This is a genomic window from Streptococcus gallinaceus (assembly GCF_024170225.1).
Classification (GTDB): Bacteria; Bacillota; Bacilli; order Lactobacillales; family Streptococcaceae; genus Streptococcus; species Streptococcus gallinaceus.
The window spans coordinates 1-57,671 of the sequence record NZ_JALJXU010000010.1 but is presented as its reverse complement, the minus strand read 5'-3'; the positions used below and the strand labels follow the sequence as shown (position 1 = coordinate 57,671).

The 57,671-nt window shown below is 36.2% G+C and carries 52 protein-coding genes and 6 pseudogenes (1 of these 58 running past the window's edge); 55 read left to right on the top strand and 3 right to left on the bottom strand.

Annotated features, from left to right (window positions below; genetic code table 11):
• From J2T50_RS10010 to J2T50_RS09975, 8 genes and pseudogenes are all read left to right on the top strand, one after another.
• Positions 1–102 carry the end of an SspB-related isopeptide-forming adhesin gene (locus J2T50_RS10010; RefSeq protein WP_253366250.1) on the top strand. Its footprint begins 4,794 nt before the window's first position, so only the last 102 of its 4,896 coding nucleotides appear in the window; its start codon lies off the left edge, out of view; its stop codon occupies positions 100–102.
• Complete coding sequence (locus tag J2T50_RS10005; RefSeq protein WP_105095355.1) at positions 103–294, top strand: thrombospondin type 3 repeat-containing protein; 192 nt, start codon at positions 103–105, stop codon at positions 292–294. It abuts the gene before it with no gap.
• A complete protein-coding gene (locus J2T50_RS10000) occupies positions 278–829 on the top strand; it encodes a hypothetical protein (protein WP_253366248.1) in 552 nt (183 codons plus the stop codon). The genes J2T50_RS10005 and J2T50_RS10000 overlap by 17 nt, the downstream gene beginning before the upstream one ends.
• A gap of 49 nt (positions 830–878) precedes the next feature.
• Entirely contained in the window at positions 879–6,782 is a 5,904-nt protein-coding gene (locus J2T50_RS09995) for a helicase-like domain-containing protein (RefSeq protein WP_253366245.1), read from the top strand.
• 564 nt (positions 6,783–7,346) lie between these two features.
• On the top strand, positions 7,347–9,158 hold the full coding sequence (ltrA, locus tag J2T50_RS09990) for a group II intron reverse transcriptase/maturase (protein WP_253366243.1): 1,812 nt from the start codon (positions 7,347–7,349) through the stop codon (positions 9,156–9,158).
• 104 nt (positions 9,159–9,262) lie between these two features.
• A pseudogene (locus J2T50_RS09985) lies at positions 9,263–10,210 on the top strand (hypothetical protein); the annotation flags it as partial.
• A gap of 70 nt (positions 10,211–10,280) precedes the next feature.
• Positions 10,281–10,580 carry a DUF5962 family protein gene (locus J2T50_RS09980; RefSeq protein ID WP_253366241.1) on the top strand — a complete coding sequence of 100 codons (300 nt, stop codon included), beginning with the start codon at positions 10,281–10,283 and terminating at the stop codon, positions 10,578–10,580.
• A 13-nt stretch (positions 10,581–10,593) separates the two neighbouring features.
• Entirely contained in the window at positions 10,594–10,893 is a 300-nt protein-coding gene (locus J2T50_RS09975) for a DUF5966 family protein (protein WP_253366239.1), read from the top strand.
• Between the two features lie 44 nt (positions 10,894–10,937).
• On the opposite strand, the gene J2T50_RS09970 is transcribed toward J2T50_RS09975, so the two are convergent.
• Complete coding sequence (locus tag J2T50_RS09970) at positions 10,938–11,825, bottom strand: tyrosine-type recombinase/integrase (protein WP_253366237.1); 888 nt, start codon at positions 11,823–11,825, stop codon at positions 10,938–10,940.
• A 90-nt stretch (positions 11,826–11,915) separates the two neighbouring features.
• Here J2T50_RS09970 and J2T50_RS09965 point away from each other — a divergent pair, with 90 nt between their 5' ends.
• On the top strand, positions 11,916–12,914 hold the full coding sequence (locus J2T50_RS09965; protein ID WP_253366227.1) for a D-alanine--D-alanine ligase family protein: 999 nt from the start codon (positions 11,916–11,918) through the stop codon (positions 12,912–12,914).
• On the opposite strand, the gene J2T50_RS09960 is transcribed toward J2T50_RS09965, so the two are convergent.
• Positions 12,909–15,314, bottom strand: coding sequence for a DNA repair protein (locus tag J2T50_RS09960; protein ID WP_253366225.1), 2,406 nt, complete (start codon positions 15,312–15,314; stop codon positions 12,909–12,911). The genes J2T50_RS09965 and J2T50_RS09960 overlap by 6 nt on opposite strands.
• Before the next feature lie 70 nt (positions 15,315–15,384).
• Here J2T50_RS09960 and J2T50_RS09955 point away from each other — a divergent pair, with 70 nt between their 5' ends.
• From J2T50_RS09955 to J2T50_RS09750, 42 genes are all read left to right on the top strand, one after another.
• Entirely contained in the window at positions 15,385–16,023 is a 639-nt protein-coding gene (locus J2T50_RS09955) for a peptidylprolyl isomerase (RefSeq protein WP_253366223.1), read from the top strand.
• A gap of 39 nt (positions 16,024–16,062) precedes the next feature.
• Positions 16,063–17,139 carry a toprim domain-containing protein gene (locus J2T50_RS09950; RefSeq protein WP_253366221.1) on the top strand — a complete coding sequence of 359 codons (1,077 nt, stop codon included), beginning with the start codon at positions 16,063–16,065 and terminating at the stop codon, positions 17,137–17,139.
• Between the two features lie 53 nt (positions 17,140–17,192).
• Positions 17,193–17,420 (top strand): DUF5965 family protein, encoded by a 228-nt coding sequence (locus J2T50_RS09945; protein ID WP_253366219.1) that lies wholly within the window; start codon positions 17,193–17,195, stop codon positions 17,418–17,420.
• Positions 17,417–17,806 carry a DUF5945 family protein gene (locus J2T50_RS09940; RefSeq protein WP_253366217.1) on the top strand — a complete coding sequence of 130 codons (390 nt, stop codon included), beginning with the start codon at positions 17,417–17,419 and terminating at the stop codon, positions 17,804–17,806. Before J2T50_RS09945 ends, J2T50_RS09940 begins: the two co-directional genes overlap by 4 nt.
• 49 nt (positions 17,807–17,855) lie before the next feature.
• A complete protein-coding gene (locus J2T50_RS09935) occupies positions 17,856–18,152 on the top strand; it encodes a hypothetical protein (protein ID WP_253366205.1) in 297 nt (98 codons plus the stop codon).
• Between the two features lie 108 nt (positions 18,153–18,260).
• On the top strand, positions 18,261–19,283 hold the full coding sequence (locus J2T50_RS09930; RefSeq protein WP_253366203.1) for a cyclic GMP-AMP synthase DncV-like nucleotidyltransferase: 1,023 nt from the start codon (positions 18,261–18,263) through the stop codon (positions 19,281–19,283).
• Positions 19,284–19,318: 35 nt separating this feature from the next.
• Positions 19,319–20,212, top strand: coding sequence for an E2/UBC family protein (locus tag J2T50_RS09925; protein ID WP_253366201.1), 894 nt, complete (start codon positions 19,319–19,321; stop codon positions 20,210–20,212).
• Positions 20,209–21,057: a HesA/MoeB/ThiF family protein gene (locus J2T50_RS09920; RefSeq protein WP_253366200.1), complete on the top strand. Its 849-nt coding sequence runs from the start codon at positions 20,209–20,211 to the stop codon at positions 21,055–21,057. Before J2T50_RS09925 ends, J2T50_RS09920 begins: the two co-directional genes overlap by 4 nt.
• Positions 21,035–21,499 (top strand): Mov34/MPN/PAD-1 family protein, encoded by a 465-nt coding sequence (locus J2T50_RS09915; RefSeq protein ID WP_253366199.1) that lies wholly within the window; start codon positions 21,035–21,037, stop codon positions 21,497–21,499. Before J2T50_RS09920 ends, J2T50_RS09915 begins: the two co-directional genes overlap by 23 nt.
• A gap of 6 nt (positions 21,500–21,505) precedes the next feature.
• Entirely contained in the window at positions 21,506–22,360 is an 855-nt protein-coding gene (locus J2T50_RS09910; RefSeq protein ID WP_044758815.1) for a hypothetical protein, read from the top strand.
• A 388-nt stretch (positions 22,361–22,748) separates the two neighbouring features.
• Positions 22,749–23,111, top strand: a complete 363-nt coding sequence (locus J2T50_RS09905) for an SAG1252 family conjugative relaxosome accessory protein (protein ID WP_013851909.1) — start codon at positions 22,749–22,751, stop codon at positions 23,109–23,111.
• Between the two features lie 2 nt (positions 23,112–23,113).
• Positions 23,114–23,479 (top strand): MobC family plasmid mobilization relaxosome protein, encoded by a 366-nt coding sequence (locus J2T50_RS09900; RefSeq protein WP_000431640.1) that lies wholly within the window; start codon positions 23,114–23,116, stop codon positions 23,477–23,479.
• Complete coding sequence (locus J2T50_RS09895; RefSeq protein ID WP_253366198.1) at positions 23,466–25,349, top strand: SAG1250 family conjugative relaxase; 1,884 nt, start codon at positions 23,466–23,468, stop codon at positions 25,347–25,349. Before J2T50_RS09900 ends, J2T50_RS09895 begins: the two co-directional genes overlap by 14 nt.
• A gap of 96 nt (positions 25,350–25,445) precedes the next feature.
• Positions 25,446–26,819, top strand: a complete 1,374-nt coding sequence (locus J2T50_RS09890; protein ID WP_253366197.1) for a S8 family peptidase — start codon at positions 25,446–25,448, stop codon at positions 26,817–26,819.
• Between the two features lie 40 nt (positions 26,820–26,859).
• A complete protein-coding gene (locus J2T50_RS09885; protein ID WP_013851905.1) occupies positions 26,860–27,558 on the top strand; it encodes a response regulator transcription factor in 699 nt (232 codons plus the stop codon).
• Complete coding sequence (locus J2T50_RS09880; protein ID WP_253366196.1) at positions 27,536–28,900, top strand: sensor histidine kinase; 1,365 nt, start codon at positions 27,536–27,538, stop codon at positions 28,898–28,900. Before J2T50_RS09885 ends, J2T50_RS09880 begins: the two co-directional genes overlap by 23 nt.
• 171 nt (positions 28,901–29,071) lie before the next feature.
• The gene (locus J2T50_RS09875) at positions 29,072–29,773 is read left to right on the top strand and encodes an ABC transporter ATP-binding protein (RefSeq protein ID WP_013851903.1); all 702 of its coding nucleotides are present in this window, start codon (positions 29,072–29,074) and stop codon (positions 29,771–29,773) included.
• Positions 29,766–30,503: a lantibiotic immunity ABC transporter MutE/EpiE family permease subunit gene (locus tag J2T50_RS09870; RefSeq protein ID WP_029180363.1), complete on the top strand. Its 738-nt coding sequence runs from the start codon at positions 29,766–29,768 to the stop codon at positions 30,501–30,503. Before J2T50_RS09875 ends, J2T50_RS09870 begins: the two co-directional genes overlap by 8 nt.
• Positions 30,481–31,167, top strand: a complete 687-nt coding sequence (locus J2T50_RS09865; RefSeq protein ID WP_253366195.1) for an ABC-2 family transporter permease — start codon at positions 30,481–30,483, stop codon at positions 31,165–31,167. Before J2T50_RS09870 ends, J2T50_RS09865 begins: the two co-directional genes overlap by 23 nt.
• Positions 31,168–31,512: 345 nt before the next feature.
• A complete protein-coding gene (locus J2T50_RS09860) occupies positions 31,513–31,680 on the top strand; it encodes a gallidermin/nisin family lantibiotic (protein WP_253366194.1) in 168 nt (55 codons plus the stop codon).
• A 240-nt stretch (positions 31,681–31,920) separates the two neighbouring features.
• Positions 31,921–34,896, top strand: coding sequence for a lantibiotic dehydratase (locus J2T50_RS09855; protein WP_253366193.1), 2,976 nt, complete (start codon positions 31,921–31,923; stop codon positions 34,894–34,896).
• Complete coding sequence (locus tag J2T50_RS09850; protein WP_253366192.1) at positions 34,889–36,685, top strand: ABC transporter ATP-binding protein; 1,797 nt, start codon at positions 34,889–34,891, stop codon at positions 36,683–36,685. Before J2T50_RS09855 ends, J2T50_RS09850 begins: the two co-directional genes overlap by 8 nt.
• Positions 36,678–37,955, top strand: coding sequence for a lanthionine synthetase C family protein (locus J2T50_RS09845; RefSeq protein WP_253366191.1), 1,278 nt, complete (start codon positions 36,678–36,680; stop codon positions 37,953–37,955). Before J2T50_RS09850 ends, J2T50_RS09845 begins: the two co-directional genes overlap by 8 nt.
• Before the next feature lies 1 nt (position 37,956).
• On the top strand, positions 37,957–38,673 hold the full coding sequence (locus J2T50_RS09840) for a NisI/SpaI family lantibiotic immunity lipoprotein (RefSeq protein WP_253366190.1): 717 nt from the start codon (positions 37,957–37,959) through the stop codon (positions 38,671–38,673).
• A gap of 265 nt (positions 38,674–38,938) precedes the next feature.
• Complete coding sequence (locus tag J2T50_RS09835; protein WP_013851898.1) at positions 38,939–39,343, top strand: sigma-70 RNA polymerase sigma factor region 4 domain-containing protein; 405 nt, start codon at positions 38,939–38,941, stop codon at positions 39,341–39,343.
• A gap of 324 nt (positions 39,344–39,667) precedes the next feature.
• Positions 39,668–39,895 carry a DUF3173 family protein gene (locus tag J2T50_RS09830; RefSeq protein ID WP_001258320.1) on the top strand — a complete coding sequence of 76 codons (228 nt, stop codon included), beginning with the start codon at positions 39,668–39,670 and terminating at the stop codon, positions 39,893–39,895.
• Positions 39,896–39,917: 22 nt separating this feature from the next.
• The gene (locus J2T50_RS09825) at positions 39,918–41,120 is read left to right on the top strand and encodes a tyrosine-type recombinase/integrase (protein WP_253366189.1); all 1,203 of its coding nucleotides are present in this window, start codon (positions 39,918–39,920) and stop codon (positions 41,118–41,120) included.
• A gap of 215 nt (positions 41,121–41,335) precedes the next feature.
• On the top strand, positions 41,336–41,719 hold the full coding sequence (locus J2T50_RS09820; protein ID WP_253366188.1) for a PaaI family thioesterase: 384 nt from the start codon (positions 41,336–41,338) through the stop codon (positions 41,717–41,719).
• A 65-nt stretch (positions 41,720–41,784) separates the two neighbouring features.
• Complete coding sequence (gene truB, locus J2T50_RS09815; RefSeq protein WP_301282895.1) at positions 41,785–42,675, top strand: tRNA pseudouridine(55) synthase TruB; 891 nt, start codon at positions 41,785–41,787, stop codon at positions 42,673–42,675.
• A 26-nt stretch (positions 42,676–42,701) separates the two neighbouring features.
• Positions 42,702–43,631, top strand: a complete 930-nt coding sequence (locus J2T50_RS09810) for a bifunctional riboflavin kinase/FAD synthetase (RefSeq protein ID WP_253366187.1) — start codon at positions 42,702–42,704, stop codon at positions 43,629–43,631.
• Positions 43,632–43,686: 55 nt separating this feature from the next.
• Positions 43,687–44,088 (top strand): Spx/MgsR family RNA polymerase-binding regulatory protein, encoded by a 402-nt coding sequence (locus J2T50_RS09805; RefSeq protein WP_253366183.1) that lies wholly within the window; start codon positions 43,687–43,689, stop codon positions 44,086–44,088.
• 2 nt (positions 44,089–44,090) lie between these two features.
• Positions 44,091–44,378 (top strand): UPF0223 family protein, encoded by a 288-nt coding sequence (locus J2T50_RS09800; protein WP_253366181.1) that lies wholly within the window; start codon positions 44,091–44,093, stop codon positions 44,376–44,378.
• Positions 44,359–45,126 (top strand): inositol monophosphatase family protein, encoded by a 768-nt coding sequence (locus tag J2T50_RS09795; RefSeq protein ID WP_253366179.1) that lies wholly within the window; start codon positions 44,359–44,361, stop codon positions 45,124–45,126. Before J2T50_RS09800 ends, J2T50_RS09795 begins: the two co-directional genes overlap by 20 nt.
• Complete coding sequence (locus J2T50_RS09790) at positions 45,126–46,430, top strand: RsmF rRNA methyltransferase first C-terminal domain-containing protein (protein ID WP_253366177.1); 1,305 nt, start codon at positions 45,126–45,128, stop codon at positions 46,428–46,430. The genes J2T50_RS09795 and J2T50_RS09790 overlap by 1 nt, the downstream gene beginning before the upstream one ends.
• 136 nt (positions 46,431–46,566) lie before the next feature.
• Complete coding sequence (locus J2T50_RS09785) at positions 46,567–47,439, top strand: phosphate ABC transporter substrate-binding protein PstS family protein (RefSeq protein WP_253366173.1); 873 nt, start codon at positions 46,567–46,569, stop codon at positions 47,437–47,439.
• Between the two features lie 2 nt (positions 47,440–47,441).
• Positions 47,442–48,359 carry a phosphate ABC transporter permease subunit PstC gene (gene pstC, locus J2T50_RS09780; protein ID WP_253366162.1) on the top strand — a complete coding sequence of 306 codons (918 nt, stop codon included), beginning with the start codon at positions 47,442–47,444 and terminating at the stop codon, positions 48,357–48,359.
• Positions 48,349–49,236, top strand: coding sequence for a phosphate ABC transporter permease PstA (gene pstA / locus J2T50_RS09775; RefSeq protein WP_253366160.1), 888 nt, complete (start codon positions 48,349–48,351; stop codon positions 49,234–49,236). The genes pstC and pstA overlap by 11 nt, the downstream gene beginning before the upstream one ends.
• A gap of 11 nt (positions 49,237–49,247) precedes the next feature.
• Positions 49,248–50,051, top strand: coding sequence for a phosphate ABC transporter ATP-binding protein PstB (gene pstB, locus J2T50_RS09770; protein WP_253366153.1), 804 nt, complete (start codon positions 49,248–49,250; stop codon positions 50,049–50,051).
• Positions 50,052–50,062: 11 nt separating this feature from the next.
• Complete coding sequence (gene pstB / locus J2T50_RS09765) at positions 50,063–50,821, top strand: phosphate ABC transporter ATP-binding protein PstB (protein ID WP_253366151.1); 759 nt, start codon at positions 50,063–50,065, stop codon at positions 50,819–50,821.
• Positions 50,822–50,850: 29 nt separating this feature from the next.
• On the top strand, positions 50,851–51,507 hold the full coding sequence (phoU, locus tag J2T50_RS09760) for a phosphate signaling complex protein PhoU (protein ID WP_253366149.1): 657 nt from the start codon (positions 50,851–50,853) through the stop codon (positions 51,505–51,507).
• 120 nt (positions 51,508–51,627) lie between these two features.
• Positions 51,628–51,996: a CidA/LrgA family protein gene (locus J2T50_RS09755; RefSeq protein WP_253366147.1), complete on the top strand. Its 369-nt coding sequence runs from the start codon at positions 51,628–51,630 to the stop codon at positions 51,994–51,996.
• On the top strand, positions 51,997–52,692 hold the full coding sequence (locus J2T50_RS09750; RefSeq protein WP_253366145.1) for an LrgB family protein: 696 nt from the start codon (positions 51,997–51,999) through the stop codon (positions 52,690–52,692). It abuts the gene before it with no gap.
• A 40-nt stretch (positions 52,693–52,732) separates the two neighbouring features.
• Here the strand turns inward: J2T50_RS09750 and J2T50_RS09745 are convergent.
• A pseudogene (locus J2T50_RS09745) lies at positions 52,733–53,450 on the bottom strand (DUF554 domain-containing protein).
• Between the two features lie 486 nt (positions 53,451–53,936).
• On the opposite strand from J2T50_RS09745, the pseudogene hisC reads away from it, so the two are divergent.
• The 4 pseudogenes from hisC to hisD all read left to right on the top strand — a co-directional run.
• Positions 53,937–54,986, top strand: a pseudogene (gene hisC, locus J2T50_RS09740) (histidinol-phosphate transaminase).
• Positions 54,983–55,731: pseudogene (locus J2T50_RS09735) on the top strand (ATP phosphoribosyltransferase regulatory subunit). Before hisC ends, J2T50_RS09735 begins: the two co-directional pseudogenes overlap by 4 nt.
• A 61-nt stretch (positions 55,732–55,792) precedes the next feature.
• Positions 55,793–56,441, top strand: a pseudogene (gene hisG / locus J2T50_RS09730) (ATP phosphoribosyltransferase).
• Between the two features lie 9 nt (positions 56,442–56,450).
• Positions 56,451–57,584, top strand: a pseudogene (hisD, locus tag J2T50_RS09725) (histidinol dehydrogenase); the annotation flags it as partial.
• Positions 57,585–57,671 lie beyond the last annotated feature (87 nt).

The window sequence follows — 57,671 nt, the reverse complement described above, 5'->3', positions numbered from 1 at the left end:
ATCTTGCCAAATACAGGGGAACAGGAGTCCCTTTTGAGCTTGATTGGGGCTGGGATTTTACTCGGTACAGCTTATGGACTAAAGAAAAAGGAGGAGAAGTAGATGAATCCGAAAACCATTTATGAAAAGGATTCAGACCATGATGGTTTGACAGATGCTCAGGAACTGGCTTTAGGAACCAATCCATATGCTATTGACACGGATGGTGATGGTCAAGCTGATTTAGAGGAGCTACAATCTGGACATTCACCACTAGTCCCACAAAAGGAGTTGTGTGATGGCTTGGAACTTTGACACCATGAAAGAGGCCTTGTCTGAAATGGAGAAGGACGATTACCAAGAGTTTATCAAAGCCTTTCTCTCATTGGAATTAAGTATTTCTGATAGAACAGTTCTTAATCAGGTTTATCAAGATTATATGGATGAAGATGATCTATCCTTGGTTAGTGATGAGCTACGAGTTAAAGTGGAAGGTTATCAGGATGAAGTAAAAGCTGATATGACTGATATTCTGGAAAAGCTGTACCGAACAGGTGAAGGCTCTAGTTTTATTATGGATTTAATGTCCTCAAATAGTCTTTCAGAAACCTTGGAACAGTATGAGGTTTTGGATAGTGATGATTATTCACCACTTAGTCTTGAAACCTTACAGGCCATGATTCAACAGGACTTGGCCATTTCCAGTCAGGATTATTTTGGAGATCTGGTTCATCTTGCTTTGCAGAAAGATTTACTAGACCAGAAAAGTCATTTTTTACAACACTATGTGGCAACTGTAATGGAAGGTATTCCACAAGAAAGAGACCAACGAGCCTTGGTCCTAGATTAACGCAAAGGGCTGAGAAACACTCTCGGCCCTTTTAAAATGGGAGGAAAAAATGAATCAAGAAGTCTTACTACAAATGATGAGAGCCACCATTCCTCGTGATAGAGCCTTGCTTGAGGCATTTTTATATTACCAAGCAGAGCATTTTGATGAGGAGTGGGATAGTCTCGTTTATCAGTTTATGACTAATAGGCAAGAAATAAATAAGTCTGTTCAGGTACTTCACTTTGAGACAGATGTTTCAGCTTTTGTTCAGGCTAGTCCTTATGATACTGCTCATGATCTATTGACCTATACACAAGTATTCGGCCAAACTGGTCTCCAAAAACTCGACAAACTATCGCCGTCTGAAAAAGACTTGGTGATAGAAGTAGCCTTGTTTAATCTGGCCACTCGTTTTCAATTATTAGACTCAAATGGTCACTACCAAACCATATCGCCGGATTCACTCTTGCAAAAAAGTAGGGGAGCTAATTTGGTCAATGTTTACCGTGTGGCTAATAATTTAGCGGATCGCATTAGCCGAGATATTGAACAGTTTCTCTTGACTTACGAGCCTGAGCTTGAAGCAAGAGTTGATGAAATAGTTCAAGAACAAGAAGAAACTGGTGATGAGCACAAAACAAGTGTTCATCAGGCATTATCTTTTCGAGAAGAGGGCTCTCTGGTTATTGCTAGTTTGGATGTAGATTTGTCTCAACTAGATGTTCAAACAGGAAAAACCAGTCATCTGCCAGCTTATGAAGAGTTGTCATTACGACGTAAATTTGAGATACTAACCTATTTTGACCAAATTCGAAATGAACGTTCAAAAGTCCCAAATTTTAGACGAGGTGATTTTGATACTGAGATGGAAATGACACCAGTCTTTGCTGGCGAGGAGTTACTTACCTATCTAGAAGCTGATGGTAGCCTCTATGAGCTGAAACGAATGTTGACTACAGTCGAAGAAAAGGAAATAGAAAAAATTGGACAAGCCATTAGGGCAGAAAATCAAGAAAAATGGACTCAGTTAGGGATTGATTTATCTCAGTTTGACCAAGACCAAGTCGGCATTTTATTGGATGCGGTAGGTCGTTTTCGTTTGAAAAATGCGGATCTTGCTTTACTAGGTGGCTATCCCAATGCCTCTGTAACTCAACTAGCCCTTGCGACAGAACTACTCCAAATGGGATTGGGTCATGAAAAAATTGAATTTTTCTTTGGTAGCCAGCTTTCCATTGAAGAGCTGCGACAAATTGCTTACGCCTTTTTACACCAAGAACTTAGCAGAGAAGACGCGGAGCAATTTGAAAAAGTTAAAGGCAATCAGCCAGATTTAACTTTCAGAGATTGGAAGAACAAGCTAGAGAAAGCTGAGGGAAAAGAAGTAGTTGATGAAGAATTTGCGGAAAATCCACTGGTTCAGAGGGTATTGGACACTTATCCTCTGGGGGCATTGGTTTCCTATAAGGGACAGGACTTTGAGGTCGTGTCGGTCAACGATGCTCGATTGAACGGTTTGATTCGGATTGAGTTAGTCAATGATTTTTCAGATATCATTGAACAAAATCCAGTTCTTTATGTGAGGACCTGGGAAGAAGTCAGTCAGGCACTTCATCAGCCAAAGGCAGAACCACAAACAGCGTTAGACGTAGCGGACCAAGAATTAAACCTTTTTTCATTTCTGGAAGAGGAGCCAGTTCAGAGTATTGGACTATTGGAACCAGATGGTTCAGAAAAAGGTCATAATGATACTGATCTTGAAGAATCAGATAGTCAAATTCCTGAAGGGGAAGTAGTCGGAACAATTCCAGAGATTCCAGTAACGGACTTTTATTTTCCAGAAGATTTGACAGACTTTTATCCTAAGACTGCTAGAGATAAGGTTGAGGCAAACATTGCGGCTATTCGTTTGGTTAAAACACTTGAAACGGAACGCCGTCAGGCAAGTACAAGTGAACAAGAACTCCTTGCCAAGTATGTGGGTTGGGGTGGACTTGCCAATGAATTTTTTGATGACTATAATCCAAAATTTTCTAAGGAACGAGAGGAACTGAAAAGCTTAGTCACAGATAAAGAGTATTCGGATATGAAACAGTCCTCTCTGACAGCCTATTACACAGACCCAGCCCTGATCCGTCAGATGTGGGATAAGTTGGAAAGAGATGGCTTTACAGGTGGCAAAATCCTAGATCCTTCCATGGGAACTGGGAATTTCTTTGCGGCTATGCCCAAACACTTAAGAGAAAAGAGTGAGCTATATGGCGTAGAGCTAGATACCATTACAGGAGCTATAGCCAAACACCTTCACCCCAATAGTCATATTGAAATTAAGGGTTTTGAGACGGTGGCTTTTAACGACAATAGTTTTGATTTGGTGATTTCAAATGTGCCGTTTGCCAATATACGAATTGCGGATAATAGGTACGATAAGCCTTATATGATTCATGACTACTTTGTCAAAAAGTCACTTGATTTGGTCCATGATGGTGGACAAGTAGCGATTATCTCTTCCACAGGAACCATGGATAAGCGAACAGAAAACATCTTACAAGATATTCGTGAGACAACCGAATTTCTTGGTGGGGTTCGACTGCCTGATTCTGCCTTTAAGGCCATTGCAGGAACCACTGTCACAACGGATCTGTTGTTCTTTCAGAAACACTTAGTCAAGGGATATGTTTCAGATGACTTAGCCTTTTCAGGTTCCATTCGTTATGAAAAGGATAGTCGCATTTGGCTCAATCCTTACTTTGATGGAGAATACAATAGCCAAGTGCTAGGAACCTACGAGGTTAGAAATTTTAACGGTGGAACACTTTCTGTTAAGGGGACTAGTGATAACTTGATTGCAAGTGTCCAAACTGCTCTAAATCACGTTAAGACCCCAAGAGAGATTGATAGAAATGAAATCAACATTAATCCAGACGTATTGACAAAACAAGTCATTGATACTTCTATTCCAGCTGAAATGAGGGAGAATCTAGGTCAGTACAGTTTTGGTTACCAGGGTTCTACAGTTTACTATCGAGACAACAAAGGCATTCGAGTGGGGACCAAGACGGAAGAAATCAGTTACTATGTCGATGAAGAGGGCAACTTCAAAGCATGGGACACCAAGCATTCTCAAAAACAGATTGATAGATTTAATAGCTTAGAGGTGACTGATAGCACTGCTCTAGATGTTTATGTGACCGATGATGCAGCTAAACGTGGACAATTTAAGGGTTATTATAAAAAGACAGTTTTCTATGAAGCTCCCTTGTCTGAGAAAGAAGTGGCACGGATTAAGGGAATGGTCGATATTCGCAATGCCTATCAAGAAGTTATTGCCATTCAACGCTATTATGACTATGATAAGGAGACCTTTAACCACTTGTTAGGCAAACTCAATCGTACCTATGATAGCTTTGTCAAACGATATGGGTATTTGAATAGTGCAGTGAACCGCAATCTTTTCGATAGTGATGATAAGTATTCGCTTCTTGCTAGTTTGGAAGATGAAAGTCTGGATCCAAGTGGAAAGTCTATTATCTATACAAAATCCCTTGCCTTTGAAAAGGCTCTAGTGCGTCCCGAGAAAGAGGTTAAAAAGGTACATACAGCCCTTGATGCCTTAAATTCTAGCTTAGCTGACGGCAGAGGGGTTGATTTTGCTTATATGATGTCTATCTATCAGGTCGATTCTAAGATGACCTTGATTGAGGAGTTAGGCGACCTCATTATGCCTGATCCTGAGAAGTATTTGAATGGGGAGCTGTCCTATGTTTCTCGCCAAGACTTTCTGTCAGGTGATGTGGTTACCAAGTTAGAAGTGGTGGACCTATTCGTCAAACAAGACAATCAGGACTTTAACTGGCCTCATTATGCAGGACTTCTAGAAACAGTCAAACCAGCACGCATTACTTTAGCAGACATTGATTATCGAATCGGTTCACGCTGGATTCCTTTGCCTGTTTACGGAAAATTTGCCCAAGAAATCTTTATGGGGAAAGCCTATGAACTGTCAGACCAAGAAGTAGCAACAGTCCTTGAAGTCAGTCCCATTGACGGAGTTATCACTTACCAATCTAAGTTTGCCTATACCTATTCCAACGCAACGGATAGAAGTTTAGGTGTACCAGGTTCTCGTTATGATAGTGGTCGAAAAATCTTTGAAAATCTCCTGAATTCCAATCAACCAACCATCACAAAACAAGTTGTCGAAGGGGATAAGAAAAAGCATGTGACGGATGTCGAGAAGACAACGGTCCTACGTGCCAAGGAAACACACCTACAAGAACTCTTTCAAGATTTTGTAGCAAGGTATCCAGAAGTCCAACAGATGATTGAAGACACCTATAATAGGCTCTACAATCGTACGATATCAAAGACCTATGATGGTAGTCATTTAACCATTGATGGACTTGCCCAGAATATCTCCCTACGTCCTCACCAAAAGAATGCCATTCAACGGATTGTGGAAGAAAAACGTGCTCTACTCGCCCATGAGGTAGGGTCTGGAAAAACCTTGACCATGCTTGGGGCAGGTTTCAAACTGAAAGAATTAGGGATGGTGCATAAGCCTCTTTATGTGGTCCCTTCTAGTTTGACTGCACAGTTTGGTCAAGAAATCATGAAATTTTTCCCTACCAAGAAAGTCTATGTGACTACTAAGAAAGACTTTGCCAAAGCCAAACGCAAGCAGTTTGTGTCTCGGATTATTACAGGGGATTATGATGCCATTGTCATTGGGGATTCACAATTTGAGAAAATACCGATGAGTCGAGAGAAGCAGGTAACCTATATCAACGACAAACTCGAACAACTCAGAGAAATCAAGCTGGGAAGTGACAGTGATTATACGGTGAAAGAAGCAGAGCGTTCGATTAAGGGACTAGAGCACCAGTTGGAAGAACTCCAAAAACTGGAGCGAGATACCTTTATCGAATTTGAAAACCTTGGCATTGATTTTCTCTTTGTGGATGAGGCTCATCACTTCAAGAATATCCGTCCAATCACTGGACTTGGGAATGTAGCTGGAATCACCAACACCACTTCAAAAAAGAACGTGGATATGGAGATGAAGGTGAGACAGGTTCAGGCAGAGCATGGGGATAGAAATGTCGTTTTTGCGACAGGAACACCAGTTTCTAACTCCATTAGTGAACTTTTCACCATGATGAATTACATTCAACCTGATGTCTTGGAACGATACCAGGTATCCAATTTTGACTCCTGGGTTGGGGCTTTTGGGAATATCGAAAACTCTATGGAACTAGCCCCGACAGGTGATAAATACCAACCTAAGAAACGGTTTAAGAAATTCGTCAACCTTCCTGAACTCATGCGAATTTACAAGGAAACAGCCGATATTCAGACATCGGATATGCTTGACTTACCTGTACCTGAAGCTAAGATTGTTGCGGTGGAAAGCGAGTTAACGCAAGCTCAGAAATACTATTTAGAAGAACTGGTAGAGCGTTCAGACGCTATCAAGTCAGGTAGTGTTGATCCAAGTAGAGATAACATGCTTAAAATCACAGGTGAAGCCAGAAAACTAGCTATTGATATGCGGTTGATTGACCCTGCTTATTCCTTATCGGATAATCAGAAAATCCTTCAAGTAGTCGATAATGTCGATCGGATTTACAGTGAAGGAGCTGAAAACAAAGCCACTCAGATGATTTTCTCTGACATTGGAACGCCTAAAAATAAGGAAGAAGGGTTTGATGTCTACAATGAACTTAAGGACTTGCTAGTCGATCGAGGGATTCCAAAAGAAGAAATTGCCTTTGTGCATGACGCAAATACCGACGAGAAGAAAAATTCTCTCTCACGCAAGGTCAATAGTGGGGAAGTACGGATTCTCATGGCTTCGACTGAAAAAGGTGGAACGGGTCTAAACGTGCAATCACGCATGAAAGCTGTCCACCACTTAGATGTTCCCTGGCGTCCTTCTGATATTGTACGTGCGTCCGTAAAGGCGGTATAGTAAATCTACTTTTGGGCAAAGTAGTAGGCGTGACCTTAATGCCTATCATCACCCAACTGACCTGTGAGGGAAACCAAATATCAGGGAACAAAGCACGTTGGGAAACTCATAAGTTGATGAGTTATCACATCACGACTGAATGAGGAGATGACAATGTAACAGTTGTTACTGAGATAATTATAAGGATAAAATCTAAACTGATTGAAGGATAGTCTAAACGGTCTGTGTCGGGACTGTGAGGTAAGATAACTAAAACCCTCATACTATGGAACTTCACTATCACTGGATAAGATAATGAAGCAAAGGGACTCCATAGCGTATTCATAGTAAATGAAAACAGATGAACGTCCTATCCGAAGAAATTATCAAGCTATGTTACTATACCAGTTAAACGGAGATTACTTAAGTCAAAACGCTTGTAAAAGCTATTAAACATCAGGTTTATGAATATTTGATAAGGTAACGGAGTTCCCATAGTAGTCCGAGCGTGTTAATGGCACGTACATGGCGAAGGGGAACAGTTTATAACATTAACATAATGGAAAGGAAGGTGTGTGAGACACCATGAGAAATCCTCAAAATGTGTTAAACAATCTAACAAAACACAGTAAAGATAAAAACTATCAATTTAAGCGACTTTATCGTTTGCTTTATAACGAAGAGATGTATTTAGTTGCCTATCAAACGATTTACGCTAACCCAGGACACATGACCCCTGGAGTAGACGAGTTAACAATTGATGGCATGAGTATCGCTAGAATTGACCAATTGATTGATTCCCTGAAAGATGAATCCTATCAGCCACATCCATCAAGACGAACCTACATTCCGAAAAAGAATGGTAAGCTACGTCCACTAGGTATTCCAACATTTGATGATAAGCTCTTACAACAGGTTGTCAAAATGATTCTGGAAGCTATCTACGAGGGACAGTTCGAATCTTCTTCTCATGGTTTTCGTCCGAATAAAAGTTGCCATACAGCACTTACTCAAATTCAGAAAACCTATACTGGAACAAAATGGTTCATTGAAGGAGACATCAAATCATTCTTTGATAATATCAACCATGATGTGATGATTCAGATTCTGCGAGAAAGAATTACAGATGAGCGATTCTTACGCCTGATTCGTAAGTTCCTCAATGCAGGATATGTGGAAAACTGGAAATTCTATAAAACCTACTCAGGAACTCCACAAGGAGGAATAATCAGTCCAATTCTAGCCAATATCTATTTGGATAAGTTTGATAAATATATGACAGATTATGTGAAGAACTTCTGTGAAGGGAAATACCGTAAACGCACCCCAGAATATCGCCAAAATGAGATTGCACTGGGAAAAGCAAGAAGAACACTAGAGTGTGCTTCGACGGAAAACCAACGCCAAGAAGCCATTCAACGTATCCGTCAATTAGAAAAAGAAAGAGTATTGATTTCTCATAGCGACCCTATGGATAGTAGCTTTAAGCGTCTAACCTATACCCGATATGCAGATGATTTTATCTGTGGTGTGATTGGAAGTAAAGAGGACGCTCGTCGCATTAAAGCAGACATTAAGGACTATTTGGAAACGGTTCTCAAATTGGAACTCTCTGAAGAGAAAACCCTGATTACCAATGCAAGAGATAAAGCGAGGTTTCTGGGTTATCATCTGTACATTCGCCAATCCAATTTAGCCAAACGTGATTCGGTAGGACGATTGGTCAGAAATTATACAGGTAGATTGGTTTTAGAGGTTTCTATTGAAACGATTCGAGATAGATTACTGTCCTATGGGGCTATGAAAATGACTTATCATAGAGGTCACGAAGTTTGGAAACCAGCAGCTCGTTATTTTATGAAAGACTGTGATGATCTAGAGATTTTAGAACGCTACAATGCGGAAATAAGAGGTTTTTATAACTATTATTGTATCGCTAACAACAGTTCTATCCTCCATCGCTTTAAGTATATTATGGAATATAGCATGTATAAAACCTATGCGACCAAGTATCGTACGACTAAATCTCACATCATCCGTAAATATAAAAAGGATGGTCAATTCAGGGTACAGTATATTGGACGCAAAGGAGATATAATGTCCCGTTATTTCTATAACGGAGGTTTTAGACGTCAAAAGAAATCTTTCCTTGAAAACGATAATTTGCCAAATACGGCAAAATATTTCAGTCGTACAAATCTAATTGATAGATTAAAAGCAAATCGTTGTGAATATTGTCAAGCAACCGACAGTTCCTTAGAAATCCATCATTTGAGAAAACTCAAGGATTTAAAAGGGAAAACTTTTTGGGAACGTTTGATGATTTCTAGACAACGGAAAACAATAGCACTGTGTAAAGATTGCCATAAGAAATTACATCATGGTAAGTTAGATTGAGTTTATAAATGGAGAGCCGTATACATTGAGAGGTGTACGTACGGTTCGGGGGCGAGTATTTGGAAACCTGCCGTAGTAATACGGTAAGGCGCTGGATACTTAGCCTACAGCGAAATGGTAGATTGATTCGTCAGGGAAACATGCACCAGGAGGTAGATATTTATCACTATATTACCAAAGGGAGCTTTGACAATTATCTCTGGCAGACGCAGGAGAATAAGCTCAAATACATCACGCAGATTATGACCTCAAAAGATCCTGTGAGATCAGCTGAAGACATTGACGAACAAACCATGACCGCCTCAGACTTTAAGGCTTTAGCCACTGGTAATCCCTATCTCAAACTCAAAATGGAATTGGAAAATGAACTGACAGTTTTAGAAAATCAAAAACGAGCTTTTAATCGCTCAAAAGATGAATACCGTCACACAGTTTCTTATTGCGAGAAGCACCTCCCTATTATGGAAAAACGGTTGAGTCAATATGATAAAGATATTGCCCAATCTTTGGCAACAAAGTCGCAAGATTTTGTCATGCGATTTGACAATCAAGCAATGGATAATCGTGCTGAAGCTGGGGACTATCTGCGAAAACTCATTACCTATAACCGCTCAGAGACCAAGGAAGTCAGAACCCTTGCCAGCTTTAGAGGATTTGACTTAAAAATGACTACACGAGATCCTAGTGAGCCCTTGCCAGAGACCGTTTCTTTAATGATTGTAGGTGAAAACCAATATACAGTCGCTCTTGATTTGAAATCAGACGTGGGAACTATTCAACGGATTAGCAATGCCATTGACCATATCCTGGATGACCAAGAAAAGACTGGAGAAATGGTAAAGGATTTAAAAGATAAGCTACAAGTAGCCAAAGTAGAAGTTGAAAAAGTCTTTCCCAAGGAAGAGGAGTACCAGCTTGTAAAGGCCAAGTATGAAGTTTTGGCTCCCTTGGTCGAAAAAGAAGCGGAGATAGAGGAGATAGATGCGGTTTTGGCCAAGTTTAGTGAAATTACAACACCCCAAATGAAGCAACAAATAGCACTTGAGATATAAGATAAAAGGCTGACAAATAATTTTGAACGCGGTAAAATGAAGTCAAGAAATCACAAAAGGAGAATAGATCATGGTCCAAACACTTGAAGAAATGCGTTATCAACTAGAAGAATGGTTGTCACAAGGCTTTACAAACCCAGAGGATAGAGCCAACTACCGAACATTAAAGGAACAGTATGAAGATGAAACTCTTGATTATAGCTTTTCAAAGCGTGAAATCACTGGACAGCTGGAACTCATCATCACAAGTCGTGAGAATGAGTTTCCAAGCTTAGATGAGGTAACGAAAGCGGAATACCTTGACTTGGTTGCCCAACTTGATGAACTTGACCAGGAACAGGCTGACTATTATCGCAAGCAATTAGCCTAGAAAGAGGTGTCAGATGTTGGAACAAATTCTACAAAGCCTTTTGCTCATCGCAGCAATAGGACTAATGTTGTTTGTCCTTTATCGGATTGTGAAAGTTTCAGGTGCTTTATTTCTTATCGGACTCATCAGTGGATTAGTCTTTATTGAAATCTATGGAATTTACCTCTTTTTTACAGAAAGATACCTTTATACAGAAGATTTAGCCACCAATGGTATTTGGAATTTTACAGGATTTTTTATAATATTTAATATTCTGCTTGTGCTTGGACTTATGACCGACATCGTGAAAAGAAGAATGATGGGATACAAATAGGGCTACCTGATTTTAGGTAGTCTTTTATTTTTGTATGTTTTTGATTAAGTGTAGATAGATGAAATTGGATTACAGGAACTTAGTATCTCTTTTTGTCTTGATTGTGATACGTGTGTATATATCTGAGTAATCGAAATAGAACTGTGTCCAAGTATCTGCTGGATGTACCGAATATCGACATCATTATCTAATAACATCGTAGCAAAGCTGTGACGAAACATATGAGGTGTAATAGTTGTAGTGAGTCTGGTTTGTGTTTTGGCTGTTTTTAGAAGCAAACGAACACTTTGTTCTGTCAGTGGTTTTTGTAAGGATTTTCCGGGAAATAAATAATCGTCTGTATGATTGCAATAACAAGTGATATAAGCTTTTAATAACTGAAAAGTTCGTTCATCGCCAATAAAAATCATACGCTCTTTTTTACCTTTTCCTAGAATTTGGAGTGTTTGTTCCGTTAGATTAATATCTTTGATTCGAATATGACACAGTTCAGAAATCCGAATGCCGGTAGAAAGCAATAAGGAGACAATTAACAAATTTCTTTCAGCTTTCTGTTTTTGATAAATAGTTTTGGCTGAGATAATCTTCTTTTGTAGATAGGTATAGAGGATTTTTAAACTATCATGAGGGATTGTCTTGGGCAAAGTTTTTTCTGCTCGAAATTGAAACCGTAATTGATTAAAGGGATTGTCAGTAATAACATTTTTCGATTGTAGATAGCTGTAGAATACTTTTAAACTTGCAATTTTTCGCCGTAAAGTACTAGTTTTTAAGTTTGAATGTGTTAAACCTTCAATATAACTTATCACACATTCATTATTGGAATTGTAAAATTGCATTAAATCGTTTTTATAAGCACGCAAGGTGTGTGTACTCAAGCGTTTATGAGTTTTACAATAATTCAAGTAGTTAGAAATAATAGTATATTCCATAATAGTCTCCTTTAACAATAATGACGCTATTATAGACTGATTTTGATGCTTTGTATAGTGATAATAAATTGTTATCGATAGGAAAGAATCATGAAACAATTACTACAGTCTTATTTACAAAATTTTGATAAATTATGCTCTAAGACCAATTTATTTTTAGTTGCTAATTTACAAAAACAAACTAAGAAAATGTCTTATTATACAATTGAACATGCATCTGATAGTGAATTTTTTTCGCTATCAGAATTTGAAGAAATAGCTTCAGCACTGTTAAAAACTGGTTTATGTATGAATGTTTTTTATACTGAAATAGACTTTTTTGAATATATCTTAAAATACTATCCGAACTTATCAAAAGAAACATTATTAGTTTATAATTTGGCTAGAGATGGTCGAAAAGAAGGGAAAAAATCGTTGATCCCCTCTTTTTGTGATTACTTTGGTATTGATTATACAGGTTCAAATGCACTAACGGTCTCATTATGCCGTAATAAATTTATTTGGGGAGCTATTGCAGATTGCTTTAATATTCCAACACCTAAAACAGTTTGTATAAAAGATGGCGAAGTATTAGGTGAACCTTTTGAAGCTCAAAAATATATTAGAAAAGAAATTTCGGAATCCGCGAGTATTAATCTTTCCTATGATTCAATCATAGATAATTTTGAGTGGAATAATATAGAAAACAAAGACTTTCTACTGCAAGAGTATATTTCAGGAATTGAAGTTGAAGTCCCATTTTTCAATATTAATGGGAAATACCTTATATTAGATCCGGTCAGAATCGTATCTTCATCAGAAATTCTAACAAGCGAACTATCTGATAATAATAGTTATTCATTTGAATGGTTAGAAAATCAAAAGATATGTACGAAATTAAAAAAAGTAACAAAAAAACTCGCCAAGTACTTAGGTATAACTACTTACGGACGAGTTGATTTTAGAATAAAGTCAGATGGGAGTTATTTTGTTTTTGATATTGCAACAATGCCCTACACAACTGACCATAGTTCATTTAATTTTGACTTTGAGCAATATGGGCTTACAATGACTGATCTTCATAAACTAGTAATATTAAGCAGTTTATAATGCACTAGTATATTGTATATCGGTTAGCATAAGCCCCCTTCGGAAGTAATTCCATTCTCTTGAAGAAAATTTGGTCTGTGATATAAAATCAGAAAATTCCTTTCCTGTTTCTATATCTGACTCAAAAATATTTTTATAGCGACGATGTTTTTCAATTAGTAATTTTTTATCTGATTCGAAAATAACGGGAGAGAAACCTTCTAATTGATAATATTTATTCTTTGCTTGTTGATGCTTATTTTCTAGTAACAACAAGCAAAATTCAAACCATCCAAAATAATAACGATAAAAATCATCTATCGAAGTATCATCAAGGTCGGCTAAATCCTCAACCCCCATCAACTCTTCAAGTATTGTTTTATAACATCTGTATTCTTCTGTTTTAGAATAATACAGAGAAATTGAACATAGATTTGTATATATTAAGTGCTTACTTACATCATTTAATTCATATTCGGTAATAATGCTTTCAAATTGAGATTTCCAATAATCAAAATCTCCTTTCACACCTGAAAGAAAGTCTAGTAAAACAAAATTATTTTTAGACTTCCAGTATAGTGGTAGATTGTGTTTATCTGATAATGCTTCTATTTCATGTTTCACCTGTTTTGCTCGCTCATAGTTGGAAGAGACAAGTAATAGTCCTAGAAGACTACCAAGTGTATAATACTGTTCAATTTTATCATCAACATTGGTAAAAAATTTTAGAGCCTTATTTGCATCGTTGATTGATCTATCATTGTCCTTGTATAAAAAACTTTTTCTTAAATAGATATTTTTAAGATATTGTGCACTTTGTTCAATATCTTTTGTTGTATAAAATTTTTTGACGATATTTTCATTTAAAACTTGGAATTTATCAACTTCATTAAGTTTATCTATTAAATGAGGTAGTAGCATGTAAATACATGAAAGATAGTGAACAGGTTCAATAATGATGTCTTTATTGCTTTCAGCAAATATATTTTCATAAAGCATATCACAAAGTGATTTAAAAGAAAAATCTTGTGACGTATTTCCCTGAAAATTAATATCATTTTTTAATAATATCGAAGCTAATAACGAACTTTCAGGTAAGATTTCTGTATAAAGAGAGTTGGTATCATTTGTATATTTGTGATTGATACATTTTAAAAATACTGATTTAGTCTCTTCAGTGAGAAATTCAAGTCTATTTAGACTATTTTTTTCGCTTTCTAGTATCTCATTTTGATTCAATAAATGTTCATACCAAAGTAAATATAGAGATAATAAATATTCTTGACTCTCCTTAAGTCTTGCCAAAATTTCTATCTTTAGTCTGTAATTAAACGGCTCCTTCCCGCATAGATAATGATAGTACCGTCTATAGATTTCTTTTTGTCCTTTTTCAACCGTTAAAAGAAGTTTATCTTTCATAATCAATATCAAACTATAAAAATTTGTTCTATTTTTTACAGGAATTAGGACTAGTAATTTTTTTAAGATATCAATAGCTTTTTCAATTTGAAAAGTTTTTAAATTGAAATATTCTTCAGCATCATATGGGTTGAAATATTCAGGAAAGACAGATAGCTGATAAATGAAATCGATATCAATTTTATTCTCTCTAAAGTCAGTCTCAATCGTATTTAACAAATCATCTAATAACTTTTCAATCTTGGAATTATTATGTGATAGTGAAATAAAATTATAAATTTTTTCTAGATTCCCTTTGGTTAGAGGATATAGTGTATCTACCAAATCATCAGATACATTTGAAGTCTGTAGAATACTACCTAGAGTATCTTTTAAATCATTTAATTCAAAATGATGGATATCAAAGTTTTTTGAAAAGTTAATGTCGCTATTTTTTAACTCCATGCCTCCCACTACAATAATAATTGATTTATTATATTTTTTTTCATAAGAAGAAATATTGTTAATAAGGCGTATAAAAAATAATTTTAGTTCATTTCCCAGCCAATCCCAATGTTGAATTAGAAATATTAATCTGTAGCTGTTGCTGTTATTTAGTATTTTTTTCTCTATCTCAGCTGAATCATATTTTAATGATATACCAGCTGTTCCGAATCCTGGTATCGAGTTGTTAATGGATATTGAGATAGGTTTGAAAAATTTTTCTGTAAAGGAAAGTTTATACTCGTCTGTAATATCGTTATCTCCAAAATCACTATATACTTCTGTTCCATTTCCATTAATTTCTATTTTGGATAGCTCTTGAGAGATTTTATCAAACGCTAAAGATTTTGATAAAGAATCTTCGAATGGAACATACAGTGAAAGTGATCCTCGAGCTGTATGAGTTTGAATAATTGAATTAGTAATTTCTGTTAAAAATTGATTCCAGTGAGACATAATCAAAATTCCTATCGATAACAATTTATTATCACTAGTATACCATAATTTGTAGTTAATCATATTTTTCTTGTGATAAAATTTCCAAGCTAATCTTGATATGATGAGGCTATCACTAATAAAGGAGTAAGCCATGTTAAATAAAGTGAAGGCTAGATTTCTGATTGGAGTCGGAGGTTTAATCGCAGTCAGTTTTATGGTCATGATTGGCTACACGATTGGCTCACAATCCGTTTCAAAACAAACAGAGAACCAAATACGAGCAGAAGCCAATAAACTTGTGACAAAGGAAAAGCAGGAGGAAAGAGCGACAGTTCTATCAGATGAGCTTGTCAAAGAATTTCTCACTCAATATTTCACCAAAGTTCAGCTGGGTGAAAATAACGCTCGTATCAAACCCTACATGACGGACTCGGCATTTTCAGAAGAGGAAGCAAATCAGAATAAAGCGATCAATCAAGTTTATAAAGATTATATGCTTGACTACCGATTTGAATCAGCCAGTATCTATGTCAATACAGAAAGCAATGTTGCACTTGCGGAAGTTACCTATCAAGTGACCTATGTTTCTGATTTGAGTGAGCAACAACAGCGAACCACTCAGACAGAAACCAAGACGGTTATCTTGTCCTACTCCAAAGTTTCCGACAAGCTCTTGGTTAATCAGTTGACCATTTGGAATGGGAAACTGGAGGACATGAAAGAAGTCACAGATGGTGCTAATTCCAGCATACCAATGATCCAAGGAACTACAACAAGTGAGAACAACTAGCAGGAGACAGTCTTCTGCTTTTTTTGATAGGGAGACAAGATGACACGAATTAAAGCAGTAAAACAAAAGGCTATTTTAGATGTGGCTGAAAGTCTGGGTTATTCTTTTAGACAATTATCAGGACACATTTATGAACACCCAGACCATGATTCCTTTCGGATTTTTGCCGATACCAATACTTTCAAATGGTTTTCAAGAGATATACAAGGGGATGTGATAGACTTTGTTCAATTAGTGGCAGGTGTTTCTTTCAAAGAGGCTGTGTCTTATCTTGAAACTGGAGATTTTGAACAAGCTAAGTTGATAGAAGAAACATATCAACCGTTTCAATATTATTTGCATGAAGAACCGTTTCAGAAAGCACGTATTTACTTAAAAGACATCCGTGGCCTAAGTGATCAGACTATTAATACCTTTGGCAGACAAGGATTGCTTGCTCAAGCTACTTATCAAGCGGAGTCGGTTTTAGTGTTTAAAAGCTATGACCATAATGGGATCTTACAGGCCGCAAGCCTTCAAGGTCTCGTCAAAAATGAAGAAAAACACGATCAAGGTTATCTCAAAAAAATCATGAAAGGCTCTCATGGCCATGTCGGTTTTAGTTTCGATATTGGTAATCCCAAACGACTCATTTTTTGTGAATCAGTTATCGATATGATGAGTTATTATCAGCTACACCAAAAGCAATTATCCGATGTTCGCCTAATTTCAATGGAAGGCTTAAAACTTTCAGTGATTGCTTATCAGACCTTGCGACTAGCGGCAGAAGAACAAGGGAAATTGGCATTTCTAGATAAAGTAAAACCAAGCAGACTTAGCCATTATCTTCAGGCAATACAAGAGACGACAACCTTTTTTCAAATTCATTCAAACGTCATAACAATGGCTGTTGATAACGATGAAGCAGGAAGAGAATTTTGTCAGAAACTGTCAGATAAAGGATTTCCGATTTCTCAAGATTTACCATTATTGCAGAGACTTGAAACAAAGTCAGATTGGAATGATATTGTGAAACAGCAGAGTGAACTATCCTTAAGTGATTTTATCCAAACAGCTCAAGCACAAGTCAATAAGAATCATCCTCCACCTAAACAAGAGCACGCTTTGGAATTGTGATAACAAAATCAAGTCCGCTATTATAATCTAGAAAGTGACAAGGAGGACACCCTATGAGTGTGATTGAACGTCTGGCTGAAAAAGTAGCTAGGCAAGAAGAAAAGGTCTCACGTGAGATGGAGAAATTGGAACACTATCGTGACCAACTACAAACAGCTATGTACAGTACCTTTATCAAACGGCAACAATCTAGCCAGTTGTCATTTCATGAAGCACTAGAGCAAGCCTTTGGTAAAGAAAATCCACTACAACCAATTTACAGAAATGAGGATACAGAATGAGTAAAACATGGAATTTTGATCAGCCACTAGATGATGTGAAACCGACATCGTCCCATGAAGAACGAGCTAAAATCGCAGCACTTTTCCATAAGCAGGATGAAAAGTCAATTGAAGAAGTAGATTATGTGGCTGCTTTTGAACAGCAACAAAAAGAGTCAAAATCTAAAGATGACCAAACGCCTGAATTAAAAGTTAAACAAAATCAGCCGAAGAAGGTAAATATTACACGCGACTATAAACAGCACTTGGCAGACACCATTGTACAAAACAACAAGGATATTTCCGCCTGTCAGAAGCAAATTGAAGAACTTCATCAATTGATTGATGAAAAGAAAATCCAAAATAAAAAGTTACAGTCTATTTCAGTAGCCATTGATGATTTATAAGTCAGGTAGTCCTATGCGGGCTGCCTTTTTACAATGTAAGGAGAAGATAATGAAATTTTTTCAAAATAAAACACAGAATCAAGACCGATTTAAACGACTGATTCATAGACTGTCGGAGATGTCGGATATTGAACTAACCAAAGTAGAGCAACTTTTAGATGTGGTCTTTGATCCAAATTTCAAGTCTAGTGAGAGAGTAGAAATATCTCGAAACGATATAACCACTGAGGAACAAAGCCTTGATAGGTCAATCCATGAAGCGAAAAATAAACTTAACACGGAACAATTGGAAAAAAACATTGAGAGATTTAGACAAGGTAGGCGAGAGAGCAATAATAACAAATAACAGTCCAATTATAGAGAAGTTTTTTTATCATTCAATTAATAATTCAACAATTGTCGTTTTACATGATATAATGAAGATAAATAACGACGTTAATTTAAGGAGGAACTCATGCCAACTTTACAGTCACAGTTTATTAAATTTCACGACACAATTAAGCTAGATGCTGATGATAAAAAGATTTTAATCGACAAACGTAAAGAGGTTGAAGAAGTAATTAACAATGGTGTTTCAGAATTTGGAAAAAGCTTTTTCAACCAAGGAAGCTACTCAACTTACACAGGTATTTTGCCAATTGATGAAGGAGATTATGACTTAGATAGAGGTTTAAAAATCGATGTTGATAGACATTCGAATTCTCCTAAAGAGATAAAGAAATTTATTTTTGATGCATTAGTCTCCGAATTTGGTGAAAATAGAGTCAAAGTAAAAAATCCATGTGTGACAGTATCATTTCCTGAAGATAATGTTCACATTGATATAGCGGTGTATTGTACTGAAAATGATAACTATTTTTTAGCCAGAGGAAAACTTAATAGTATTGATGAAAATATTAAATGGGAGGAAGCAGACCCTGTAGAATTAACGAAAAAAATTAATAATGCTATGGAGAACTCCGAAGACAGAAACCAATTTCGGAGAGTAATTCGTTACTTAAAAAGATGGAAAGATCTCAAATTTAAAAATCAAGATAATAGACCGACAGGAATTGGAATTTCAGTTTTTGCTGTCAGTAATTTTTCTGTAAGCAAAAAAGTAGACTATTTATCAGGAAATACTACTTATGATGATATTTCAGCTTTAAGAAATTTAGTAAATACTATGATTAATTCATTTTCGGATACATATGATGTTGATAGAAAGTTATTTTATCCGAGATTAGAGGTTTACTTACCGGTTAAGCCATATACTGATGTATATGAAAGGGTATCAAATATACAAATGGAAGCCTTTAAGAATAAATTAGAAAAATTAAGAGACTCACTAGATGAGGCAATAGATTCTACTGATTTAAGTGAGTCTACAAAAGTATTGAGTAAACAGTTTGGTGATGATTTTCCTATTATTGAACAAAAAGAGACAGCAGAAAACTTTGGAACTCGGGCTATAATCAGTGATTATCCAAGTGCTTAGAGGCGTGTATGTTAGAAAAAAAATAAATATTCCAGATGTACTTTGACGAAATACCTTCAGAGAGCCTGGAATTAGAAGATAAGGAATGCTATTTTTATCAATATAAAAAATTTACCTTAAAAATTATCATTTCTAATGATTTTCCCCATTCACTTCCTGAAATCTATCTTTCAAATTATATGCATTTTAATAAATGGTACAGCCATGTCGGTTCCGAAGGGAAATTGTGTTACATTTCAGAAGATAATTTAATTTGGGACTTTAATAATCCAAGTGGCTTATTAAAAGATTGCTGTGAAAAAGTAAAGGAATTACTGGATAGTTGGGATACACCAAAAATGACCGAAGAGCTCAGGAAAGAGTTTCTCTCATATTGGCATATCAGTTGTTTGAAGTCAAAAACAAAATATATAGAGATTCGAAGTTATTTATCCAGGGTCAGTACATTTGAGAAATATGAATTAGTCCTATCGAATCAGAAATTCCATCTTTTTAATTATGGTTCACAACTCAAAGGGAGTGTTGCGCCACATTCTAAAAAAAGTAGAGATGTTTATATACTTCCACTTAAAGATTCGAATTCTGTGATTCCTCCTAATCCCCTGAATGAACTAACAGAAGCAACGTTTAAGAAAATGATCACAGGAAATCTATCTTCGGGTGTTTTACACCGCTTCCAAAAGTGGTGTAAAACGAAACGAAAGTCATTCATATTAATTTTATCACTTCCTATATCTGATAATGATTATGTTTTGTTTGGTGCGCTTTTTGAGTCTAGAACTTCCAAATATCCATTTAAAATTGATAATAAGGTACCACAAAAAAATAAAGATAGAAAAAAATTGGTTCTAAGGCTAAAAAATCCAAAAATGGGAGTTTCAATATTACTCCAGTATATATTACAAGATTCGACAAGGAGTATAGAGTGAGTAGGACATCCCAAGAATATGATTTTCTGAATAAAAAAGTTGTAATTGTTGGACTTGGATCTGTAGGATCATTTGTTGCAAACAATTTATCTAAAATGGGTATAGAGAAACTTTTTTTAATAGATCCTGATTTTTTAACGGTCGATAACATTTCAAGGCACTACTTAGGTATGGATAGTATAATAGATAATATTCAAAAAGTAGACGCTTTAGAAGATAGATTGAAAAAAGAAAATCCTGATTTAGAAATTGAATGTGAGGGTATCCGATTTCAAGAAATAGTTCGGAAGAATCCAAATTTATTTTATGAATATGATTTTGTTTTTTCTTGTGTCGGAGATACTAAAACTAATTTTGAAATTAATCATTTTTTCAGAAAGATTGGAAAAACGGTATTGTATTGCTGGTTAGATCCATATGGAGTTGGGTATCATAACCTACTAGTTTCTCCGCAAAATAATGGATGCTATATGTGTATGAACTATGAAGATGGGCATCTTGTTAATAATAGAGCCTCTTTTGCAGAGAAAAATCAAATATTTGAAAAGCGTCTAGCTAGCTGTTATTCTTCATTTATTCCTTATAATGTTATTGCGCCTAGTTCTTTGGCAAATAAAGCTATAGAAGTATATTTACAGTACTTGGATGGGGAATTTTCTTCTGAAAACAGACTAGTATCAGAAATTGGTTCAGATAAACAGTTTGGAAAAGAAGGATTTACATATAGTGTTCGATACTACAATTGTTTAAAAAATAGTGATTTATTAAATGTTTCTTTAAGAACAAATATATCTTGTCCAGAGTGTAACGGAGATTATAAAGTTGATATATGTAAAACTGAATAATAAATATCAAATTGTAATACCATCTGATATTTTTAATTCATTACTAGAGTTTAGGCAATTGGGTTTGGAACCTGAAGCAGGTGGTATTTTTGTTGGTAAGAGACTTTTAAATAATTCGATACTTATTATAAATTTTTCAGAACCACAGGATAATGATGTAAGAAGTAGATTTAAATTCTCAAAAACTTCTCCATATCACCAGAAGTTTGCAGATGATTATTTTGGTAAAAGTTCAGGTTTTATAAGTTTAATTGGAGAATGGCATACCCATCCTGAAGATATACCTATTGCATCTTGTGTTGACATTCACTCATGGGAAAAAATTATCTCAGATAATGATGACAGGTTATTCTTTTTGATAGTTGGACTTCGGGCTGGTAGATTCTACTTTGGGGAATCAAATAAGTGGCAATCCACTCTAATCTATTTTAAGGATGTATAGATACGTATGAATCGAAAAAATAAATTATTTAAGAAATTCTTTTTTTGGTCTCAAAAATTTTATTTACCATTAGTGTTAATTTTTATATTTCCAATTCTGATTTGTTATTTGATTGGGAAGAGTTTGACCCTGGTTGAAGTTGAAAAAATATCAAATACCAATTTTTTTACAAGAGCTATTTTTGAAATAATTCCTGATAATTCTACCGCTACTTATATAGTTCTTTATTTATTAATCTCTACTTCATTATTGATGATTTTTAGAAAAAACAATGCTGAACGAACATTTAATGATGGTCATTCTGTATATCTTCATAACTGTTATAAAAGACTGTGGATTGCAGCAAATTTATTAGGTTATCGAAAGTTACAACTTATAGGTGTCTCAATACCAATGCAGTTTGAACTTATTAATAATGGAGTTTTTTCAGAGTTTATCTCTGAATCATCAGTTGTTCAATATGATGAATTTCAAGGAGAAATTATTGTTGAGTATCTAATTGAAAACAAAAAGAATAAAGTTGTAAATTTATTAGTATGTGATACATATGATATTCCTATAGAAAAATTAGCACCTGACTATTTGGAAAATACAACAGTAAAAATTTCATCGCAAAGAAATTATAGTGGCAACAGATATAACAATCCTCTATTAGTTAGTACAGTTCGAGAAGAGGTACAGAAAATAGTTAACACCTATAATGAGGTTAATCTATTCATGACAACAAATCCATTAAATACACAAGGAATTGTAGGAAAAGCATTTTTAACATTAGATAGATCAGGTTTTGATAAAGTCTCAGTTATACAGATGGATGAAACAAAAATTTACAAAGCTCCATTTGTAATATACGAAAATTAATAGGAAATCAATGGTTGAGAATTGTAAAACTCTTCTTAGTGTTTTATTGCAATTATTTTTTAGAGAGCCACCTGGCTCTTTTTCTTATTTTTTTGATGATGTGATACCTTTTCCAAATCACCTCTATTATCCTAATATCATTCCTAAGAAAATCAATCCTCGATTTTTCACTGGGGGTTTGGAGGCGAAGCCACCAAGTTATCTTATCGTTAGCTGTCAAAACTGGAAGGATTTCAGCTGGCGATATGATTTTTGGGATATTGTGGACACAATATCTGAGCTCGCAAAAGCCGAAAAGGGAAGATTTGAGGCTTTTAGGAAGCCCCCGTATCAGATACGGTATCGGTGCTAACCCGCTAGAGGGAAATGTGAGAAGGAGTGTATCATCATGACAGAAAGTTATCGGACAATTCGTAAGGAAATCAACTTGACGCTTGAGGAATTTGAGCAGATTCAACTACTGATGAGAAAGGAGAATGCGGAGCAGTTTTCTCCCTTTGTCAGACAAAAACTATTGGACATTGTCAATAACAAGGATGACATCAGAGATTGGTTTATTCTGTGGCAATCTCAAAAAACAGAACAAATCAGTAGAGATATTTTACAGGTAGCGACTCTAGCGGAACGAGGCCATCAGGTCACGTCAGAACACTTAAGAATTATATTGACTTGTGTTCAAGAACTGATGACAGAAGTAGAGAAGGCAGTACCACTCAGTTCAGAATTTCGAGATAAGTATATGGGAGGTTAGATATGGAAAATCGTTATCGAACCAATCTCAAAAAAGTCTTTTTAACAGACCAGGAACTTGCGAACCTGAACAATCATATTAGCCAAAGTTCTTGTCAAAATTTTTCTGCTTATGCCAGAAAGGTTTTGCTTAATCCAAATATGACCTTTTTAACAATTGATACCAGTAACTACCAAGACTTGGTTTTTGAATTACGTCGAATTGGCAATAACATTAACCAGATAGCTAAAACAGTCAATCAGACAAAACTTCTGACAGTAGAGCAGCGAGATAATTTGAAAACGGGCATAGGTCAGCTGATTGCGGAAGTTGATAAGGACTTCTATGTCAAGTGTCAAAAGTTGAGGGAATTTTATGGTAGTCACTAAGCATTTTGCGGTTCATGGCAACAAATACCGTAAAAGTCTTATCAAGTATATTCTAAATCCAGCTAAGACTGACCAACTCAAATTGGTTTCAGATTTTGGAATGAGCAATTACCTCGACTTCCCTAATTATGAAGAAATAGTTGAGATGTATCAGGCAAACTTTGTCAATAATGATAGGCTTTACGATTCGAGAAATGACCGGCAACAAATCAAGCAAAATAAAATTCATGCTCATCATCTTATCCAGTCATTCTCACCTGAGGATAATCTTACACCTGAAGAAATCAATCGTATTGGTTATGAGACGATAAAGGAGTTGACTGGCGGAAACTTTCGCTTTATTGTGACAACCCATACGGATAGGTCGCATGTTCATAACCATATCCTCATCAATTCTGTTGACCTCAATTCTTATAAGAAACTCAAATGGGATTATGCTCAGGAGAGAAATTTACGGATGATTTCTGACCGTCTTTCCAAAGAAGCAGGTGCCAAAATTATCACACCGAACCGTTATTCTCATGAGAAGTTTGTGACCTATCGCAAAAGTAATCACAAATTTGAATTGAAGCAACGTCTTTATTTTCTGATGGAGAATAGTAAGGATTTTGACGACTTTTTATCCAAGGCAGAAGCATTGAATGTTCAGATTGATTTTTCAAGAAAATACGCTCGTTTTTTGATGACGGATATGCCTATGAAGCGAGTTATTCGAGGCAAGCAACTAGATAAACGTCAACCCTATACCGAGGAATACTTTCGAGAGCACTTTGCCAAGCGAGCGATTGAGCAATGTTTAGATTTTCTCTTACCCAGAGTTCGTGACCTTTCACAACTTTTGGAGTTTGCAAGAGAACTCAACCTTGCTATGTCTCTAAAACAAAAGAATGTGGCGTTTACTCTAACAAAAAATAGTCAGAGCATTACAGTCAATAATCAAAAAGTCAGTTCCAAAAATCTCTACGATGTTCAATTTTTCGAGACTTACTTTGAGAAACGTGGAGAAGTTCCTGATATTGACCAGTCGCAACTTATTTCCGACTTTGAGGGATATTGTGAGGAACAAGATAAGGAAAAGCTAGCTTATGAAGACTTGCAAGAGGCTTATCAGGCATTTAAGGAGAAACGAGACCAGGTTCAAGAGTTTGAGGTCGTCTTAGCTGACCATCAGATTGATAAGTTAGTCAAAGATGGTCTCTTTGTCAGAATGAATTACGGCGTTAAAAAAGATGGCTTGGTCTTTATCCCAAACCGTCATTTAGATATTAAAGAGACAGAGAGTGGTAAACACTACCATGCCTTTATCCGTGAGACCGCACAATTTTTCATTTACAATAAGGAGGCGTCCGAACTCAATCGCTATATGCGAGGGCGTGAACTCATTCGTCAGTTAACCAATGATAGCCAGACTATCTCTAAAAGAAAAAGACCGACCATTGACACACTTAATAAAAAGATTGAAGAGATTAATCTTCTTATTGAGTTGGGTACGGAGAATAAGTCTTATCAAGATATTAAAGACGAGATTATTAAGGATATTGCTCAATTAGATTTGACCATTACAGAGATTCAGGAACACATAGATCATCTCAACAAGGTTGCGGAAGTCTTGCTTAACCTGGACAATAACGATATAGAGAACCGCCGCTTGGCCAAATATGACTATGCCAAGATGAATCTAACTGCGGCTATAAAACTGGAACAAGTTGAGAAAGAAATCGAAATCTATCAAATTAAGTTAGATAAGTCAATAGATGATTATGAGTATTTAATAAGGAGGTTGGAAAAGTTTGTCAAAATTTTAAATGAAATAGACTCAAGCAAGGATGAACTAAAATTTGAACACAGTGAAAAAAATGTGAAAGAATAGCATTTTTCGGATTTATTGATACCAAATATTGAGTACTCTGAAGAAATTCTGAAATAAAATTGATAAAAAGGAATAAAAAACTAAGGAGATGATATTATGAAAAAGATAGGCTTATTGTCGAATGTTTTTATATCATTGTTTATTGTTATATTAGCTAGCGGTTCTGTGTCATCAGGAGTAAGTGCTAATGAAAATAAGGAAATTAGTTATAATGTTTTAGTTAGTGAAAATAAATCTATTGAGGATGTAGAAGATGTTTTACAAAGCCAAGGAATTAAAGTTACTGATAAAATACCTGAAATAAATTTTTTAACTATTTCTACCGAAAAAAGTGAAGATACAATAAAAAAAGAAAACTCTAATTATATTGATGACATAGTTATAGATAATACTATGACTGTAAAGCCTAATATTACTTATTTGTATGGGGACAAGGTTTATACAAATACTAATTTAGATTTTTGGGGAAATCAGTGGGATATGCAAAAGAGTATTAGTACTGGAAGTAAATTTCAACATAAGTCCTCTGGTAAAGCAACAATTGGTGTAATAGATTCTGGTATTACATATGATAATCCAGATATTTATTCACACATTATTTCAGTACAAAATTTCACATCAAATTTGGAAACAGGAATAGTTGATAACCAAAATGTTGTAGATAAAATTGGGCATGGGACCTCTGTTGTGGGACAAATTTCATCAAGTGGAGAATATTTAGGGATAGCACCTGACATGAAAATACGAATGTATCGTGTTTTTGATGAAGGGAATGCTCAAGACCAATGGATTCTCAAAGCGCTCATTCAAGCATCAAAAGATGATGTTGATGTTATTAACCTTAGTTTAGGAGAATATTTGTTAAGAGATTCCACTGATGAAGATGATGATACAGCTTTGATCAATATCTATCAACGGGCAATTAATTATGCTCATAATCAAGGTTCCGTTGTCGTTGCTTCAGTAGGTGATGAAGGGATGGATTTACAGAATCAAGATGAATTAAAAAACTACCTTGGTAGTTTAAGAGGAAAAGATTATAGTCAAGTTGATGGAACTGTACAAGATATTCCGGCTGAATTAGACAATGTTGTTACAGTTGGTTCAGTAGATGATAACGATCTTGTATCTAGTTTCTCAAATCAAGGGAATGGTGACATTGATATCTATGCAACAGGAGGTGGAAGTCAAGCGCTTTCTAAAGTAGGATATGATAAATGGGTAGCTGATAAATTATATGAAAAAGAATGGATTCTTGTTCCAACGCTTGAAGGAAAGTATACATATGCATATGGGACTTCAATTTCGACTCCTAAAGTCTCCGCAGCTTTAGGATTGATTATAGAAAAGTATAATTTGAAGGACCAACCAGATGAAGCTATTCGAATTTTATATGATAATTGTTTTTTTAGTAATAATGGAAACAATGGACAAATTAGGCTACTAAATATTACAAATTTTGTGCAATAATAGTGTAAAATAGTAATATGAGATAAAAGAGGTACCTAGTATGTATAAGATTTTGGTAGTTGATGATGATTTTGAAATTGTAAAATTGATGCGAACAATTTTAGAAATGAAAAACTATAATGTGACGACTTATCAAGAAGTTAGGCTTCCTATAAAAATAAGTGATTTTGATGGATTTGATTTAATATTGCTTGATGTTATGATGCCTAATGTTGATGGTCTGCAAATCTGTAAACAGATTCGTAAATCAGTATCCTCTCCGATTATTTTTGTCAGTGCAAAAGATTCTGAAGATGATATTGTATCTGGCTTAAATCTTGGTGGTGACGATTATATAACAAAGCCATTTAGTGTTAATCAACTAGTTGCCAAGGTTGCAGCGCATTTAAAACGAGAAGAACGTTATAGAAATGCTGAATCTAATGAATCTGTTATTCGAGAATTACTTCCACTAACATTTTACCTTCAAGAAAAACTCGTGTGTGTTAATGGTGAAGCTATTTCTCTTACTAAAAGGGAATATGATATTTTAGAGCTATTATCTAGTAAGACAAATAAGGTTTATACAAGAGAAGAAATCTATGAATGTGTCTATGATGATGAAGCAGATGCATTATTTCGTTCAATTTCGGAATATATTTATCAAATTAGAGTCAAGTTTGTTCCCTATGGAATTAATCCCATTAAAACAATAAGGGGGATGGGATATAAGTGGAATGATGAAAAGATATTCAATTAATAAGCGGATTTTAAGGACAGTCCTTGAAATAGTGATTGGTACAGTTGCAAATGTTATTATGTTGCTTGTATTGAGCTACGTTCTTATTTTTACAGGTCAGTTGAATACATATGGAACAGACTATCATATTTCAATTAGTGATAGTAAATCTGCTAGCAGTATTAAGAATCAAATGGATTACTCTGTCTTTGATTATGTATTGTTTGATAGCGATAATGGCGAATTGGTCTCTGGAAAATATCAAAAACAGGATTTACAATATTATAAAGAAGTTTTTGATACTGGAAGTTCGGTTAGCAAGGGGTCTATATTGTTTACAGAATATGAAAACTCAGATTTTATTTTGGTTATTAGAAGACCAACAATGCCCGAATTTGTAAATCGAAACTTTCGACATATTTCCTATAATTTAGTCTCTTATTTGTTTTTTATAGTGCTAGAGTTACTACTCATCTCTATCTCCGTTATCAGGCTCTTAAGAGAATTTACAAAAAATTTTCGTTTAATTGAAAAAATATCTCTGAATATGGGAATACCAGGAATGGATATTGGACATAAAGAAACTGAAATCCTAGAATGTAATAACATTTTATTGACGCTTTATCAAAAAGACGAAGAGTTGACAAAGTTATTAGAAATGGAGAAAAAAGATAAAGAAGATTTGTCATTTCAAGTTGCTGCATTAGCACATGATATTAAAACACCATTAACTGTTTTAAAGGGGAATATCGAGTTGCTTGAGATGACTAATCTAGATGAAAAACAATTAGATTTTATGTCCTCAATGAATCATAGTGTTGGTATATTTGAAAAGTATTTTAATTCAATGGTTAATTACTCAAGGTTGCTAATTGAGGATAAGAATTATCAGGAAGATATTGAATTAGCAAAATTTCTTGATGAATTATCATTAGAATGTCAAGATATTATGTCTTCAAAAAAAATTAATTTTCAAATAGTTAATGAATCCCATACCAGAGTGATTAAAGGAAATCGTCTCAACTTAGATCGAGCTTTGATAAATATCTTATCTAATGCGACTAGATTTTGTTCAGAAGAGGGCAAGGTGGTACTGACTATATCTGAAAGTTCTAACTTTATCAGTTTTGAGATTTGGAATAATGGTTTACCATTTACAGAAGAGTCTCTTAAAGATGGAGGAAAACTTTTTTACACAGAGAATAAAGGAAGAAATGATAAGCATTACGGAATAGGACTTTCATTTGCTCAAAAGATAGCTATGAAACATCAAGGTCAATTAGTACTCTCAAATCCACAAAATGGTGGTGCACAGGTCACTTTATTGATTAAAAATTTTCAGGGGGCTGGTCAAAAAGCCTAATATAAACAAAACCGCATGAAATTTTTCATTTACAAACGTTGATTTTATGCGGTTTTTTGTTTCGAAAATTTGAAAAAATCAATGAGATATCGACTTTTTGCTCAATCTTTTTTTCTGAACAAATACTGAAATTTCTTTTGTATTATAATAAAAGAAATGGAGGCAGAAAAAATGGAAGTTATCATTCAAAATCTAAGAAAAAGCTATAAAGACAAAGAGGTTTTAAAAGACGTTTCATTTAAAATTGAAGAAGGTACTATTTGTGGTCTTCTGGGAGTAAATGGGGCTGGGAAATCCACCATTATGAAAATTCTTTTTGGGTTAGAAAGAGCTGATAGTGGAGAAGTCATTTTCAATGGAAAGCATAAGGATATTGTAGAAGAAAATAGATTTGATATTGGAGCGTTGATTGAATCTCCTGCTATCTATTTGAATCTTTCTGCATTTGACAATTTAAAAACACGAGCATTGCTACATGATATTCCAGATGAAAGAATTTATGAGGTACTTCAGTTGGTTGGTTTATCTGATACTGGAAAAAAGAAGGCAGGGCACTTTTCATTAGGAATGAAGCAACGACTTGGTTTAGGAATGGCAATTATTACCAATCCTGATTTATTAATTTTAGATGAGCCAACTAATGGTCTAGATCCAGATGGGATAAAAGAATTGCTAAATTTAATTAGGGATTTAAAAAAATCTGGAATGACAGTCCTCTTGTCCAGCCATCAACTAAGTGAAGTCAGCAAAATTGCGGATCAAATCGTTATACTGAATCAGGGCAAGATTTTTTACGATGATACTAATAAGAATTCAAATGATTTAGAAAACCTATTCTTTAGAATTGTCCATGGAGGTGATGGAAATGACTAATATTTTTAAATCTGAGTGGCTGAAGCAAAAATCTAGCTCTGATAAAAAATTACTAATCCTTATTCCTTTGCTAGCAATTTTTATAGCTTTCATACTAGCAGGACCTCTCAATTTAGAAAGTTTTTCAATTTATTGGTGGGAGGGAGGATTTCTTTTCACTCTCCTTGGGTTATTGTTTTTAGCTGATTATAGCGCGGAGGAGAATGCAGGTGCGTTTCAAAATATTAGCTTGGGTAGATATACGTTTACTATTTATTTAGCGAAGATACTGTTGAAGTTCAAGGATGTTTTGATTTCAACCTTTATTTTTACGATAATATTTTATGGCATCTCATTTCTTTTTTCAGGTGTGATGTCAGTAGACATTGGTAAAGATTTGATTTGTTTATTACTTATTGGTGTTTCTTCTGCTTGGGTATTACCACTATTATATTTTCTAGCAAAGTGGATAAATCCCTACTTGTTGTTGGCTACAAATTCTCTTATTTGCTTATTAGTTGCTCCTCTAATAGCTCAGACATCGGTTTGGTTCATATTTCCTTATACTTATCACTATAAAATTGCTTATGCTCTTTTACATTTAAAACCCTCAGGTGATTTAGAGGCAGCATTAAGTGGAGTTGAAATATCGACAATTTTAATATCAGTATCTCTTTCAATCTTAGTTTTTGTGAGTTTCCTTAGTTTGTTGAAGTGGAGGATAACTAATGAACAAAATTCTAAAAAGTGAGTTGCTAAAGTTGAAAGGCTCTCTTACTTTAAATCTTATTTTAATTTTATCAATTATTCAATTATTCACAATTCCTCTTTATTTACAGTTTACAAATAATTCAGTTGTAATTGAAAATATCATTTTTTTACCTATGTTAGGATATTGTATATTAGCATCAATTTTCTCTATTTCTCTTCATGAACAAGAGGAAAAAGCAAATTTCTTTCAAAATATAAAAAGCGAAAAAAATAGTGGAATAATTTGGGGAATAAAGCTTATTTCGACAGACTTACTTATGGTTTTATTGGGAGTTCCAGTTTGGATAGTGGTAGGAGTTGAATTTAATAGACTCTCTTACTTTGCGTATGTTGGTGTGATTACTTGGTTATTATTAGTCTTACTTAACCATTTCCATATGTTACTTAGTCTTATCATGGGAAAGGGAGGGAATCTAGTAATTTCTTTTATCGAATGTCTGTTTATTATATTTGCAACCAATAAAGTATTTTTAAATATCTTCTGGTTGCCTATCGTTTTACCTGTTAATATGATTCTAGAAATTGGGAAAAATGAAATTTTTATGATTCTAGTATACTTAATTGGTTTTATCATATTATCGTATTTTTGTAATTTAGCTGTTATGAATAATGTTGAAATTCAAAAAATATGTAAAAAGAGGTAAATTTTAGAGGTCACTAAAAGAGTAGAATACAACAAAATTCAATAGATAAAAAGCGAATGACAGCATATTTTGAAATCTAAAGATTGCAGGTCATCCGCTTTTTATGTCTGTTTTATTATCTTTTCAAGACAGTATTGTTCATGATATTTTAAAAATATCAGACTTTTTCAGTAGTTTCATTGGTCAACTATCTTTTTATTTAATTGTCCAGAGTATCAGTATAAATATTTCATGCATTCTAAATAAAAAATTTGTCTATTCTCTATAATTATGAACAAATTCTGAACTAGGTATCTTACAATATATTTGTTCGAACAAAGAAAAAATAATTGGAGGAATTTTATTATGAACAATGAAGATTTCAATTTAGATCTTGTCACAATCTCAAAGGAAAACAACTCAGGAGCTTCACCTCGGGTAACTAGTGTATCATTATGTACCCCTGGATGTAAGACGGGTATTTTGATGACCTGTGCAATCAAAACCGCAACTTGTGGTTGCCATTTTGGATAAAATTGATTTGTTTAGTAACTATCTTTTTGCAAATCTTGACTAAGAAAGAAAGGGACTCTATATCTTTTCGAGTAAGGTCCCTCTAAATATTAGAATATTTGCTTAGGATATTACTCTTTAGACGAATATGTCTATTGCTAAAATAAAGGTAGTGGATAGTAGTCTACTACCTTTATTTTTATAAATTTCCAAAATAATATTTGAAGATTTATAAAAATAATTTAGAAGTTGGAGCTGCTAATGGAACATAAATATACTACAAATAATTTTTTGGTTCGTAATGCAATCATTGGAATACATGAATTGTTGGAATGTGATTATAATTCATTTTTAGAAACTATAAGAGAGAATAAGATATTCCAGGAGCAACTATTTGTAGCCAGCAGGAGTTTATATGAATCGCTTCAAAAATATTATAGTGGTGATTCAATGAAAAGGAAAAAAATCAACCAATTATCAGAATCTGTATATAAATATTATAAGCGTAGTAAGGAGCGCTCAACACCATTTGGTTTATTTAGTGAAACTTCAATAGGTTCATTTTCTTCTACAGAGAAATTAAACTTGAATGGAAAAACATTAAAAAAAGTACTCTTGGATTCAGAGTGGTTAATACGTCTAGTTTTTAAGATTGAGAAGGAATATTCTCGAGAATTAGCCTATAAAATAAATCCAGCCAACTATCAATTTGGAGATAGAGTTGTTCAATTGTTTTCTATAAATGATACTAAAATTGAAGAAGTCAACATAAAGTTCACTAAAGTTTATCAACTTATTGATGAGCTTTGTTGTGATAAATATGTATATTTTAACTGTATTATAGAAAAACTTGTTGAATCCTATGGTGAAGAGTATCGAGATATTGCAACATCATATATCATGAGTTTGATTGATAGTCATTTTCTAATTTCAAATATTAATTCAGAATTAATAATGAATTTTAAGTTTGAAGAATTCATTTCTAAAGTCAAAGAAATCGATAAGCAAAATCTTTATTATTTTAAACTAATAGCAATTAGCAACTTAATTGTTGAATATTCTGAATTGGAAATTGGGGATGGGATTGAAAAGCTTCAAGAAATCTACAAGTTAATGTCATCGTTAGTTGAAACTCCTAATTTTCTTCAAATTGATCTTTATAATGATGGTCAAATCCAATTAGGTAATGAAAATAAAACTCAGATAGTAGAATTTGCTGAGTTTCTAGTAAGTAATTCAGATCATGTAAAGCGTACTTATTTAGATGATTATAAAGAAAAATTTTTAGATAAGTACGGAGTAAATAGAGAAGTTCAGTTGATGGAGTTGTTTGATTCTAATTTAGGAATTGGTTCTCCATATGGATATCAGCACCCCAAAAATGATTTCTGGGAATCTTCGCCTTCTACTGTATATTTTAGTGAAAAAGAAGAATTAGAATATCTCAATAATTTTGAAAAAGCCTTAGAAACAGGTGGAAATATTCAACTTTATAATGAAGAAGATTTTTTTAATCAAGACAAAGATAAAATCAATGTAGGATTTGAGTTGTTCTTTTATGTTAATAAAGTAGATGGTAAAAGCGTACTAAGCTTAACTAATACAGGATGTTCTAAGAACTTAGGAGCTAGCTCAGGCAGGTTTTCTATTCTATCAGATAAATTGGAACATTATCATCAAACTATCACTCAAATTGTTGAAAACAATAATCACGTATCAGGGTATAACTCTTGTGAAATAACATTTTTACCAGAGAATCTTCGTCATGCTAATGTTATGCGCACAACAAATGTCAGAGAAAAAGTATTATCACTTTTTACGAATATGGATAAGAGAAGTCAAATTTTATCTGATATATATATTGGTATTGATTCTAAGAATAGTTTTTATGCTAGAAATTTCAAAACTAAGGAACTCTTAAAATTTTATAGTACAAATATGTATAACCAAATGATGTTTAGCAATGAATTACGGTTTTTATGTGAGATAGCTCAAGAAGATCATTTCGGAATATTCCCTTGGGAGATGGTTTATCAAAAATTTTCTCATATTCCTAGAATAGTATTTAAGGACATTATTGTTGCTCCTGAACGTTGGAGGCTTAGTGGAAGGAGGTTGTCGAAGGATATCCATCAGATTATTCTTGAAAACAATCTTCCGACAAAATTTTATGTTGATAACAGTGATAATCGAATATTGATTAACCGTAATAATCCACTAGATAATCAACTTTTTGAAGATATTGTAAGAAAAAGTAGTAATAAAAATGAAGAATTATGTCTATCAGAGTGTATTTTTGATTCACACCTTGTAGAGAAGGAATCTACAACTTATGTTTCTGATATAGTTGTTCCAGTATTTGCTAAGGATGAAATTAAGGAACTTAGGTACATAAAAGAAATATTACCAGAGGTTATTCCGACAAATGTTAGACAGAAAATACCATTTGATGAATGGCTCTACTTTAAATTGTATATGTCGGCAGATAGGCAAGAGGAATTTCTTTCGGATATAATGCCTCAAATTTTGAAGTTAGTAAATTTAGATGATGGGATGAGCTTCTATATCAGATATACTGATCCAAAATTTCATATCCGACTAAGGATAAGAACGCAGAATTTATATAAAAGTTTTGAAAAAATTCAAGAGATTTTTCAACTCTGCATACAAAACAAGTTAATATCAAATATAGATATTTCAACGTATGACAGAGAAATCGAAAGGTATGGGGGACTAGAAAGAATTCCTTTGGTAGAAGAGATTTTTTGTCTAGATACTGAAATAGTCATCAATTCATTAAGTTTAATTCGGCAGAAAAGATTAGATTTAACCATAGATGATTTAGCAATAATATTTAACTACTTTTATCTCAAATCATTTTTTAAAGATAACAATAAAGAAATAATACAATTTTTAGAATTTGCTTGTCCAGAGCATTTAGACAGTCAAAATAGAGATAAAAATAGGAATACTGCATTAATTGATTTGTACTTAATAAAGGGATATTTAATAAATCTTCTTCCAGAACTATCTAAACTATGTCAAAGACTTAAGAAATTATCAGACAGTTGTATTCAATTATTAGATGACTATACATATATCATTTATGATAGTATCATTCATGTACACAATAATCGCTTATTTGGTATAAAGAGAGAAAATGAGACTAAGATTTATGCTATAATTCGCGGATTGATAATCAGTGAAGAATTTAGAAATGGGCACAATCATGGATAAATTTACACTAAAAAATTTTTTTCAAACAATTTTGACAATTCCTAAAACAATAAGATTAATTTTTCGAATAGAAAGAAAATATGCTAGCTATCTAATAATTTTAAACATATTACAATCAATAATTCCTTTAGCAAGCTTATTTATCTATCAAGAATTAATCAATGCTGTTTTAAAAAAAGGAAGTAACATTTTTTCAGTATTAATTGTCTATATATTAATGCAAATGATGCTATCAATACTAAGTCAGTTAAACTCATATATAAGTGAGAAATTTAATATGAACTTGTCCTATAATCTCAATTTGAAGTTATTGAAAAAAACATCATCTCTAAATTTAATAGATTTTGAACAAGCAGATACATATAATCTCATTGAAAATATTGTACAAGATAGTACATATAAGCCGTTCCAACTTTTCAATGCTATCATTGGTGTGATTACAGGGTTTCTATCTTTATTAACAAGTATTATTTATGTGTCCACTTGGAATGTGGCAGTATCGACTTTTTTACTGATAATTCCTGTTATTTCCTTAGTAATTTTTATGCGTGTTGGCCAGCTAGAATTTTTGATTCAATGGGAGCGAGCAAATTCGGAGAGGGAAGTTTGGTACATCAATTATCTTCTTACTCATGATTTTTCATTTAAAGAGATTAAACTAAATGGTATTAGTCAATATTTCATCGATAAATATGGAACATTGAAAAGAAATTTTATGAATCAGGATTTGAATATTTCGAAAAAGAAAGTTCTTTTCAGAGGAAGTTTGGATATTTTATTGAATTTTATTAATGGTATAGCTATTTTTATGATGATACAGTCAATTCGAAGCGGTAAACTTTTAGTAGGTAATTTTGTAAGCCTTATTCAAGCAATAACTCGTGTAAATACCTACTCACAATCTATGATCCAAAATACTTATATCATCTATAACACAAGTTTATTCATGGAACAATTATTTAAATTTTTTGATATGGAAGTAAGTAATATTTCAATTCAGAATAGTAAAATCTCAAGAATTGAAAAGCGCATTGACAAAATAAAAGTCAATAATCTCTCTTTTATCTATCCAGGAAGTGTCAAAAAAACTTTAGAGGATATTAATGTTGAGTTTAATAAGGGTGAACTTGTAGCAATTGTGGGGAAGAATGGTTCTGGTAAGAGTACCTTAGTAAAATTACTATCGGGATTATATCAACCTTCAGAGGGTCAAATATATTATAATAACGAATCTAGTGATGTCCTAGACTTGAGTTATTATCAAAATAATGTTTCTGTTCTTTTTCAGGACTTTGTGAAGTTTGAATTATCTGTGAGAGAAAATATTGGCCTAAGTGATGTAAACAGTATATCTGACTCCAAAATAAAGAAACATATTGATAACTTAAAATTAAATTTCTTAACCGCAGAAAACAATTTCAACCTTAATCAACGTTTAGGGACCTGGTTTAACGATAGTAGACAAATTTCAGGAGGACAATGGCAAAAAGTAGCATTGGCTAGGACTTTCTTCAAGAATGCAAGCATATACATTTTGGATGAACCAAGTTCAGCGCTTGATCCTGTTTCAGAGAAAGAAATATTTGATGAATTTGTAACTCGTTCTAAAGATAAGATTGCTTTGTTTGTGTCACATAATCTAATGGCTGCGAGTAGAGCAGATCGAATTATAGTTATGCAAGATGGACGAATTATTGATGAAGGAAAACATGACGACCTTATAAGTAAATCTAAATATTATAGGGAACTTTACTATTCAGAAAAGTACGAGGAGGAGTCTGATGGATGAAAATAAAGTTATTATTGATTTATCTGAGAAAGTATTTGCTAAATTTGATGAGCAGTTAAAAATATATGCTGAACAACCGAATTATGATTTATTGACCTTGTCTTCCGGTTTACCTGGATTGATATTATTATCTTCAGAATTGACAAGTTTAACTAGTGAAAGAAAATACTCCGTTAGAACGGGTAAATATGTTAACTTTATGGTTAAACAAATGAGAAATTATGGTGTTTTATCGGATTCTTTATTTTCAGGAGTTTCTGGAATTGGAATAAGTATACTTCATTTAGTTGAAGAACACCCAGAATATCATAACTTATTGATTAGTTTTAATGAGTACATTAAGTACTATACGTTAAGTAAGATTGAAAATATAGATATTAAGGAAATCTCTCCTACAGATTATGACATCATAGAAGGAGTATCTGGAGTATTAGTTTATCTTTTATCTCAGGAGCAAGATGAAAATGATTATATAATAAACAGAATTATCAATTTCTTGTCTGAGTTTTCACTAAAAAATTCTACTTTAACAGGCTTCTATGTGGAATCAAAGAATCAAATGTCCAAGACAGAGTCTAAGCTTTATCCGTTAGGATGTCTAAATTTTGGTTTAGCACACGGCCTTGCGGGTGTTGGCGTAATGTTGTCTTATTCAAAATTAAAAGGCTATTCTAATGAAAAATCTATTGCAGCAATCAAAAAAATTATAATGTTATACGAAAAACACGAGTTAAAAAATTATATGTGGAAAGAGGGATTAAGCGATATTGAACTAAAGAAAACAGAAAAAAGCAATTTACAGTATGGATTTATTCGAGATGCGTGGTGCTACGGTAGCCCAGGAATTAGTTTGCTATATCTGTATTCAAGTTTGGCTCTAGAAGATAAGAAACTAAAATCTAAAGCTTGTAACATCTTGAAAGCGTCCATCAGGAGAAGTAATGGTTTGGAACAATCTATTTTATGTCACGGATTTTCTGGAGCAATTGAGATTTGCCTATTTTTTAAAAAAATTTATAAAACAACTGATTTTGATGACTGTATAAAATCTCTTAAGGAAAAGTTAATTAGTGATTTTAGAGAAGACATGACATATGGTTTTAATACTACCGCGGAATTTGAAAATATAAAAACAAAAGATAATCTTGGTTATTTAGATGGAATAATTGGAATTCTGTTAACAATGATCGAACTAAATAACTTAAAGGTTACAACAAATTGGCAAAGGGCACTCTTATTATTTGATGATGTTATAAAGGAGGTGAAGTAGCATGAGGAAAATTTTATTTAGCTTAGTTGTTCTTATTGGAATTTGCACTTTAGTTGCATGTAGATTGGTAGACAATAAAACAATAGAGTTTCATGATCAATCATTTAATCAATTTACATATAAAGGAAATGATTATACAATCATGAATCAAATTGTTGATGAAAATGATCTAGGTACTGTGAAGGAATCTTTTTTTAAAACATTAGTAATTGATAGAAATAGCCAGAAAGTTGTTACTAAAAGTAATAGTGATACAGTATCATTAGTATATAGTGGGCTCTATAATTTTAGTGATGGTTTAGCTATTTCTATAAATGATTCTTATTATAAGGTTTCTTTGAGTTCGGATGTGCAATCCAATAGTGAAATGCTGAGCTTGGAAGAGTTCAATAATAATTCAGCAGGTGGGGAACTTGCAATTGATCCATCTGATTGTAGGAGAGTTAAATTTAATAATAAAAAATTTCGTATTTCATCTGATATTGTATCTGATGATAAACTAAAAGAATTTCTAGGAGTAATAGCAGATTCAAAAACATTTATTTTGAATACGGGACAAGAAATTTCTAAATCAGAACTAAATAAAATAGATTATTCTGGTTCTAATTCTAATGAAAAAAGAGAAGTTTGGGATTACGGAGAAGTTTATTTGTTAGCAGAAGAAGGAACCATAGCTGTTGAGATTAATAATGAATTTAGAATAGCGCGCATAGAATAAATTATAGATTATCTAGGTATTATATTGCTTATATAGCAAAATATCTTATTGTTACCTATAAACAGAAACTTATTAAAATATAGATCAGCAAGTTCAGGAGAGCTTGCTGTTTTTTTACATATATTTTTTATGGGAACAAAAGCACCATATTTTCACTCTTATAGTGGCGAGAACTTCTCAAGCTGAATAAAAAGTGAGAAATATCTATGGTTGAAATAAGGAGCCCTCCTCTTAAGACTTAGAAGAGTCATAAAAGGAGGATGAAATGAAATATTATATTCATGTTAGAGGTAGTAAAATTCCTGTAACAGAAGCAGTTTATAAAAGTTATTGGCAATTGGTAAATCACGAGAAATATCTTAATAGAAAAGATAGGAAATTCGGCATGTTACCTTTTACATCATTCGAAGTAGATGGGTTGCCACTAGAAAATATACTGCCAGATACTACTGTTGATGTTGAAAGTTTTGTAGAAACCAAGCTCCTTATTGAGCAACTAAATGAGGCTTTATTAACCTTATCTGATAAAGAGTTTGAAATTATTGATGCTCTGTATTTTAGAGGACATACCATCAGAGAAGTAGCAATAGAGCACGAGATGTCTGCGACTAGTCTATTTCGGATGAGAAATACAATTTTGGACAACCTACGAAAATTTTTTGAAAGATAACGAAACAGGAGACTAAAAAATTCACTCTTTATAGTGAGAGGAATTTTTAGTCTCTTTTTGCCCATTGACAATTGAATAATTCTAGGTGGGACTTTATTTATTTGTTGAGCAATAGAATGTAATGCGCCAGGAAATGAGCGAAAATCATTTATTCAAAAATAGGATGGTAACCTATCTGCCATGACACAAATAATGATAATGATACTTCTGACCGTTCAGGCTGCCATCGTAAAAGGACAGCGGGTGAAATTCCCATGATTGAACTAACCATTCAAATCCCATCTAGCGTGTAAAAAAACTTAGTGATTTGAAGGAGGAAAGTGTATGAGAACTGCTACATATAAAGATTTAATGAACTTAGGATTTCCTGAACATACCTCTAGAGATATTATTCGTGAAGCTAAAAGAATTGCTGTAAAAAAGTTTGAAGAAGCTCGCAAAGTTGACCATAATGCGGTACAATTAAGTAAATCGCCCTTTGACAATCGAAGACTAGGTATTGCACCAGCAGAAATTGTGGAACAATTAATAGGGATTCCACTTTCTAAATAACATTTAGAAAGTGAGAATCCAAATGGCAACAAAAAGTAGTAAAAAATACAAAGGTGTTTATTGTGATAATAAGGGAAAGATATTTTATCAGATTGATCTTGGAATCGACCCAGTAACAGGCAAAAGGGTACAAAAGAAAGCTAGAAAAAATCAATATGGTAAAACTTTTGAAACGATGAAAGAAGCATATGACGAATTAGTTCGTATAAAATATGAATTTGCCAACAAAGTCAGTTTAGAAAATTACAATATGACTTTTGAAAACTATATGAACACAATTTATTTAAGAGCATATAAGCAAAAAGTTCAGTCTGTGACATATAAGACGGCTCTTCCTCATCATAAACTTTTTATTCAATATTTTGGTTCAAAGCCATTAAAAGCAATAACTCCTAGAGATTGCGAGGCTTTTAGATTGCATATCATAGAAAATTATTCTGAAAACTATGCGAAAAATTTATGGTCAAGGTTTAAAGCTTGTATGGGTTATGCAGAAAGAGTTGGCTATATTTCAGATATGCCTTGTAAAGCATTAGATAATCCTAGAGGTAAGCATCCAGAAACTCCATTTTGGACCTATGCGGAGTTTCAGACATTTATCAAATCATTTGACTTACATGATTATGAAGAATTACAACGATTTACTGCCATCTGGTTATATTATATGACAGGTGTACGAGTGAGTGAAGGTTTATCTTTATGTTGGGAGGATATTGATTTTGATAAAAAATTTCTAAAGGTACATACAACCTTGGAGAAAGATGAAAATGGAAATTGGTATCGTAAAGACCAAACAAAGACTCCAGCAGGTGAACGACTTATTGAATTGGATGATATAACTATTGAAGTACTTCAAGTTTGGCGAAAAAATCAGTTTGCAAATCAAGATACAGATTTTATCATTTCAAGATTTGGAGATCCTTTTTGTAAATCAACCATTTGTCGCATCATCAAACGTAAAGCGCAGCAAGTAGGAGTGCCTATTATAACAGGGAAAGGTCTTAGACATAGTCATGCTTCTTATCTAATAAATGTTTTGAAAAAAGATATTTTATATGTGGCAAGACGAATGGGACATGCTGATAAATCAACAACTTTGAACACATATAGTCATTGGTTTAATGCTTTAGATAAAACAGTTTCTGAAGAAATCACACAAAATATAAAAAGTGCAGGATTGGATTCAATTTTATGCCAAAATTCCTGCCAAACTTCAAATTTATGAACTCAAACCCCTTGATACTGCACATTTAACAGGTTGTGCAATTGTTACTCTTAAATAATAGAGTAACTACTCAAGTAGCTTAACAAATAAAACACTATTCCTCGGAATGGTGTTTTTTGTTAGTTGATTTGATACTAAATTAGTAGTTAGAACCTCCCCACCCCTCTTTTTTTCAGTTTTTTGTTATAATAGTGTTCGAAAAGTGAGGTAGACTAATGGAGTTTAATTTAGAAGAAGTCAAGGTTTTTGAGAACTATGAGATTAGCAAGTGGGAAGAGGGGGAAGTGACCTTAGAGACGCGGGTTGTTGATTCTTCTTTAAATTACTACGGAAATGCTCATGGTGGCTACCTTTTTACTCTCTGCGATCAGGTCAGCGGTCTGGTATCTATTTCGACAGGATTTGAGGCGGTCACGCTCCAGTCCAACATCAACTATCTTCGGGCAGGTCGTCTGGGAGATAAGCTGACTGTTATTGGTTCTTGTGTTCACAATGGTCGTACGACAAAGGTTGTGGACGTTCATATCAAAAATGAAAATGGTGAAATGGTGACAACGGCTATTTTTACCATGTTTGTAACAGGTAAACGTGAAAAATAAAATGGAACTCTCAGACTAGTGCTGAGGGTTTTGTTTTGGGAAGATTTCTATGATATAATACCCTTATGATTTCAGGAATTGTTAACTTAAAAAAAGAGGCTGGCATGACCAGCCACGATGCTGTTTTTAAACTCAGAAAAATTGTACAGGAAAAGAAAATCGGTCATGGAGGTACACTTGATCCGGATGTAACGGGAGTCTTGCCGATTGCGCTTGGGAAAGCTACACGCTTGATTGAGTACATGCAAGAAGAAGGGAAGGTCTACGAAGGAGAGGTCACGCTTGGATTTTCTACTACGACAGAAGATGCTAGTGGAGAAGTAGTTGCAGTGACTCCGGTTGATGAAAAACTGACAGAAGAAGACATTGATCGTGCCATGCAGTCGTTTGTGGGAACCATTACCCAAGTTCCTCCCATGTACTCAGCGGTTAAGGTCAACGGGCGAAAATTGTACGAATATGCTCGTGTCGGGGAGACGGTTGAGCGTCCGCAGCGTGAGATTTCTATTTATGCCTTCGAGCGGACTAGCTTGGTGACTTTTGAAAATGGCTGCGCACGGTTTGATTTTCGAGTAAAATGCGGAAAAGGGACTTATGTACGGACCCTATCTGTGGATTTAGGGAAAAAATTAGGCCTAGAGAGTCATATGTCACGCTTGGTTCGTACGGGTTCAGCTGGAATGTCACTTGATACAGCCGTGACTCTTTCAGAAATTGCAGACCTTGTCGACAAGGATGACTGGTCATTTTTGCAACCGATTGAAAATGGGATTGGAGATTTGCCGATTGTTGAATTAACTGCAGAAGAATTGCGCGAAGTCGGATTCGGTCGCTTTTTAGAGCTGAATCACACTGCGAAACGCTTAGCAGCTTTTCATCAAGGAAAATTAGTGGCAATTTTAGAAAAAAGAGAGCAACTATATAAGCCAAACAAGGTTTTTATAGAAGTTTTTTAGACTAATTTGTGATAAAATAAGGCGTTATGGAAATTATTACAATTAAAAATGAAGAAAATTTGAGAGGGATGGAGCCAACAGTCCTAGTTCTAGGTTACTTTGACGGGATTCACCGTGGGCATCAAGCCCTCTTTTCGCGTGCTCGGGCTATTGCGGATGAAAGGGGACTGACAGTGACTGTACTGACTTTTCCGGAGTCTCCGAAGCTAGCTTTTTTGCGGTTTTCTCAGGACTTGTTGCTGCATTTGACTAGTAGCGAGAAGCGCTATCAACTCATGGAGCAGGCCGGTGTTGACCGATTGATACTCAAAGAGTTTACTAGTGAATTTTCTAAGCACACGGCAGAGGAGTTCGTGGACAAGTACATTACTTCTCTCAATGCTCAAGTTGTCGTGACAGGGTTCGATTATCATTTTGGAAATAGCAGAGCGACAGTAGAAGAGTTGGACCGTTTATTTGCTGGACAGGTCGAGGTTGTCGATGAGGTCCAGTTCGAAGGGGAAAAAATTTCTTCAACCCGCATTCGTCAGGCAATCCTTGAAGGAAATATGGCCTTGGCAAATAAATTACTGGGTTATCCATTTTCGACTGAAGGAATTGTGGTTCATGGTGATGCACGTGGTCGGACAATTGGGTATCCAACTGCCAATCTTGCCCCTTTTGACCGCGTATATTTGCCATCTGATGGTGTTTATGTAGCAGATGTGGAAATTGAAGGTACTATTTATCGGGCCATGGCAAGTGTTGGAAAGAATGTAACCTTTGATGGAACTGAGTTGCGTCTAGAAGCTCATATTTTTGATTTTGAGAAAGAAATCTACGGTGAAAAAATCACCATCTACTGGCTAGACAAGATTCGAGATATGGTCAAATTTTCAGGCATCGAGGAATTGATGGAACAAATGAAAAAAGACGAGACAATTTCTCTTAATTGGAGACCAAGAAAAAGCTTGTAATCACTGTTGAACTATTGTATAATTATATAAGAAGAAATACGTAGAAGGGATGCATATGATTACACTATTCTTATCACCGAGTTGTACAAGTTGTCGTAAAGCACGCGCTTGGTTGACCGGGCATCAAGTACCTTTTACTGAGCATAATATCATGACTAGTCCGTTAACAGCGGATGAATTGCGTAATATTCTGGCTTTAACAGAAAACGGCACAGATGACTTGATTTCAACTCGCTCAAAAATCTTTCAAAAGTTAAATGTCGATGTGGATGAGTTATCCATTTCGCAGTTGATTAGTTTGATTGAAACCTACCCAAGCTTGCTTCGTCGTCCCATTATTTTGGATGAAAAACGGATGCAGATTGGCTTCAACGAGGATGAGATTCGCGCATTTTTGCCAAGGGATTACCGAAAGCAAGAACTGAAAAACGCAACATTACGAGCAGAAATAGGATAGATATGGACAAGAATTATTCATATCCACTTGATTTTTCTTGGAGCACAGAGGAGCTTTCCTCCGTGCTTTCTTTTTTGAATCAAGTGGAAAAAGCAGATGAGGGTGGCGTTGAGGCAAGCATCTTGCTAGAGCGCTATCGTGCATTTAAAGAAGTTGTAAAAAGCAAAGGCCAAGAAAAGCAGATTGATCGTGAATTCCAAGAAGTTTCTGGTTACTCCACCTATCAAGCCGTTCAGGCGGCTAGAGAAAAGCAGAAAGGAGTTCTCCGCCTTGGCAACAGTCGCAGATAAATACACATTTGCTCAGAAAATCGTCAGAGATGCTGGTGGATTTTTGCGTCAACATCTCTACGATGAATTGACAGTTGAAGTCAAATCCAATTTTGCAGATTTGGTAACGCATTTGGATAAGGAAGTACAGACAAGTATGACCCAGCAAATTCTCTCCGCATTTCCAGATGATTTGATTTTTGGCGAAGAGGATGAAAATCGTGCACCGATTGAGAAAGGGAATGTATGGGTTATTGATCCCATTGACGGGACGGTAAATTTTATCGTGCAAAAAACGGATTTTGCGGTGCTGTTGGCTTATTTTGAAGACGGTGTTGGCCTATTTGGTCTTATATATGATGTGACCAATGATTTGCTTTATCATGGCGGGGGCGAGTTTCCGGTCTTGGTCAATGACGAACAGCTACCTTTTAGTACCGACAAGGCGTTTTCACAGGGTTTGATTGGGATAAATGCAGGGCTGGTTGAGCAAAATTATGCAGGTCTAGCCAATTTTTCTCGTCAATTTTTGGGGACACGCTCGATTGGTAGTGCAGGTCTGAGCTTTGCGCATGTTCTTACACAGCGGCTTTTGGTTCATACTTCCTACGTCTACCCTTGGGATTATGCGGCAGCGAGTATTTTAGGCCAAAAGCTGGGCTATGTCCTTTTAAATGTAAACGGAGAAAAGCCAAGTTTTACGGGAAGAGAGCATGTGGTACTCATCGCTAAATCAAAAGTAAATGAAATGAAAAGGTATCTACAGTAATGCAATTACCTGCAAAATTTATTGAAAAATATGAGCAACTACTCGGTCAAGAAGCACAGGCATTTTTTGACAGTTTTGAGCAAGAACCGATTTCTGGTTTTCGGACCAACCCGCTCAAGGAGACGCAGCAAGAGTATGCGGATAAGATTCCCCATATGGAGTGGTCTTATTACGGGAAAGTATCAGGCAAATCCCCTGAGCATGTGACAGGCTTGGTTTATTCGCAAGAACCCGCAGCGCAGGTGGTCGGCCAAGTTGCTCACCCGCAAGCTGAGATGAAGATTCTAGATTTGGCAGCAGCACCAGGTGGCAAGTCCACGCACCTGCTCTCTTATCTAGAAAATACAGGTTTATTAGTCAGCAATGAAATTTCAACCAAACGTTCTAAGATTTTAGTAGAAAACATTGAACGCTTCGGAGCCAGGAATGTGGTGGTAACTAATGAATCTGCGGATCGATTGGAAAAAGTATTTTCAGGTTATTTTGATTTGATCGTGCTAGACGCTCCTTGCTCAGGTGAAGGGATGTTTCGAAAAGATCCTGAAGCCATGCGATATTGGGATGAGAATTATCCAGCTCAATGTGCGGAGCTTCAGCGAGAAATCTTACAAGCAGCCCTGAAAATGCTCCGTCCTGGAGGTAGTCTGATTTACTCGACCTGTACTTGGTCTACAGAGGAGAATGAGGAAGTGATTCAGTGGCTGTTGGATAGCTACGATATGGAGTTAGAGGAACTGGAAAATGTGAACGGGACTATTTCTGGTCTAATTCCGGGAACCTTGCGGATGTACCCTCATCATTTTAAGGGAGAAGGGCAATTTGTAGCCCGTCTTCGCTTATTATCTAGTGAAGTGTCGTCAGAATTCAAGCCAGCTAAGAGTAATCTCAGTCGTGAACAGAGTCAACTCTGGCAAGAATTTGCCAAGGAAAATCTCAAGGTTCAGATCAATGGTACTTTACAGGTATTTGGTGATCAGCTTTATCTATTGCCGGATGGTTTGCCAGATTTGAGTAAGCTGAAAATTGCTCGAAATGGGCTGCATCTAGGGACTTTCAAGAAGAAGCGATTTGAACCTAGTTTTGCTCTGGGACTTGCCTTGCATAGCCAAGAAGTTGTCCGTCGAGTAGACATTTCAGAAGTGGATTTTCAGCAATATGTGGCTGGAAATGTTGTCAAGGTCGCGTCAGATTTACCAAATGGTTGGTATCAAGTGGCGATAAATGGCAATGGTCTCGGCTTTGCGAAAGTGGTCTCAGGAACCTTGAAAAATACCTTCCCAAAAGGCCTTCGATTTCAGGTTTAAAAGGGGCTTGCTTTAAGGAAAAATTCTTTGCATAGCCTCATTTTATGTGTTATAGTAGAACTGTACCGTGACTTGTAAAATTTTTGTAAATCGTCTGATTTTCAAGAACGGTCATAAAAAAAAAAGGATACAAAAGATGAAAAAAAAGCATAAGCTTGGTGCCCTTGCGCTATTGTTGAGTGCGGGGGTTGCCCTAACTGCTTGTTCTAGTTGGATTGATCGTGGTGAGTCTATCACTGCAGTCGGATCAACAGCACTTCAACCTCTGGTAGAAGCCGCTGCAGATGAGTTTGGTAGTACCAATATTGGTAAATCAATCAATGTGCAAGGTGGTGGTTCTGGTACAGGGTTATCACAGGTTCAGTCTGGTGCCGTTGAAATCGGAAACAGCGACCTCTTTGCTGAAGAAAAAGATGGGATTGACGAAAGCAAGTTGAAGGATTATCAAGTAGCTGTAGCTGGTTTGGCTGTTATCGTAAATAAAAAAGTTGATGTGAAAGATATTACTACGGAAGAACTCCGCAAAATCTTCACAGGAGAAATTACCAACTGGAAAGAACTAGGCGGAAAAGACTTGGATATTTCTATCATCAACCGTGCATCTAGTTCTGGTTCTCGTGCGACCTTCGATGCAGTTGTCATGGATGGTCAATCTGCCGTTCAGAGTCAAGAGCAAGATTCAAACGGGATGGTTAAGTCTATCGTAGCTCAAACACCAGGTGCGATTTCTTACCTAGCCTTTGCTTATCTAGACGACTCAGTTAAAACGATTAAGCTGAACGGTTACAAACCAACCGCTGAGAATGTCACAACAAATAATTGGCCAATTTGGTCATATGAGCATATGTACACACGAGGCTCTGAGGACAAATTAACCAAAGAATTTATCGAATACATGATGTCTGAAGAAGTGCAAGGTGGTATTGTATCAAGCATGGGTTACATTTCAATCCATGATATGAAAGTGACGAAGGATGCTAACGGAAAAGTTAGCAAGATTGGAGAGTAAATATGAAAAACGAAGAACTCGCGAAAAAATTGGCTTCTCCATCGAAAAATTCTCGCTTGGAGCGCTTTGGAAAAACAATCACTTTTCTTTGCTTAGCCTTGATTGTTTTTATTGTCTTTATGATTTTGATTTTCGTTGCCCAACGTGGTTTGTCTACCTTCTTTGTAGACGGCGTTAATCTAGCTGATTTCTTGTTCGGTTCAAAATGGGAACCAAGTGCCAAAATTTTTGGTGCACTTCCAATGATTTCAGGTTCCTTTATTGTAACGATTTTATCAGCAGTAGTCGCAACACCGATTGCCATTGGAGCAGCTGTCTTTATGACTGAAATTTCTCCGAAGCGTGGTGCTAAAATTCTGCAACCTGTTATCGAGTTGTTGGTCGGTATTCCATCCGTTGTTTATGGATTTATCGGTCTTCAAGTCGTGGTACCTTTTGTTCGTAGTATTTTTGGTGGTACTGGTTTTGGAATTTTGTCAGGGGTCTTTGTCCTCTTTGTTATGATTCTGCCAACAGTAACCTTTATGACTGTAGATAGCTTGAAGGCTGTACCTCGCCATTACCGTGAGGCTAGCTTGGCTATGGGAGCAACCCGTTGGCAAACCATTTGGCGCGTTGTCTTAAACGCTGCAAAACCTGGTATTTTCACTGCAGTCATCTTCGGTATGGCTCGTGCATTTGGTGAGGCTTTGGCCATTCAGATGGTGGTGGGTAACTCAGCAGTTGTTCCAACTTCATTGACAACGCCAGCGGCAACCTTGACTTCTGTCCTAACCATGGGAATTGGTAATACTGTAATGGGAACTGTCCAAAATAATGTTTTGTGGTCACTCGCCTTGGTATTGTTGCTCATGAGTTTGGTCTTCAATATGATTATGAAATTGATTACAAGAGAGGGTAAGAAAAACTATGCACGCTAAAAAAATGGATAAGTTGGCAACGGGCATTCTTTATGCTATTGCCTCCGTTATCGTCTTGATTTTGACCTCTCTGATTCTCTATATCTTGCTCAGAGGGATTCCGCATATCAGTTGGCATTTCTTGACAGGGAAATCATCTTCTTACCAAGCTGGTGGAGGGATTGGAATTCAACTCTATAATTCCTTCTTCCTGTTAGTCGTAACCTTGCTCATCTCTGTTCCATTGTCAACAGGAGCAGGTATCTACTTGGCTGAATATGCTAAAAAAGGACCAGTGGCAAACTTCATTCGTACGTGTATTGAGATTTTGTCTTCACTTCCATCAGTGGTCGTTGGTCTCTTTGGTTATTTGATTTTCGTTGTTCAGTTTGAATATGGATTTTCTATCCTTTCAGGTGCCTTGGCGCTAACTGTCTTTAACTTGCCACAAATGACTCGTACTGTAGAAGATAGTTTGCGTACGGTTCACCACACGCAACGTGAAGCAGGTCTGGCACTTGGATTGTCACGTTGGGAATCTGTCCTTCATGTTGTTATTCCCGAAGCTCTTCCTGGTATCGTAACTGGTATCGTCCTTGCTTCTGGTCGTATCTTTGGTGAAGCAGCCGCCCTCATTTATACAGCTGGTCAGTCAGCACCAGCGCTTGATTGGTCTAACTGGAATCCACTTTCTGTAACCAGCCCAATCTCTATCTTCCGTCAGTCAGAAACCTTGGCTGTACACATTTGGAAGGTAAATAGTGAAGGTACTATTCCTGATGCGACGCAAGTGTCGGCAGGAAGTGCAGCAGTGCTCTTGATTTTCATTTTGATTTTCAACTTAGCTGCGCGCCGCTTGGGTAGCATTCTTCACGCCAAATTGACTTCCGCTTCTTAAAAGGAGAAGAAATGACTGAATATAACTGGAATGAACGCCATATCATTACCTTTCCTCAGGAAAAAATTGCTCTTGAAACCAAAGACCTTCATGTCTACTATGGTGGAAAAGAAGCCAACAAGGGAATCGATATGCAGTTTGAAAAAAATAAAATTACGGCCTTGATTGGACCATCTGGATGTGGGAAATCAACTTACCTCCGTAGTTTGAACCGCATGAATGACACCATCGATATTGCCAAAGTAACGGGTGAAATTCTTTATCACGGCATCGATGTCAATCGTCCTGATATGAATGTCTATGAAATTCGTAAGCATATCGGTATGGTGTTCCAACGTCCGAATCCATTTGCCAAATCTATTTACAACAATATCACCTTTGCACATGAACGTATGGGGGTGAAAGACAAGCAAGTATTGGATGAAATCGTAGAAACATCTCTGAAACAAGCTGCTCTTTGGGACCAAGTCAAGGATGACTTGCACAAGTCTGCTTTGACCTTATCAGGTGGTCAGCAACAACGTTTGTGTATCGCTCGTGCGATTTCTGTAAAACCAGATATCCTTCTTATGGATGAGCCGGCTTCAGCCCTTGACCCAATTGCCACTATGCAACTGGAAGAAACCATGTTTGAACTGAAAAAGGATTATACCATTATCATCGTGACACACAACATGCAACAGGCCGCTCGTGCGAGTGACTATACGGCATTCTTCTATTTGGGAGACTTGATCGAGTATGACAAGACTGCCAATATTTTCCAAAATGCCAAGTTGAAGTCTACAAGTGACTATGTATCAGGCCACTTTGGTTAGAAAGGGATAAAATGACAGAACCGATTATTCAAGTAAAAGATTTATCTGTTTATTACAACCAGAAAAAAGCCCTCAACAGCGTGTCAATTGATTTTTATCCGAATAAGATTACAACTCTCATTGGACCTTCAGGTTCAGGGAAATCAACACTTTTACGTTCTATCAACCGCATGGGTGACTTGAACCCAGAAGTGACCTTGACAGGAGCTATTAATTACAATGGTCGCAACATCTACAGTCCACGGACAGATACAGTAGACTTGCGTAAGGAAATTGGGATGGTTTTCCAACAACCCAATCCTTTCCCAATGTCTATCTATGAAAATGTGGTCTACGGCTTGCGAATCAACGGGATTAAGGACAAGCAAATCTTGGATGAAGCTGTTGAAACCTCTTTGATTGGGGCATCTATCTGGGATGAGGTGAAAGATCGTCTTCATGATTCTGCACTTGGTTTGTCAGGTGGTCAGCAGCAACGTGTCTGTGTGGCTCGGGTATTGGCAACCAGTCCAAAAGTGATTCTTTTAGACGAACCAACATCAGCCCTTGACCCTATTTCTGCAGGTAAAATTGAAGATACCCTTTATGGATTGAAAGAAAAATATACCATGGTAGTAGTCACACGTTCTATGCAGCAGGCATCACGTATTTCGGACTACACTGGTTTCTTCTTGGACGGTGATTTGGTTGAATACAACACAACTAAGGACATGTTCTTGAACCCAGCAAATAAAGAAACTGAAGACTATATTACAGGTAAATTTGGCTAGAAATTAGTCAAGAGAAGAAAGAGGCCACAATGTTACGTTCACAATTTGAAGAAGAATTAGCGAAATTGCACAATCAATTCTATGCAATGGGAAATGAAGTCCTAGGACAAATCAACAAAACGGTTCGCGCTTTCATTACTCACGACCGTGAGATGGCAAAAGAAGTGATTGAAGCAGATGCGAAAATCAATGATTTTGAGGTGAAATTGGAGCAAAAATCACTTGAAATTATTGCTCTCCAACAACCAGTTTCAACAGACCTCCGTACGGTTATCACTGTTTTGAAAGCAACCAGCGATATCGAGCGTATGGGTGACCATGCTGCTGCGATTGCTGAAGCAACTATCCGTATGAAAGGTGAATTGCGTATCCCAGAAGTTGAGCAAGAAATCAATAAAATGGGTAAAGAAGTGCGTAAATTTGTTGAATCTGTCTTGGATTTGTATCTCAACAGTGGAAACGAAGAGCAAGCTTACGAAATTGCTGCTCATGATGAAATCGTCAACCATTACTTTGATAGCATCCGTGAATTGGCAACTGCCGAAATTCGTAAAAATCCAGATGCCATTATTGCAGGTCGCGATTATTACCAAGTCATTTCTTACTTGGAACGAATTGGTGATTATGCTAAAAATATCTGTGAGTGGGTTTGCTACATCAATACAGGTAAAATTACAGAATTATAATAAAAATGAAAAAACCGGGAGACCGGTTTTTTTTGCTGCCTTTATTTTTCTTCTCATGTAAACGTTTCAGTCTCTTGCATTCTGTTTTCAGAGTAGTAGACTAGTAGGTGAGGTGTTTTCATGAAATTATACGTGCAATTAATGATTATTTTGTGTTTTTCATTTGCTGGTGAGGCGATTTCGACTTTGTTTCACTTGCCAGTTCCTGGTAGTATTATCGGTTTGCTCTTGCTTTTTATTGCCCTAGAAATGAAATGGATTCGTTTGCGGCATATTGATAAGGTGGGGAGTTTCCTTTTGGCGAATATGACCATTCTCTTTTTACCACCTACTGTTGGGATTATGGAGAATTTCACAGCTATCAAACCTTATTTACTTCCGATTAGTTTGATTATTGGTGGAGCTTTGGTCTTAAATATGGTGGTTATTGCATTTGTTGTTGGCTTCATCAAAAATCGGTACGAAGGCGACTTTGAGGAGGGCAAGTAAATGGCAGAGCTATTTTCGAGCCCAATGTTTGGGCTTATGGCCAGTATCGTGGCTTATTTTATAGGAATGATGATTTTTAGACGGTTTCCGCATCCGTTGACTACGCCTTTATTGCTTGCTACGGTGATTTTGATTGCTTTCTTGAAATTTTTAGGTATTTCTTACAAGGATTATTACGTTGGCGGGTCGTATCTAACCACTCTTATCGCCCCTTCAACGGTAGCGCTAGCCATTCCTCTCTATCGGACTTTTCATCTGATGAAGCATCATGTACGTAGTATTTTATTGTCAAGTTTTCTAGCTTGTCTGGCCAATACTTGCTCTACGGCTGCTATTGCGAAAGTTTTTGGGATGAATTATTTTCTAGCTATTTCTCTTTTTCCAAAATCCGTGACGACAGCTATGGCGATTGGAATTACGGATAAGATGGGTGGAATGATGACCATTACCCTGGTCGTAGTCGTTATCACTGGAATACTGACCAGTGCCCTCGGGCCAGTTATCTTGAAAGTGCTGAAAGTAGAAGATCCTGTGGTGATTGGCTTGGCCTTGGGAGGGACAGGACATGCTGTGGGAACAGGAGCTGCGCTACAATATGGACGAGTGGCAGGAGCCATGGCTGGCTTGTCAATTGGTATTACAGGTATCATGTACGTCCTTGTCAGTCCAATAGTGGCGCAGTTGATTTTAAAGTAAATAAATAGAGGCTAGGACAAAGTTCCTAGCCCATTTTTGTCTATAAAATTTGTAAAATAATCTGTGCCCAAAACCAACTTAGAGGCATGACCAAGATCATGGCAGGTATCATATTTGCCACTGGAAAGAGTTTGACTTGAATCATCCTAAAACCAGTTGCCAGCATGAGAAATCCACCGCAAGCTTTGAAATCAGCTTGTTGTCATAGGGACAATAAAGCGAGCCAGATAAAAGAGAAGGGTGAAAAAGAGGAATTGGGGAATAGCGATTAAAGATACGATATAGCCCAGATTGCAGGCAAATATCGCGGCTGTGAAAAAGTCTAAAATTGACTTTGAGATGAGAATAGTCGCATCTCCTGACATACCGGCATCCAAACTACCATAAATTCCAGTGCCGCTAGCACAAAAGAGGACGATAACAGTCAATAAGCTAGCTAAAAATTCTTCATGAGGTATGTCCCGTGGCTGTTCAGGCAGGATTTTAGTCATAGCCTTTTCCATCAAAAGTCCTACTTGGTTGATTTTATCGCCCAAGTTTAAAACCAATCCTAAGCCTGTTCCGATAACGAGGGAAAAAATGACAGCGGGCATAAATTTCATTCCAGCGATGGAGGCGATTCCCATGCCCATCGAGCAAATTCCAAAAATTAGATTGATTTGTGTTTTAAATTCTTCCGTCAGTTTGTGTCCAACCAAGCCGCCCAAAATCCCTCCAAAAACGATGGAGAGAGAGTTTATAATCACGCCAGTTGGCATATGGTATCTCCTCAATTTTTTATCTTGTTCTATTTTATCACTGAAAAACAGAATTTCAAGGGTATTTCAACAATTTATGTAAAAAAATACAAATATTGAAATTGAGTTGATTTTTTTATCAAAAAATTCTGAAAAATATGAAAATTATGTCTACCTTAGCTAAAGAATTAGTGTAAAATAACATAAATATTCAAATCTATGAGAGAAGATAGACGAAGTCTATGGTTTAAGACAAGAGACAGAGAGCGCCTAAGGGTGAGACGGTGTGCAATCCTTGAACCCCACATTCTCGAGTGCTTCGGCGAAGCTGGTTGGTACAGTGTGTAGTATAAGTCGGGTGGCTTCGTTAGCGACTAGGAGTCTCGAACTTCATGAGGGTTATCAAGCGATTGATGGCCGAATAAAGGTGGAACCACGTTTTCAGCGTCCTTACAAATGTATTTTTGTGAGGATTTTTTCTACTCTCATGACAAGAAAGGAAGAACGATGATAAGAGGACTAAGACAAATCGATGCTTATGTTGCTGGCGCTCAGCCAAGTGGTGACAAGATGATTAAACTGAACACCAACGAGAATGCTTATGAGCCTAGCCCAAAGGTGCTAGAGGCGTTTGCTCATTTTGATGGGAATTGTTTGCGTAAATATTCAAGTTTGGACCAGGCTGTGTTTCGAGAGGCTTTATCTAAGCAACTTCAAGTTCCGGCTGACCAAATTATCGTCGGAAATGGCTCAGATGATATCTTATCTATGGCCTTTCTAGCTTTCTTTAATGACGATTTACCAGTGCTTTTTCCAGACTTAACTTACGGATTTTACAAGGTATGGGCTGACCTTTATCATATTCCATTTAAGGAGATTCCTTTGACAGCGGACTTTAAGATTGATGGGGCAGACTATCACGTGCCAAATGGAGGTATCATCATCACAGATCCAAATGCGCCAACGGGTATTTTCAAACCTTTGGACGAGATTGAGAAAATTATTCAGGCTAATCAGGATGTGGTGGTTATTGTAGATGAAGCCTATATCAATTTTGGTGGTCAGACAGCTCTTCCCTTGCTTGAAAAATACGATAATCTTTTCATCACGCGAACGTTCTCAAAAGATGCTGCTTTTGCTGGTTTGCGGGTTGGATACGGTATCGGAAACCCCAGGCTCATAGCAGTTATCAATGCTATCAAGAATTCTGTCAATCCCTATAACCTTGATGCTCTTGCTGAGAAATTAGCGACAGTTGCGGTAGAAGACTGGCCTTACTACGAGGGGACTTGTCAGAAAATCATGACGACTCGTGATTGGTTTGCACAAGAATTAGTTGATTTGGGCTTTGAGGTGCTACCAAGTCAGACCAATTTTGTCTTGACTAGGCCGCAGACCGTTAGTGCCAGCCATTTGTTCTAAAAACTACAAGAAAAAGAAATCTATGTCTGCTATTTTCCAAAGGTAGCGAGGCTCAAGGACTACCTTCGCATTTCCATCGGAACGCAGGCGGAAATGGAAGAAGTGGTGTCGGAAATCAGGAGGATTTGCGGATGAAGAAGACGACCTTGCCGCAGGGCATGCATGATAAGTTGTTTAAGCGAGCGCGGGTGACCTACAAGATTGAACACGCTATCAGCGATTCGCTGATGGAAAAGGGGCTTAATCGGATTGAGACGCCGATCATGGAGCATTTCGAGGTTTTTTCGAATCAGGTATCCAGTCAACACTACAATCTGTTTGATACGGAAGGACAGCTCTTGAGTTTGAGACCAGATGTGACTAGTCAAATTCGGGTAAGGTATTTCAACGTCACGAAGACCTGGGAGGACTGACAAATGAACACACACAGGCAGGTGTGGAAATGATTGGCTATCCAGTGCAACTAGCTGTCGAAGAAGTTCTCTTGTCTGCCAAGGAAGCCTTGGATGTGGCAAAATTGGACCAAGTAACGTTTGAATTATCCCATGCGGCCATTTTAGAAACGGTCTTTGAAAGTATGACGCTTGCTTATAATGAATTACAGAATTTTAAGCAGGCAATCCAAGATAAGAATGTGACCGGGCTGAAGGAATTTACCCTGGCGCATCCGAGTGAATTTGATGGCTTTATCAGTCAGCTTCCGTTCTTGTTTGAGGATTGGAAAGAGGCGCTGGAGCAGGCGCGTAAGCCCGTGCCTTATTATACAGGACTCATGTTCAAAGTCTTTGGCGATAAGGTGCCGGATGCTTTTGTTTCTGGTGGGCGTTATGACAAGCTCTTTGAACGTTTTGGTGCCAAGGAATTGACAGCGATTGGTTGAGCCATTGACATTGACTCGGTTTACCAAGCGGTGCATGATCGTTTTGAAAGTGAGGTGGCGCATGGCTAAGCCTGTAACCATCGCCCTGACCAAGGGGCGTATTGAAAAATCGACGATTGACTTGTTGGAAAAGGCTGGTTTTGACATGACTTTCATGGCAGACAAGGGACGCCATTTGATTTTTGATAGCCCGGATGGCAAGTTCCGCTTTTTATTGATTAAGGCGCCTGATGTGACCACTTATGTGTGTCATGGGGTGGCTGACTTGGGTGTGGTTGGAAAGGATGTGCTCATCGAACATCCGACGGGCTATCTTGAAATGTTGGATCTGAATTTTGGACTTTGTAAATTTGCGGTGGCATCAACGGCAGACTACGGCCCGTCTGATCATAAGCGCAAGCGTATTGCGACCAAATATCCGACCGTGGCGACACATCACTTTGCCCAAAAAGGGTGAAGATGTGGAAATCATTTCCATCCAAGGGTCAGTTGAGATTGCGCCTGTCATTGGCTTAGCAGATGTTATTGTCGATATCGTGGAGACTGGTTCAACTTTGGTGGCTAATGGTCTTGAAGTTTATGAAGATATTTGTCGGATTTCAGCTCGGCTCATTGTCAATAAGGCTGCGCTGAAAAATCATGCAGCGGTTTTGCCTTTCATTCAGACCTTGGAAGGCTTGGTAGGAGATAGAGAGGTGGCTTTCAAATGAAGCGATTAAGTGGAACTCAGCCGTCAAAATGAAGATGTCGAAGCAACTGTTCGTGATATTATTGAGGCGGTTAAGACGCGTGGTGATGACGTTTTGCGTGATTATAGTAAACAGTTTGATGGCATTGACCTAGCTGATTTCGAAGTGGTTCAAGATTTGATTGACCAAGCTTTTGAGGATGTGGACCAAGCGGTCTTGTCAGCGCTTGAAAATGCCAAGGCTAACATCGAATCTTACCACCGCCAACAATTGGAGACTGGCTTTGAAGACCAACCTTCTGATGGGGTTATCCGTGGGCAACTCATCCGCCCTATTGAGCGTGTGGGGGGTACGTTCCTGGTGGGACGGCAGCCTATCCGTCATCTGTCCTCATGAATGTCATTCCAGCCAAGATTGTGGGTGTCAAGGAAATCATCATGATTACACCACCGCAAGAAAACTTTGTGCCAGCGATTTTGGTGGCGGCAAAACTTGCTGGAGTGGACAAGATTTACCAAGTTGGTGGTGCTCAAAGGGTGGCAGCGCTAGCTTATAGCACGGAGACGATTCCCAAAAGTCGATAAAATCACTGGACCTGGTAATATCTTTGTAGCGACTACCAAGAAGCAGGTCTATGGACTGGTCGGTATCGACATGATTGCGGGGCCTTCTGAAATTGGCGTTATCGCTGATAGTTCTGCCAATTCCAAGTATGTGGCGGCGGACCTTCTATCTCAGGCTGAACACGATAAAAGAGCGCGAGCTATTTTGGTTACGGATTCGGAAAAATTGACAGAGCAGGTTGAAACAGAAATTCAGAGACAGCTACTTGATTTGCCTAGACAGGAGATTGCGCGTACGTCTGTGGAAAATAATGGGCGAATCATCATTGCACCAGATGCGGACAGCATGTTTGATCTCATGAATCAAGTCGCCCTAGAATACTTGGAAATCGCTATGGAAAATGCCTATGCCTACTTGGACAAGGTGGGAAATGCAGGCTCAATCTTCCTCGGTCACTACACCAGTGAACCAATCGGCGATTACTATGCGGGTGCTAACCACATCCTTCCGACGACAGCAACCAGCCGTTTTTCATCAGCTCTAGGAGTACATAACTTCGTCAAACGTATCCAGTACACCCAATACAGCAAGGCAGCTGTCAAGTTTCTTTCATTTGGCAAGAGCGACCAAACACCAAAACTAGCTTTTCGTTCTCTGTCGCAAATTGGGGAATATTTCAAGAGTGGC

Bases quoted from the DNA above. Each gene is read 5' to 3' on its own strand.
- J2T50_RS09810 (WP_253366187.1), top strand. From the start codon at position 42,702: ATGGAAATTATTACAATTAAAAATGAAGAAAATTTGAGAGGGATGGAG.
- J2T50_RS09950 (WP_253366221.1), top strand. From the start codon at position 16,063: ATGACACGAATTAAAGCAGTAAAACAAAAGGCTATTTTAGATGTGGCT.
- J2T50_RS09790 (WP_253366177.1), top strand. From the start codon at position 45,126: ATGCAATTACCTGCAAAATTTATTGAAAAATATGAGCAACTACTCGGT.
- J2T50_RS10005 (WP_105095355.1), top strand. From the start codon at position 103: ATGAATCCGAAAACCATTTATGAAAAGGATTCAGACCATGATGGTTTG.
- J2T50_RS09825 (WP_253366189.1), top strand. From the start codon at position 39,918: ATGGCAACAAAAAGTAGTAAAAAATACAAAGGTGTTTATTGTGATAAT.
- J2T50_RS09870 (WP_029180363.1), top strand. From the start codon at position 29,766: ATGACTAATATTTTTAAATCTGAGTGGCTGAAGCAAAAATCTAGCTCT.
- J2T50_RS09925 (WP_253366201.1), top strand. From the start codon at position 19,319: ATGTACTTTGACGAAATACCTTCAGAGAGCCTGGAATTAGAAGATAAG.
- J2T50_RS09905 (WP_013851909.1), top strand. From the start codon at position 22,749: ATGACAGAAAGTTATCGGACAATTCGTAAGGAAATCAACTTGACGCTT.
- J2T50_RS09820 (WP_253366188.1), top strand. From the start codon at position 41,336: ATGGAGTTTAATTTAGAAGAAGTCAAGGTTTTTGAGAACTATGAGATT.
- J2T50_RS09895 (WP_253366198.1), top strand. From the start codon at position 23,466: ATGGTAGTCACTAAGCATTTTGCGGTTCATGGCAACAAATACCGTAAA.
- J2T50_RS09805 (WP_253366183.1), top strand. From the start codon at position 43,687: ATGATTACACTATTCTTATCACCGAGTTGTACAAGTTGTCGTAAAGCA.
- J2T50_RS10000 (WP_253366248.1), top strand. From the start codon at position 278: ATGGCTTGGAACTTTGACACCATGAAAGAGGCCTTGTCTGAAATGGAG.
- J2T50_RS09970 (WP_253366237.1), bottom strand. From the start codon at position 11,825: ATGGAATATACTATTATTTCTAACTACTTGAATTATTGTAAAACTCAT.
- J2T50_RS09975 (WP_253366239.1), top strand. From the start codon at position 10,594: ATGTTGGAACAAATTCTACAAAGCCTTTTGCTCATCGCAGCAATAGGA.
- pstB (WP_253366153.1), top strand. From the start codon at position 49,248: ATGACTGAATATAACTGGAATGAACGCCATATCATTACCTTTCCTCAG.
- J2T50_RS09840 (WP_253366190.1), top strand. From the start codon at position 37,957: ATGAGGAAAATTTTATTTAGCTTAGTTGTTCTTATTGGAATTTGCACT.
- J2T50_RS09785 (WP_253366173.1), top strand. From the start codon at position 46,567: ATGAAAAAAAAGCATAAGCTTGGTGCCCTTGCGCTATTGTTGAGTGCG.
- J2T50_RS09885 (WP_013851905.1), top strand. From the start codon at position 26,860: ATGTATAAGATTTTGGTAGTTGATGATGATTTTGAAATTGTAAAATTG.
- J2T50_RS09750 (WP_253366145.1), top strand. From the start codon at position 51,997: ATGGCAGAGCTATTTTCGAGCCCAATGTTTGGGCTTATGGCCAGTATC.
- J2T50_RS09755 (WP_253366147.1), top strand. From the start codon at position 51,628: ATGAAATTATACGTGCAATTAATGATTATTTTGTGTTTTTCATTTGCT.
- J2T50_RS09955 (WP_253366223.1), top strand. From the start codon at position 15,385: ATGTTAAATAAAGTGAAGGCTAGATTTCTGATTGGAGTCGGAGGTTTA.
- J2T50_RS09865 (WP_253366195.1), top strand. From the start codon at position 30,481: ATGAACAAAATTCTAAAAAGTGAGTTGCTAAAGTTGAAAGGCTCTCTT.
- J2T50_RS09800 (WP_253366181.1), top strand. From the start codon at position 44,091: ATGGACAAGAATTATTCATATCCACTTGATTTTTCTTGGAGCACAGAG.
- J2T50_RS09850 (WP_253366192.1), top strand. From the start codon at position 34,889: ATGGATAAATTTACACTAAAAAATTTTTTTCAAACAATTTTGACAATT.
- J2T50_RS09945 (WP_253366219.1), top strand. From the start codon at position 17,193: ATGAGTGTGATTGAACGTCTGGCTGAAAAAGTAGCTAGGCAAGAAGAA.
- J2T50_RS09935 (WP_253366205.1), top strand. From the start codon at position 17,856: ATGAAATTTTTTCAAAATAAAACACAGAATCAAGACCGATTTAAACGA.
- ltrA (WP_253366243.1), top strand. From the start codon at position 7,347: ATGAGAAATCCTCAAAATGTGTTAAACAATCTAACAAAACACAGTAAA.
- pstB (WP_253366151.1), top strand. From the start codon at position 50,063: ATGACAGAACCGATTATTCAAGTAAAAGATTTATCTGTTTATTACAAC.
- J2T50_RS09930 (WP_253366203.1), top strand. From the start codon at position 18,261: ATGCCAACTTTACAGTCACAGTTTATTAAATTTCACGACACAATTAAG.
- J2T50_RS09830 (WP_001258320.1), top strand. From the start codon at position 39,668: ATGAGAACTGCTACATATAAAGATTTAATGAACTTAGGATTTCCTGAA.
- J2T50_RS09835 (WP_013851898.1), top strand. From the start codon at position 38,939: ATGAAATATTATATTCATGTTAGAGGTAGTAAAATTCCTGTAACAGAA.
- J2T50_RS09980 (WP_253366241.1), top strand. From the start codon at position 10,281: ATGGTCCAAACACTTGAAGAAATGCGTTATCAACTAGAAGAATGGTTG.
- pstA (WP_253366160.1), top strand. From the start codon at position 48,349: ATGCACGCTAAAAAAATGGATAAGTTGGCAACGGGCATTCTTTATGCT.
- J2T50_RS09965 (WP_253366227.1), top strand. From the start codon at position 11,916: ATGAAACAATTACTACAGTCTTATTTACAAAATTTTGATAAATTATGC.
- phoU (WP_253366149.1), top strand. From the start codon at position 50,851: ATGTTACGTTCACAATTTGAAGAAGAATTAGCGAAATTGCACAATCAA.
- J2T50_RS09875 (WP_013851903.1), top strand. From the start codon at position 29,072: ATGGAAGTTATCATTCAAAATCTAAGAAAAAGCTATAAAGACAAAGAG.
- J2T50_RS09900 (WP_000431640.1), top strand. From the start codon at position 23,114: ATGGAAAATCGTTATCGAACCAATCTCAAAAAAGTCTTTTTAACAGAC.
- truB (WP_301282895.1), top strand. From the start codon at position 41,785: ATGATTTCAGGAATTGTTAACTTAAAAAAAGAGGCTGGCATGACCAGC.
- J2T50_RS09890 (WP_253366197.1), top strand. From the start codon at position 25,446: ATGAAAAAGATAGGCTTATTGTCGAATGTTTTTATATCATTGTTTATT.
- J2T50_RS09880 (WP_253366196.1), top strand. From the start codon at position 27,536: ATGATGAAAAGATATTCAATTAATAAGCGGATTTTAAGGACAGTCCTT.
- J2T50_RS09960 (WP_253366225.1), bottom strand. From the start codon at position 15,314: ATGATTAACTACAAATTATGGTATACTAGTGATAATAAATTGTTATCG.
- J2T50_RS09940 (WP_253366217.1), top strand. From the start codon at position 17,417: ATGAGTAAAACATGGAATTTTGATCAGCCACTAGATGATGTGAAACCG.
- J2T50_RS09910 (WP_044758815.1), top strand. From the start codon at position 21,506: ATGAATCGAAAAAATAAATTATTTAAGAAATTCTTTTTTTGGTCTCAA.
- J2T50_RS09860 (WP_253366194.1), top strand. From the start codon at position 31,513: ATGAACAATGAAGATTTCAATTTAGATCTTGTCACAATCTCAAAGGAA.
- J2T50_RS09855 (WP_253366193.1), top strand. From the start codon at position 31,921: ATGGAACATAAATATACTACAAATAATTTTTTGGTTCGTAATGCAATC.
- pstC (WP_253366162.1), top strand. From the start codon at position 47,442: ATGAAAAACGAAGAACTCGCGAAAAAATTGGCTTCTCCATCGAAAAAT.
- J2T50_RS09845 (WP_253366191.1), top strand. From the start codon at position 36,678: ATGGATGAAAATAAAGTTATTATTGATTTATCTGAGAAAGTATTTGCT.
- J2T50_RS09995 (WP_253366245.1), top strand. From the start codon at position 879: ATGAATCAAGAAGTCTTACTACAAATGATGAGAGCCACCATTCCTCGT.